Below are 57,671 nucleotides of genomic sequence, written 5' to 3'. Positions count from 1 at the left end.
TCCACATGCCCGCGCAGCCGCGCACGGTCGCCGATCACACGGATATCCACGGCCTGGCCGACATGGATGCCATCGAGCTTGGTCTCTTCGAAATAGCCATCGATGTGGAAGGAGTTGCTGTCCACCACCGACAGCACCGGTCGCCCGGCGGTGACGAATTCCTGGGTGCGCGGTGCACGGTCGTTGACGTAGCCGTCCACCGGGCTGCGTACCACCGAGCGGTCGAGGTTGAGCTGGGCGCTGTCCACCGCCACCTGGGCCTCGGCCAGGGCCGACTGGGCGCGGGCCTCGCGAGACTGGCTTTCTTCCAGTTGCTCGCGCGGCACCAGGTTGCCCAGGCCACGGTTGCGCTTGGCCTCGCGCTGGGCCTGGGCCAGGGTTTCCTGGCGGTCGGCCAGGGCCGCCTTGGCCTGGCGCAGGGCCAGCTTGAAGCGGTCCTGGTCGATGCTGAACAGCACCTGGCCGCGTTGCACCAGTTGGTTGTCACGCACCTGCACTTGCTGGATCAGCCCGGATACGTCCGGGGCGATCTGCACGATATCGGCGCGGATATGCCCGTCCCGGGTCCAGGGCGCGAACATGTAGTACATCACCATGCGCCAGACCACCACGACCGCGAAGGTCACCACCAGTAACGTCAGGACCACACGGCCAATGGTCAATAAAGGTTTTTTCATGTCATCAGGTATCGACTGAGAGAGTCCACGGCGCCCAGTAGCAGAGCGTAGAGACCCACGTTGAACAGCGCCCGGTGCCAGACCAGACGATAAAAGTGCAAGCGCGTCAGCACCCCGTGCACCAGCAGGTACAAGCCATAAGTGATGCCCATCAGCACCAGCAGCGTGGGCAGGAACACCCCGCTGATATCCAGATCACCGATCATAGGGGCGCTCCATCGATGCCATGGGGAAGGGGTTCTTCAAGCTCGCCGGTGGCGACGAATTCCACCCCCGGCAACAGCGCCAGGCGCAGGCCGCTGAGGGCGTGCAGCAGGTGCAGGCGGGTTTCGTGGTCGCCTTGCAGGCCCTGGCTGCCGAGGGCGCGGCGGGTACGGTCGAGGGTCATCAGCAGCCCGCTGGGGGCCGGCAGGCGTTCGCCGGCCTTGAGGCAGGCCTTGAAGTACTCGCCCACCTCGGCCACCACCTGGCGCAGCAGGCTCTGGGCCACGCCCTGCACCCGCGGTGCGTAGGCCAGCAGGTCCAGCATATTGAGCGCCACGCGCAACTCCCGCAGGGCTATGCCGGTGTCCTGCCCGGTCATGGCCAGGCGCGGCAGGTGCTGCATCAGGCGGTCGAGCATCTGTGCCCCCATGTGCCGGTGTTCGGCCAGGGTCGCCGGTTCGCTGAGGCTGACGATGTCGCGCCAGCTGAAGCGGGTCAGGCGCTTGGCCGCCAGTTCGGAGCCGAACGGCCGGGCGATCAGGGTCCAGACAAAGGCGAACAGCAGGCCCATGGGGCCGGCCAGGTTGGAGTTGGCAAAACTCAGGAAGTCCGCGTCGTAGGCTCCCTGGATGCTGATGAAGGACGAGGTGTTGACGATGGTCAGCAGCATGCCGAGGTAGAACCGCGGCTGCACCGTCAGGGTGCCGACGCAAATGAACGGCACGGCAAAGGCCAGCACCAGCATCGGGAAGTCGTGCAGGTTGGGCAGGATCAGGAACAGGTAGAGGCTGGCGAACAGCACCGACATCGCGGTCCAGAAAAAGAACCGGTAGATCTGCGGCGCCGGGTCGTCCATGGAAGCAAAGAAACTGCAGGCCACCGCCGCCAGGATCACGGCGCTGCCGCCGTCGGTCCAGCCCAGGAGAATCCACAGCACCGAGGCGACGATGATCGCCAGGACCGTCGAGCCCGCCGAGTACAGCATCAGCCCGCGATCGAGAAACGGCGTCAGCCGGCCCAGCCGCCAATGCCGGTAGACCGCGCGCCAGGGCGCCTGGCTTTCACTCTGGATGGCGTGCTGCAGGCTGCGGCAGTCCTGCCACAGGTCGATCCACTCGCCGAGGCGATACAGAGCGTTGGACATCAGCAGCTGGCGCCGGTCATCCAGGGCTTCGGGGCTTGGCTGCAAGGCTTCGAGTTCATCGCGCAGGGCCTGCCAGCGTTCCACCGAAGCATCCCGGGCGGTGCCTTGCAGCCATTCATCGGCCTTGGCCAGCAAGGGGGCGAACTGCGCCACCAGCTCCGGGGTACGCCGTTCCAGGGCATACAGGGCATCGTCCAGGGCATCCACCACCGGCAGCAGATTGATCATCCGCCCGCGCAGCTCCTTGGTGTTGCGCACGGTCTGCGGCCGGGCGCCCTCGTGGGGCAACTGGCCGATCATCAGTTCCAGGGTGTTGAAGGTGCCCACCATGGACGCGCGCAGGGCACTGACTTCCTCGGGCTGGACGTTGCGGGCCAGGAAGCGCTGGCTGTAGAGCGCGGCATCGGCGAACCACTTGGCGGCGGAATCGACGAACACCGGGGCCAGCCGCCGGGGCCAGAACATGCTGCCGATCACCGCGGCGCAAACGATGCCGAGGAAGATTTCCTCGGTCCGCGCCTCGGCGACGTCCCAGACCCCCAGGGGGTTGTCCACCACCGGCAGGGCGATCAGCGGCAAGGTGTAGCCGGCCAGCATCAGGGCGTAGTTGTTGGCAGTGCGCAGGTGCATGGACAGGAACAGCAGGATCCCGGTCCACAGGGCGATGATCACCACCAGCAGATAGGGGCTCTGCACGAACATCGGCACGAACAGCACCGCGGCCGCCGCCCCGAGAAAGGTGCCGATCGCCCGGTACAGGGCCTTGGAACTGGTGGGGCCGACGTAGGGGCTGGAGACGATGTACACCGTGGCCATCGCCCAATACGGACGGGGCATCTGCATCAGCATGGCGATGTACAGGGCGATCATCGACGCGGCGAAGGTACGTACGCCATAGAACCAGTCCCGCGCGGGAGGCATGCCGGTAAAGAAGCCTTTCAAGATGGCAGCACCGGTACATGACTGGCGGACTCGAACGCGCGGATCACCCGCAACGCCGCTTCCAGGTCGGCGCTGCCAATGCCTTCCAGCACTTCATGGCGCAGGCGCACCAACTCGCTTTCCACCGCCTGCACCAGCTCGCGACCGGTGTCGGTCAGGCTCAGGCATTTGGCCCGGCGGTCGTGGGGATCTTCGCTGCGGCACACGTAGCCGGCGCTGCACAGTTGATCCAGCAGGCGCACCAGGGACGGGCTTTCCATCCCTGCGGCCTGGGCCACCGTGACCTGGCGCACGCCCTCGCCCAGGCGCCCGATCATCAACAGCGGCACCGCGCAGGCTTCGGAAATGCCGAAGTTGACCAGCGTGGTCTGGCAGATCCGCCGCCAATGCCGGGACGCGACCACCATGCCACTGCTGATATTCATGTGGAGTGATTCAAGGGAGCTGGACACAAGATTGTTCGCACACTGTTAGTTTGCTAACTATCAATATGTCATTGACGGATAAATCCAGTCAAGTTTTGTAACAATTGCCTGAGAGTGAAGATGCACAGCTTGCCAGCGAACCTCAGCGTTTCCTGGCCTGCTCGTAAACGGTTCCACGCTCGCGCTTGCCGACCGCAACCACGCAAACCACGACGCGCTCTTCGATCACTTGATAAACCAATCGGTAGCCCGAAGCCTTGAGTTTAATTTTGTAGCAATCGGGAAGCCCATGCAGGGCATCAGCAGGGATTCGCGGCACCTCAAGCCGTTCGGCGAGCTTTTTCTTGAATTGCTCTCGAAGCGTATGCCCCAACTTGTTCCATTCCTTGTGTGCCGAAGGCAGGAACTCAAGGCTATAAGTCATCCAGACTGACCGGAACGGGCGTCTCATGGCTGCGCTCGCGGATGATTTCGGCCAACTCCAGATCATCCAGGCGTTCCATCAACGCTTCGAAAACCTCGGCCGGAACCATGTAGCCCATGACACGATTGTGATTCAACACCGCCACTGGCCCGCCCTGGGCACCACTCAAGACGGCAGAAGGGTTTTTCTTCAACTCAGATACGCTGACGGCTTTGTCAGCCAGAATACTCTGCATAATCATGACCTCAATTCAGGTCGTGATTCTGGTCTAAATACTCCATATCAACAACTACAGCTCATCAGCCCCCGCGCCCCTTCCTCAACAACACATCCAACTGATCCACCACCTCGGCCCAATCCGCATCATCGAGCACTTCCGTGCGCAGAAAGTCGGCCTGGCTCTCGCTCCAGAAAAACGCGTCCGCCAGGTGCAGCTCCGGTTTGAGCGGCGAATGCGTGGCGATGAAACGCTCGATGCTCACCGGGTCATCGGCCAGCCCCAACTGCTTGAACAACGCCGGCAGGCTGTGGGTCGGTGCTTCCATGGTCGGGCTCCTGATCAGTGCGAGACTTCGCAAACCTCGGCGTGGGGCACCAGCTTCAGGTACTGGGCCATGCTCATGTGCACCAGGTTGTGGTGGTTGCCGGCTTCCAGGTAGATGTCTTTCTGCCGGGTCAGCAGCGGGTCGATCACCACGTCCAGCCCATAGGACTCGCCCAGGGCCGGCACCGCGCCGCGCTCGCAGTCGTTGAACAGGTGGGCCAGGGTGCTTTCCCGGGTGACCTGCCATTCGCCGCTGCCGCGCACCTTGCCGAGGTCCAGGTGCCGACTGGCCGGCAACACCGCCATCAGGTAATGGCCGTGGTGATCGTCGAGGATCACCGACTTGGCCACTCGCTCCGCCGGTACCCCCGCCACCCGCGCCGTTTCCAGGCTGCTGGCGGAATGGGGATGGCTCACCAGATCAAACTCGCAAGCGGCTTGTTCCAGGCTGCGCTGCACGGTTCTTGCCATACGCATGATGCACCTCGGTGCCCCGCAAGCGGGGACAGGACTGTGACTCCTGATGCAAGTCTAGGTCGCGCTGCAAGACACAAGGCCTCGAACTTCCGAACGGCACCCTGCGCGTTCATTGCCCGGCACAGGAAGCGCCGGCTGCCGAGCCACAGAGGACAAACAAGCGGGCCCGAGTACCACCCGCGGCGAACTGACCGACTTTGTGCCACCCCTGGGGCAATGGCGCGAATTCCTCGGACTGATCGTCCGACCCCACCAGCCAATAGCGTCCGCTGCCCACTGACAAGGCGCTCAACTGATCCAGGTAGACCTGATCCGGGTGGTCGATCAGGGTGCCGAAGCCGTAGGCGTTCGGCCTGCTGGAGGTGCCTCCCGGCAGCGGCGGCGTATAGAGCATCGGCTGGGCGTCGGTGCGGTTGTAGTAGACGTAGCTCAAGTACCAGAGCATGTCGCTGATAACGATGCGGTCGCCCGCGACGTAGTGCCGGTTGACGTAGTCGACCATCACGCTGATCTGGTCGTTGGCGTCGACATCGATGTTGTTTTTCAGCCCCACCGCTTCCAGCCCCACGAACCCCAGTAGCAACGCCAGCGCCACCAGCCGGGCAGTCTTAAGCCAGCGATCGATGAGCACCGCCATGATCATCGGCAAGCCCAAGGCATACGCGGTCAGGTAGCGTTCGATAAACACTGGCGAAGCGAACGACACCGCAAACACCAACAACAATGGCAGCAGGGTGAAACTCGCCAGCAGCCCGCCGAACCTGGCAGGTGCACCATCACGCCAGGCCAGGACGCTACAGACCGCCAGCAACAGCAGCGGCATGCCCACGAACAGCGCACCTGGCAGGTTGTCGCCTTCGTCCTGGATCAGCAATTGCCAGACCATCGCCGGCAGCGAAGACCAGGTGACCACCGGCTCCCAGCCGACATCGCCATTGGCCTTCAACTCGTCCATGTGCCGCAGCAGGTCGAGCAACTCCGGAACCCAGGGCAGGAACAGCAGCACGATCGCCGCATTCGCCAGCCACCAGGCCGGGCGGGTGACCAGGCGCCCGCCACCCTCGGCGCGCACGCCCGAAACGGCCAGGTACAGCCAGTGCGCCAGCACGCAGAACACCGTGAAGTAATGGGTGTAGAAGGCCAGGGTCATCAGCAGCGCGTAGCTCACCAGATAGCCCCGACGCGAGGGCTGGCGCAGCCAGTACACCAAGGCCAGGGTCGCCCCCAGCAGCAACAGGCCGAGCAGCGCATACATGCGCACTTCCTGGCTGTAGCGCACGGCCGTGGGCAGCAGGGCCAGCAGCACACCGGCGAGAATCGCCGCGCGACGGGTCGCCAGCAGCGCCACCAGCCACATGCCGAGCCCTACGGTGACTATCCCTGGCAGCGCGCTGAGGGTGCGAATGGAAAAAATCCCGTCGCCGAACAGTTCAATCCAGCCACGCAAGAGCATGAAATACAGCGGCGGATGGACGTCGCGGGCCGCATGAAACCAGATTTCGCTCAGCGAATACTGGCTGAGCACCAGGCTGGAACCTTCGTCGCCCCAGATGGCCGCGGCGGTCAGGTCATAAAAGCGAACGGCCGCAGCCAACAGCAACACCGGCAGCAACCAATACTCCAGCGCCAAGCGCATCAGCCGCTGCACACCTTGCTCCCGAGGCACGACGGCCTGCTCTTGCAAACGCCCGATCAACTCCGGCGCTCTGCGAAAATCCATTCCTTGCTCCCCATAAACTCGCCTGATCTGGTCGCTCAAACCCCGATAGCATCGTCCTTTGCCTGGAAAACCGCAAAGCACAGACGCAAGGGTAAAAAGCCGCTCCTCGAATGCCATGTGCGACTCTTGCCGATAGCCCTCGGGGACCGCGGTACGGGGTCAGGCCCGGCCATCACCGGCAATGGATGAACATAGACCGGAGGACAGCAAAGGCGCGTCACAGAACGGCGGATTTTCTAACCAGCGACGTAGGTGCCAGCCGGCGCCTTCTGTATGATTTTCGCCACACTCGGAACCTGCCCTCATGGCTTTTCTGAATTAAGGACAATTCATGCGCAAGCTTCTGCTCTCGGCATTGACCCTCACCGCCCTGTGCGCCGGCCAGGCGCAGGCCAGCTCGGATGACATCTGCTCGCCGACCTGGTCGCTCTACTCAAATCGCCTGGACGGTTGCAGCAACCTGCCCTTTCTCAGCCCGGGCAACGACAGCCGGGTCAACTTGCGGCTGCTGCTGGCCGACCAGGGCAGCCTGCCCCTGGCACCCCGGGCCCTGACCCAGGATGAGCTGGGCATGGGCTACGGCCCTGTGCCCTTCATGCACTATCGCCTGCACCCGGCGCAGCCCGAACTCGATCCCGACACTGGCAACCCACCCAAGCCCGGCCCCTCGCCCGCCACCGAGCAGCTCGACAGCCTGCTGCAGGCCGTAGGCCTGCGTCGCGATAGCAAGGAAGCCGCCGGAAACGGCTTTCTCTCCGGAGAAGGCAGCCGCTGCCGCAGCAACTCGGACGCCAGTGCCCTGGCTTTTGTGGAGCAGCTCGACCAGGCGCCACTGAGCCCCGAAGAACGCCAGGCCCTGGCCGAGGCCCGGGTGCAACTGCTGGCCAGCTGCGACTGGAACGCCAGCGAAATGAGCAAGCTGCTGCCGGCCAACCTGAACTCGGCGGCGGCCAAGGCGTTCGCCAGCTACCTGCAGGCCGCCGCCGACTTCTACAGCGGCCGCTTCAACGAAGCCGGCAACGGTTTTGCCGCGCTAAAGGACAATCCCCAGCCCTGGCTGGCCGAAACCGCGGCCTACATGAGCCCGCGCACCCTGCTCAACCTGGCCCAGCAGAACGCCTTCGATGAATGGAGCATGGTCAATCTGGAGCATGTGGATAAACCCGTGCTGCAACAGGCCGGCGCCGGTTTCGAGGCCTACCTGAAGACTTATCCACAGGGCCGCTACGCCGTTTCCGCCAAGGGTCTGATCCGCCGTGTGCACTGGCTGACGGGCGACACCCAGGCCCTGGCCGAGGACTACGCCTGGCAACTGACCCAGGCTCCCGGCACCCCGCGCAACATGCCTCTGGACGACCTGGTGGAAGAAGTCGACTACAAACTGCTGAGCCTGCCCGAAGACCACTTCAAGGCTCCGCTGCTGCTGGCGGTCAAGGACCTGATGCGCATGCGCGACGCCCCATCGGCGCCCCTGACCCGGGACGCCCTGCAACAGCAGAAGGCCCAGTTCGCCAGCCAGCCGGCGCTGTTCGACTACCTCCAGGCCGCTTTCAGCCTGTATGTCGAAAAACAACCGGCGGCGGCGCTCAAACAATTGCCCAGCCAAGTGCCTGCGCAACTGGACTACCTGAGCTTCAGCCAGCAGATCCTGCGTGGCCTGGCCCTGCAGGCCCAGCAGGACTGGAAAGGCGCCGAGGCGCTGTGGCTGCAATTGCTGCCCCTGGCCCAGCAACCGCTGCAACGTGAACAGTTGGAACTGGCCCTGGCCTACAGCTACGAGCGCAGCGGGCAACTGGCCAAGGTGTTCGCCGACGGCTCGCCGATCAAGGCTGCCCAGGTGCGCGCCATTCTCCTGCGCCAGGTGGCCTCTCCCCAACTGCTGCGCCAGCAAGCGCAGAAGGCCGAGTTGCCAGCGGAACGCAACGCCGCGCGTTTTATCCTGCTGTACAAGGACCTGACCCGCGGCCAGTACGCGGCCTTCGGCAAAGACTTCGAGCAACTGCCGCCCACCCTGCCCGACGCTAGCCTTGCCGCCAGCCTGGGCTACATCTACCTCGATACCCCGCCGTTGCAGGACTTCCACTGGAATGGCCCACAGCCCGAAGAAGAAAAACCCGACTACCGCTGCCCAAGCCTGTTGGAGACGGCCGCCCTCCTGCAGCGTGACCCGAAAGCCCCGGCCGGGCTGCTCTGCCTCGGCGAGTTCATGCGTTTCAGCGGCTTCGACCGCATGCCCCTGGACACCCCGCCACCGGCCCAGAACCTGGGCGGTACCCAGGACACGTTCCCGGGCAAGCCGTTCTCGCGGCTCGACGGCTATCAGGTGGTGATCAACAACCCCAAGGCCAGCCGTGACGATCGCGCCTACGCGCTGTACCGAGCCATCAACTGCTACGCCTCCTCGGGCCATAACAACTGTGGCGGTGCCGGTGTCGAGCCCGCCGTGCGCAAGGCCTGGTTCCGCCAGTTGAAGACCAAGTTGGGGGATACCCAGTGGGCCCAGTCGCTGCGTTACTACTGGTAGGCAAGCGCCTGGGCTATGGCCTGCTGCTGTGGCTGTGCTGGGCAACGCCGGCCAGCGCGGCAGTGGACGCCGCCGACTACGACGCCTTCTGGCTGTGGAGCGGGGTCAAGACCCAGCCGGTGCTGGGCCAGGCCAGGACCCTGTACCTCCTCCAGGGCCAGATCAGCCGTTCGCGGCGCCATCCGGCCAGCGGCGTCCAGCTCATCGCCCAGGGCCTGCCGGTGTCGCGTCTGCACCAGGAGCAGGTGTGGGTGGTCTACCGCGCCCACACCCTGGCCTGGCCCGAACCGCTGTATGACCAGTTGCTGGGCCAGGTCCGGCGTTGGCAGGCCACGGGCACCCAGGTGGTGGGCATCCAGATCGATTTCGACAGCAGCACCCACGACCTGGAGCGCTATGGCCACTTCCTGCGCGACCTGCGCCAGCGCCTGCCGGCGCACTACCGCCTGAGCATCACCGGGTTGATGGACTGGGGCAGCAACGCCGACCCGCAAGCCATCGGCCAGCTCAAGGGCGTGGTGGACGAAGTGGTGGTGCAGACCTACCAGGGCCGCCGCAGCATCCCCAACTACGCCAGCTACCTGCCGCGCCTGGACCGCATGGGCCTGCCCTACAAGGTCGGCCTGATCCAGGGCGGTGAATGGCAGGAACCCCAGGCCCTGCGCGACAGCCCCTGGTTCAAGGGCTACGTGGTTTTCTTGCAGAATCCTCAGTCCGGGCCCTGAGAGCGGTGCAATAAGTGCTCACAGTAATGCCCATCAGTGCCCTTGATCCTCGAAGCCTGCTGAGGCAAAACGGTTCCCGCGGAGTTGATATGCCAAGCAGCCATTGGTGATGCCTCTCTCGTCGGACAAGGATTGACCTCGACGAATACAGACACTAGGCTCGACCTCACAACTCAACCCCGTACGCAGAGATTAAGTTCGCTGGCCGTTGGGGTGAAAAAACCGGCCCAGGCCGGTTTTTTCGTTTCCAGGGAATGGAATAGTGCGCACGGCCTTCTTTGTCGATGGCTACGACCTGTTCTACGGGTTGCTGGCCGACACCCCATTCAAGTGGCTCGACCTGCCCGGGTTGCTGACCCATATCGTGCAGATCGAGAACCCCGCCAGCCGACTGGCCTCGGTGGACTACTTCACTTCTTCAGTCAAACCCCGGCTGGCCACCCGCGGCCGGGCCTCCAAGGAAGCGCAAGACACCTACCTGCGCGCCTTGAAGGCGTCCCAGGTCAATGTGCACCTGGGGCGCCATCAGCTTGAACCGGCCAAAGCCCCACGCTTCATCAATAAAACCGTAGGGGCTTCACGCCAGGACACGGTGGACATCTGGAAACTTGAGGAAAAGGAAACCGACGTCCATCTGGCGATCAGCATGTACCGCCTCGCAGCCAGGCAAGCCCTGCATCCTCCAGATGAACGCATCGAGCAACTGGTGCTGGTCTCGGGAGACACCGATATGGCACCAGCGCTGCGGGCCATTCGCGAAGACTTCCCGGACTTGACCCTTGGCGTGATCCTGCCTCACCGCACGCAGTATCAGCGCCCGCAACCCGGCTCACTGAAAGCCCAGGCCCACTGGATGCGCCGGGTCGTCAGCGCAGAGGAACTGTGCAAGCACCAGTTCCCCGAACGAGTGGCGACCCGCAAGGCGCCCGCGATCAAGCCGGACTACTGGTGAGCCCAGCTGCTGCGGCCTTACCAGTCATAAGTCAGGCTCGAGACCATGGTCCGGCCTTCGCCGTAGTAGCAGTCCCAGATGCTGGTGCAGTTGGCGACGTAGGTCTTGTCGGTGAGGTTCTTCACGTTCAGCGCCAGCTTCACGCCCTTGAGCTGCAACGGCGACTTTTCAAGGTCGTAGGTCAGGCCGGCGTCGTACACGGTGTAGGAAGGGATCTGGAAAGCGCCGTCGTAGTCGGTGCCGTAGCTGCCCTTGACGTAGCGGGCGCCGACGCCCGCTCCCAGGCCTGCCAGGGGGGTGTCGCCCAGGATGGTGTAGTTGAGCCACAACGCAGCAGTCAGGGGTGGCATGCCCGCCGGGTGGCGACCCTCGCGGCCATCGTTGTCCTTGGTGTACTTGATGTCGTTGCGCGACGCCGAGGCAATCACGTCCAGCGACTCGCTGAGGCTGGCCTTGGCTTCAAGCTCGATACCCCGGGAGCGCACCGCGCCGCTCTGGATACTGAACCCGGGGTTGGCCAGGTCGGTGGTCAGAATGTTCTCCTGGTCCAGCTGATAGGCCGATACCTGGACGAAGCTCTCCTGGCCCGGAGGCTGGAATTTCACCCCCACTTCGTACTGCTTGCCGGTGGAAGGCTCGAACGCGCTGCGCTGGAAGCTGGTGCCGCTCAACGGCAGGAAGGATTCCGAGTAGCTGACAAAGGGCGCCAGCCCGTTGTCGAACAGGTACACCAGCCCCCCGCGCCCGGTGAAGGACTGGTTCTTGACGTTGGTATGGGCCCCACCCAGCGGCGCCTTGTTGTCGGTTTCCGCCCAATCGTTGCGACCGCCCAGCACCAGCACCCACTTCTCGTACTTGATCTGGTCCTGCACGTAGAGGCCGGTCTGGATGATGGTGTTGTCCCACTGGTAAGCGTTGCCGAAATTCAGCGACTGGCCGTAGGTGGGGGTGAACATGTCGAGAATCGGCGGGTTGTAGTCGTACTTGCCGTGGTATTTCGAATTGAAGTGGTAGTAATCCAGCCCCACCAGCACCGTGTGGTTGAACGGCCCGGTGTCGAACTCGGCCTGGGCGATGTTATCCACGCCGAAGACCTTGTTGTGCTGCTTCCAGTCGACCCCGTAGCGGGTCATGTAGCGCTGGTCGTCGAGCCCGGTCTTGGGGTTGGTGACGAACTTGTAGCCGTGCAGCGGCGCACGGTAACGGTCGTCGACATCGGCGTAGCGGGCATTCTGCTTCAGGGTCCAGACATCGTTCAGGCGATGGGAGAACTCGTAGCCCACGACGAACTGGTCACGGTCGTAGGCATTGACCCCGGGCTCGCCGAGAAACAGGTCGCGGTCGATCTTGCCGTTGGGGTTGGCGAACACCGTGCCCACGCTGGGCAGGCCCTGGGCCTCGGGCACGTCGTTGTCCTTCTGGAACTGGGCAAACACCGTCAGTTGGGTGTCGTCATCCGGCCGCCAGGTCAGGCTCGGGGCGATGAACTGACGCTGGCGCTGCACGTAATCGATGGCGTCCTGGCTGTCGCTGGCCAGGCCGGTCAGGCGATAGAGGAACTGCCCCTGCTCATCCAGCGGGCCGCCCAGGTCCAGGGCGATGCTCTTGTGGTCGTAGCTGCCGGCTTCCACTTTCAGCTGATGCACGGGGGTCTCGGTGGGCCGCTTGCTGACCATGTTGACGATCCCGCCCGGCTGGTTCTGCCCGTAGAGCACCGAGGCCGGGCCCTTGAGCACTTCGATGCGCTCCAGGGAATAGGGCTCGATCTGCAGGGCACCACCGGTACTGCCACCGCCATAGGGCAAGTGCAGGCCGTCGAGGTACAGCGGAGTCGGTGAAAAACCACGGGAGGTGGGTTCGTCGAAAATCTTCACCCGGTCGGAAAAGCCGCCGCCGGTCATGCCCGGGGTATAGAGCAGCGCCTCGGTCACGCTCTGGGCACCACGGGCGCTGATCTCCTTGGCGCCGATCACGTTGATGGTCTGCGGAATCTCCACCAGCGCCGAGTCGGTCTTGCTGCCGGTGGCGCTGCGCTTGGCCACGATCCCCGGCACCGCGCCCCAGGCATTTTCATCCACTTGGGTGGCGCCGATGCGGGTTGGCCCCAGCTCCAGCGCAGCGCCCTGGGCCACTGGCTGCAGCCCCCAGCTGGCGCCACTCTGGGTGGCTTGCAGGCCGGTCCCCGCGAGGAGCTGGTGCAGCCCTTGCGCCACTTCGTAGCGACCTTGCAGGCCCTGGCTGTGCTTGCCGGCCGTCATGCTCGCATCCACCGACAGGAGAATCCCCGCCGCACTGGCAAAGCGGTTCAGCACCTGGTCGAGGTTGCCGGGGGCGATCTGGTAGTCGCGGGCCTGGCTCTGGCTGCCCGGCTCGGCCTGGACAATGCCTGGCAGCACGGGTGCCACCGCCAGCAGCGCAACAAAGGCTCGGCGGCGCGCGGTAGCGCCCAGGGTCAAAATGGATGCAGCGGTCTGGTAAGGCATTCCTGAACTCCCCATGAGAATGCGTCTTGATCGGCTTTCATGGGGTATCCCGAACGGCGCGCCGGAACCGACAACCGCCTGACAAAATATTTTTGCATTCAGCCTCGCGGCTTGAGGGTTACCCAGTAGCGGGTCACCGCATGGGCCCGTACCGGTAGCGAGCGCTCCAGGGCGGCGAGCACCGCATCGCTGTCGGCCAGGGGAAAGACCCCGGTCAGCAGCAAGCCCGCCACCTGCTCATCGCAGCGCAGCACCCCTGGCCGATACCGTGACAGCTCAGCGACGAACTGCCCCAGGGGCTGGCGTTCGGCAATCAACCGGCCCTCGCTCCAACTGCTGGCATTGACCTGGGCCACTTGCCGGGCCGACACCCGGCCGGCGTCGAACCACAGGCGTTCGCCGGCATTCAGTTGCAGGGCCTGGGTGTGACGGGGGCTGATCCGCAGGGCCCCTTCGTAAAGATCGACCCGGGTGCCGCCGTCCAACTCGCGCACGGCGAAACGTGTGCCCAGGGCCTGGATATCGCCGGCGGGGGTTTCCACGATCAGCGGCCGCGACGGGTCATGCCCGCTGGTCAGCAGGATCTCGCCCTGGATCAGGCGGATGCGCCGTTCGCTGGCGCTGAACAGCAGGTCGACGGCGCTGGCGCTGTTGAGGTCCAGGCGGCTGCCGTCGCTCAGGGTCAGGTGGCGTACTTCCCCGGTGGCGCTGCGCTGCGCGGCGAAGGCCGCTCGCCAGGGCTGGCTGTCCTGCACCAGGTAGCCGCTGCCACCGGCCACCAGCAGCAAGCCGAGCAGCTTCAGTGCGGCGCGGCGCTGCTGGTCCGGCGCCTTGGCCAACAGTACATGGGTGCTGTGTTCCGGCACGCCTTGCAGGGTCTGCTGCAGTTGCTGCAGGCGTTGCCAGGCTCGCTGGTGCTCGGGATCGGCCTGCTGCCAGGCGTCGAAGGCGCTGCGCTGCTGCGCGCTCAATTCGCCGCCCCAATGCAGCATCAGCCACTCGCTGGCCTGCTCGACAACGCTGGGGGCAATGGGTGCTTGATGAGGTTTCATTCTGCGTAGAGCACCTGGTAACAGGCCTGGATCGCCCGGGTCATGTACTTCTGCACCGAGCTGACGGAAACCTCCAGGCGCTCGGCAATCTGCGCATAGCCCAGCCCCTCGAACTGCGACATGACAAAGGCCTGGCGCACTTTGTCCGGCATGCGGTCGAGCATGGCGTCGATCTGCATCAGGGTTTCGAGAATCAGCGCGCGGCTTTCCAGGGAGGGGGTCTGCGGCTCCGGCAAGTGGGCGATGCTTTCCAGGTAGGCGCGCTCGATGCGCGCGCGCCGCCATTGGTCGACCACCAGGTTGCGGGCGATCTGCGCCAGGTAGCTGCGGCTTTCCTGCTGCCCGGGAAAACGCCCCGAGAGCAAGAGGCGCAGGAAGGTGTCCTGCGCCACGTCCGCGGCATGCTCGCGATCGCCCAGGCGCTTGCGCAACCAGCCCTGCAACCAGCCGTGATGATCCTGATACAGACGATGGAGTTGAGCGTTGCCGTCAGTGGTGGCTTGCATGAATGAAACTGCGCACATGATTGAGAGCAATTATCATTACACTTTTTTCTCAATCCAGGCAAAACGCTTTTCAACGCGGCTGGCTGGCAGCCTGCAATGGATAGACCGACTGCCAACCACCCCCCAGCGCCTTGTACAGGCCAACCATGGCCAGGGACACTCCGGCCGAGCTTTCCACCAACTGCTCCTGGGTTGCCAGCAAGGCCCCCTGCACAGTCAGCACGTTGACGAAATCCACCACCCCTTCGATGTACTGCTGCTGTGCCGTGCGCAGGGCGATCTGGTTCTGCCGCACCGCTTCGGCCAGGCTGTCGCGGCGCAACTGGCTGGCGTTGTAGCGGGTCAGTTGGTCGTCGATTTCGTGCCAGGCCCGCAGGACCGTCTGCTGGTAGGCCAGGGCTGCTTCCTGCTGCTGGGCCTCGCGCAACTGGAGCATGCCCCGCAGGCGGCCGCCATCGAACAGCGGCAGGCTGAACTGCGGGCCGATGCCGAACTGCCGCGAACTCCAGGAACCGAAGTCCGCCAGTTGCAGGGCCTGGGAGCCGAAGTTGCCGGACAGGGTAATGCGCGGATAGAAATCGCCCTTGGCCACACCAATGCTGGCCGTGGCTGCATGCAGGCGCGCCTCGGCCTGGCGGATATCCGGACGCCGCTCGGCCAGTTGCGAAGGCAGGCCGATAGCCACCTGGGATGGCGGTTGCGGCACTGGCGCATCGCTGGCCAGTTCCTGGTGCAAGGCCTGGGGTGGCTCCCCCAGCAGCAGGCTGAGGGCATTGATCAACTGCGCCTGGCGCTGTTGCAGCTCCGGCAGTTGCGCCTCGATGGTGGCGACCTGGGCGGCGGCTTCGGCCACGTCCAGGTCGGTGGCCACGCCGTCGGCCAGGCGCAGTTGCGAGAGCTTCAGGCTGTGCCGGGCGACCTCGAGGTTCTGCTCGGTGACCGCCCGGGTGCTCTGCACGCCGCGCAGTTGGATGTAGTCCTGGGCGGTTTCCGCCAGCACCGACAGCAGCACCCCGCGCCGGTCGTTCTCCGCCACTTCCAGGGTCGCGTCGGCGGCCTCGGTTTCGCGCCGCACCCGGCCCCAGAAATCCAGCTCCCAGGAGGCGGAGAAGCCCGCTTCCCAGAGATTGAAGGCCGATTTTCCGTTGTTCCCCGAAGGGTCGTTCAGGCCCTCGGCACTGTTGCGCTTGCGCCCGTAGCCGCCATTGGCCGAGGTGCTCGGATAGCGTTCGGCAGTAATGACCTGGCGCGCCGCCCGGCTCTGCTGCAAACGGCTGGTGGCCAGTTGCAGGTCGAGGTTATCGCTCAGGACGCGATGGCTCAGGGCCGACAGTTGCGGGTCGTTGAACACCTCCCACCAGCGCTCCTGCATGGCACTGTCCACCGCCTGGCTGGCAGCGGCCTGGGCCGGGGCGGACCAGGCCTGGACCTGGGTCGCCTGGGGCCTCTGGAAATCCGGGCCGACATTGCACGCGGCCAGGGACAGCAGGCTCAGCGCCAGCAGAGTGCGGAGCCCGTGGGAGCGTCTGTGACGGCTGCGTTCGCGGCTCATCGCTGGGTCACCTCGCGGGCGCTGGTGGCAGAGCTGTGGGTGTCCACGCTGGCTTCCACCGACATGCCCACCCGCAACCGCTCGGCCAACGGCTGGTTGGGTTCCAGAAGGATCTTCACCGGAATGCGCTGCACCACCTTGGTGAAGTTGCCGGTGGCGTTATCCGGCTTCACCGCGGCGAAGGTCACACCGGTGGCCGGGGCCAGGCTTTCCACCCGACCATGCAGGGTCTCGCCGCCCAGGCTGTCGACCCGCACCTCCACCACCTGCCCGGCATGCATGGCCGTCAGCTGGGTTTCCTGGAAGTTGGCCAGTACATAGGCCTGCTGCAGCGGCACCACGGCAAGGATCTTGCTGCCCGGGGTGACATAGGCACCGACCCGCACCGCACGCTCGCCGACCATGCCGTCCACCGGCGCCACGATGCGCGTGTAGGACAACTCGTAGCTGGCCATTTCCAGGGCCGCCTGGGCACGTTTCAAGCCACCTTCCGCGGCGTCGCGCTGAGCGGTGAGGATCTCCACCTGCTTGCGCTCCGCCGCCAGGGCTGCGGTGGCGGTGGCCAGCCGGGCGCTGGCCTGGTCGATGCGGGTCCGGGCCTGCTGGGCGTTCTGCACCGTGCCGGCGCCGACCCCGGCCAGGTGGTTGTAACGGTTCAGTTCATGCTCGGCAAAGGCTCGCTCGGCCTGGGCCGCGCTCAAGGCAGCCTGGGCCTGGGCGATCACCGAACTCTGCCGGTCCAGGGTCGCCCGGGCGTTCTGCAACTGCGCCTTGGCCACCAGGGTCTCGGCATCCGCCGCCTGGGCCGCGGCGCGCAGGTCACGGTCGTCGATCAGCGCCAGCAGTTGCCCGGCCTTGACCTGCTGGTTGTCCTCCACCAGCACTTCCTTGATGAACCCCGCCACGCGCGGGGCCACCAGGGTGTAGTCGGCGGCGATGAAGGCGTCGTTGGTGGTCTGCTCGCCGGCGCGGCCGAACAGCCCCGGCAGCGCCAGGTAGGCCAACACGCCAAGGGCCGCCACTGCCGCTACCGCAATGGCGATTTTGTGTTTGTTCTGGGTCGTCATGACAAAGGTCTCGTTCAAGTCGGTGCCCGCGGTGGGTAGATCCGCGTCGGCAGCCAGAAAATCAGCAGGATCAGCACAGCGGCCAGCCCTGCCATGCAGTAGTAGAGGTCGGCGGAGGTCAGCACCACGGCCTGCTGGTGCAGGCGCCGGGCCAGGCCGGCGACGCCGTCGTCCACCAGAGGCGAGTTGCCCAGGCTGTCCACCAGCATGGTCGAATGAAAATGCAGGCGGCGGGTGGTCAGCACATCCAGCACACCGGTGGCGATCACCGCCGCCAGGCCTTTCACGGTGTTGAACCACGCCGAGGCAAAAGGCCCTTCCATCGGGGTGATACTGCCGGTGGAAAGCATCAGCAATGGCAGCACTGCCATGGGCTGGCCGAAGATCTGCAGCAGTTGCAGCACATAGAAGTCGTCACGGATCCAGGCCGAGGTCAGGTGCGTACCGCCCAGACAGGACAGCACCAGCATGCCCAGGCCGATCCCCAGCACCCAGCGGCAATCGACCCAGCGCAGGTTGCACAGTGCTGCCACCAGGGGCAGCGCAAGCAGTTGCGGCAGGGCCATCACCAGCATCACCGGCGCGGTCTGCAACGGCCGGTAGCCCTGGACCTGAGCCAGATAGGCGGACGGGATGATGATCACCGCCGTCAGTACCACCAGCACCCCGGCCAGGGTCAGCAGGGCGAAGGACAGGTTGCGGATGCCGAGCATCTGCAGCTTGAAGAAGGGAATCGGCTGCGACCATTCGTTGATCATGAACAGCACCAGCAGCACCAGCCCGCCGGCCAGCAGCACACAGATCAGCGGCGACTCGAACCAGTCCAGGCGGTTGCCCTGCAGGATACCGATCACCAGCATGCAGATCGCCGGAAAGCCCAGCAGCAGGCCGCGCCAGTTGAACTGCTTGAAACGCTCCAGGCGCAGCGGATCCTGGGGCAGGCCGTAGGCCACTGCCGCCATCGCCACCAGGCAAGGCAGCACCACCTGCCAGAACGCCCATTGCCAGCCCACGTACTCGGTCCAGAGTGCCGCCAGGGGCGTGCCCAGGCTGGGGCCGAAGGTGGCGGTCAGGGCATAGCCGGCCAGGCCGTAGAGCTTGACGTTGGCCGGCAGGAACCGCAGGGCCACGGTCATCAGCATCGGCGGCAGCGCGCCGCCGGCCAGGCCTTGCAGGGTGCGCAACAGCAACAGGCTTTCGTAGTTCGGGGCGAAGGGGCACAGCACCCCCAGCAGGGTGAACAGGCCAATGGCACACAGGGTGAAGCGCCGCAGGGAAAAGGTCACCGAACACCAGGGCGCGAAGGCCATGGCCGCCACCGAGGTGGCGGTGTAGCAGGCCACCAGCCAGGTGCCTTCGTCGTAGCCGATGAACAGCGCACCACGAATGTCCGCCAGGGCGATCTTGGTCACCATCTCGTTGAGGCCCGAGACCAGCACCGCCAGCAGCACGCCCACCAGGCCGATGATGATCCGCGGCCCGAACACCGGCGGTGCAATGGCTGCCGGCTTGCTGGCGGCTTCAACCGAAGCAGGCGCAGCGACAGCGAGGGAACTCATGGAAATACTGCTCCAGACAAGAAAACCAGAGCAGTTTATGAACAGCCGATGCTGACGAAAACTGACTTATCGACAGTTTATAAGTGCGTCAGACGCAATGATTCACCCTGTTGACCGTAGGAGCTGGCTTGCCAGCGAAGGGGCCCTCAAGACCGCTTTCGCCGGCAAGCCGGCTCCTACGAGGACGTCGGCTGGGCTTCTTGCCAGGTGGCCTGGCAGGAGGTGCGCAGGGTTTCGCGAAACCACTTGTGCGCCGGGTCCTTGTCGTAGCGCGGATGCCAGGCCTGGGTCAAAACCAGGGTCGGCAGGGAAATCGGCAGCACGAACGAACGCAAGCGCAGGCCCAGGCGCGAGACGCTGAGCAGGGTTTCCTGGGGCACCGGCAAAATCAGGTCCGAATCCGGCAGCATGAACATGGCGGCGTGGAAGCTCGGGGCAATCAGCGGCACCCGGCGCTCCAGGCCCTGCTCGGCCAGGGCCGCATCGATAGGTCCACGGGCTATGCCCCGGCGAGACATGCTGATATGGGGAAACGCGGCAAAACGCTCGGCGGTGATGTCTTCGTCCAACAGCGGGTGGCCTTCGCGCACCAGGCCGACAAAAGCGGTGGTGAACAGGTTCTGCACCTTGACTTCCGGGGTCAGGGGCCGGGTGTTGCTAATCCGCAGGTCGATCCTTCCCTCCCGCAGGGCCTCGTCATCGCCATCGCCTTCGGGCACGAAGCGCAGCTCGCACAAGGGCGCCTGACGCTCCAGGGTATCGATGAGGCGACCGCCATACACGCCGACGAAAAAATCGTTGGCGCGCACGTTGAAGCGCCGCTGCAGGGAACCCAGGTCGACCTTGTCCGCCGAGCGGAACACCAGCGCCGCCTGCTCCACTACATCGCGCACCTGGCTGCGCAGTTCCAGGGCCTTGGGGGTGGGCACCAGGCCGCGTCCGGCACGTACCAGCACCGGGTCGCCGAGGGCGTCGCGGATCCGCGTCAGGGTCCGGCTCATGGCCGCCGGGCTGAGGTTCATGCGCCGCGCCGCGCCCACCACGCTGCCCTCGTCGAGCAGGGCGTCGAGGGCCACCAGAAGGTTCATGTCCGGAAGTTGCATGCTGAGCACTCGTGACTGGTCAGGGATGATCCAGGCGCAATGCTAGCAGGCTTGGCGCCGAGGAAAATGAGGGAGATCAATCCTTACCCGTGAACCCACTAGCCGCGTAGGAGCCGGCTTGCCGGCGAATGAGCCCTCGAACCTTGCATAGCCCTTGAGGACGCTTTCGCTGGCAGGCCAGCTCCTACGGTCGGGGGGCTGGCGGACGAGGTAGCTCAGCGCTGCATGCCCCAGCGTTTTACCGTGATCCGCTCCAGGGTGTCGAAGATCAGGTTTTCCACCAGCAGGCCGATGAGGATCACCACTGCCAGCCCGGCAAACACCTTGTCGGTGTACAACTCATTGCGGTTCTGGAAGATGTACCAGCCCAGGCCACCCTTGCCGCTGGTGGCGCCGAACACCAGCTCGGCAGCGATCAGGGTGCGCCAGGCGAAAGCCCAGCCGATCTTCAACCCGGCGAGAATCGACGGCAGCGCCGCCGGGATCAGGATGAACAGCACCAGGCGCAGGCCCTTGAGGCCGTAGTTGCGCCCGGCCATGCGCAGGGTTTCGGAAACCCCGAGAAACCCGGCATAGGTGTTCAAGGCCAAAGCCCAGAGCACCGAATGCACCAGCACGAAGATCAGGCTGTTCTGCCCCAGGCCGAACCACAGCAGCGCCAGGGGCAGCAGGGCAATGGCCGGCAGCGGATTGAACATCGAGGTCAGGGTGCTCAGCAGGTCACGGCCAAGCCGGGTCGAGACCGCCAGGGTGGTCAAGGCAAACGCCAGGACGATGCCGATCAGGTAGCCCTTGAGCAGCACCACCAGGGAAATGCCCACCTTGCCCAGCAATTCGCCGCTGAGCAGGCCCTGGTAAAGAGCGCTGGCAGTTTGCAGAAAACTCGGTAGCAGCAGGTCGTTGTTCTGGTAACGGGCCACGGCTTCCCAGAGCAGCGCCAGCAGGACCAGGATCAGGCTCTTGCGCAACCAGCCTTGTTGCCAGAGGCGCTGCCCCAGGGGCAGCTCGCGCTCCAGGGGCACTTGCAGCAAGGGCTGCAGGACAACTTCGTATTCCTCGCGCGCAGGGGATGAGTGGCTCATCGGGCATTCCTCGTTCAACGGTGGCCTGACGGCTCAATAAGCGATACGGATATCGGCGAAATCCAGCTCGGTTTCAGTTTCCGGCGATTGGCCTTCATCGAACAGCAAGCGGTGGATGCGCCGCGCGGTCTGCTGAAAGGCCACGCCACCGAGGCTCTGCAGGTCGTACTGGTGGCTGTGGACTTCCGCCCGCACGCGCCCCGGATGAGGCGACAACAGGAGGATGCGATTGCCCACCACCAGCGCTTCCTCGATGGAGTGAGTGACGAACAGCAAGGTGAAGCGCACCTCCTCCCAGAGCCGCAGCAACTCCTCCTGCATCTTGCGCCGGGTCAGGGCGTCGAGGGCGGCGAAAGGCTCGTCCATCAGCAGGATCTTCGGCTGCATGGCCAGGGCACGAGCGATCGCCACCCGGGCCTTCATGCCACCGGACAGGGTATGCGGATAGGCATCGGCGAAAGCCGCCAGGCCGACTTTTTCCAGGTATTCCAGGGCACGCTCTTCGGCCTCGCGGCGGCCGAGGGTCTTCGACGCCAGCAAGGGAAACATCACGTTCTGCTTCACGGTTTTCCAGGGGGGCAACTGGTCGAACTCCTGGAACACCACGATACGATCCGGCCCGGGCTGGCTGACGCGCTGGCCTTGCAGGCGAATCTCGCCCTCACAGGGCTGGATGAACCCGGCCACGGCCTTGAGCAGGGTCGACTTGCCGCAGCCTGAAGGCCCCAGCAGGATAAAGCGGTCGGCCGGATCAACCTCGAAACTCACCTGGTGGGTGGCCCGCACCACCCGCTGCGGGGTGCGGTATTCCAGGCTGACTTGTTCCACCGCCAACAGCGCCGGGGCGATGGCAGCGCGATTGCTGGCCGTGTGGCCTGGCAAGGGGGCGTTCATGGCGATCAGCTCCCCTGCAACGGTTTGGCATCCTGGAAGAAGTAGTCCTTCCACGACTCGGGCTTGTTCTTGATCGCACCGACCCGGTAGAGGAATTCCGCCAGTGGGTAGGTGTTTTTTGGTGTCACGCTGAACTCGAACTGCGGGTTGTCGATGATCTTCAGCAAGGCGGCGCGGTCGATCTTGGCCTTGGTCACGCGCAAGTAGGTATCGGCGGCTGCGCCCTTGTCGTGCTGGGCGAACTCGGCCGCTTCGGCCAGGGCTTCGACGAAGGCCTTGTAGGTCTTGGGGTTGTCGTTGCGGAATTTCTCGGTGGCGAACAGCACCGTCGGCGAGTTGGGCCCCAGCAGGTCGTAGGTATTGAGCACCACGTGCACATTGGGGTTCTCCAGGGCCTGGTCCTGGAATGGCGGGTTGGAGAAGTGCCCGGTCAGCTCGGTGCCGCCGGCAATCAGCGCGGCGGTGGCGTCCGGGTGGGGAACGGCGATGGTGTACTTGTCCAGGCGATTGAATTCCTTGTCGCCCCATTGCTTGGCGGCGGCGTATTGCAGGAAGCGCGACTGCACCGAGACCCCCACCGCCGGTACCGCAATGCGGTCCTTTTCGGTGAAGTCGGCGATGGTCTTGACCTTGGGATTGTTGCTCACCAGGTAGTAGGGAAAGTTACCCAGAGAGGCTACGGCCTTGACGTTTTGCCGGCCGTGGGTGCGATCCCAGATGGTCAGCAGCGGCCCGACGCCGGCCCCGGCAATGTCGATGGAGCCCGACAGCAAGGCGTCGTTGACCGCCGCGCCGCCGGACAGCTGGGTCCAGTCGACCTTGATGTCGATGCCCTGCTCCTTGCCGTGCTTTTCGATCAGGTTCTGGTCGCGCACCACATTGAGCAGCAGGTAGACGATACCGAACTGTTCAGCGATGCGGATCTCGCCTTCGGCCTGGGCCGGCGCAGGCGCGACCAGGCTGCCGGCCAGCAGGCTGAAACCCAGGCCGATGGCCGTGGCCAGCCTGCCGAGGCGGGGAATGAAGGGAATGAATAAGGACATGCTGGTTCTCCTGCCGTGCCTGGCTGATCAGTAAGGGGCGTCGCCCTGGATGGTGGTGCGATACAGCTTGCGGCGCAGATGGCTCGGGCAACCGGCGGCCAGGTGGATCAGCGAGCGGTTGTCCCAGAACACCAGGTCGTGGGGCTGCCATTGATGGCGGTAGATGTTGTCCGGCAGCACGCTGTGGGCATACAGCTCGGCCAGCAACTGGGCGCTTTCGTCTTCCGGCAGGCCAACGATGCGGGTGGTGAAGCCTTCGCTGACGAACAACGCCTTGCGGCCGTTTTCCGGGTGAGTGCGCACGACCGGGTGCACCACCTCGGCGACCTGGGCCAGTTGCTCCGGGGTCAGGGTCGGGCGCCAGTTGCCCTCGAACTTGGTCTCGCTGTAGCGCGCCGTGTAGGAGTGGGCGGCGCTGCGCCCCTCGACCGCCTTGCGCAGCGCCTCGGGCAAGTTGTCCCAGGCTTGGTGCATGTTGGCGAACAGGGTGTCGCCCCCTTCGGCTGGCAGTTCCTGGGCGTGCAGCATCGAGCCCAGGCTCGGCAGCTCCTTGTAGGAGAGGTCCGAGTGCCAGAACTTGCCGGCGTCCCCCAGGCCGATGGACTGGCCGTTCTCGATGATGTTGGAAACGATGAGGATTTCCGGGTGCCCGGCCAGCAGGAACTGCTTGAGCACATGAATCTGCAACACACCGAAGCGACGGCTGAAGGCAATCTGCTGTTCGGGGCTGATGCGCTGGTCGCGGAACACCACTACGTGATGGTCCAGGTGGGCGCGGTGGATGCGGGCGAAGTCCTGGTCGTTGACTGGCCGGGACAGGTCGAGGCCGACGATCTCGGCGCCTACAGCCCCATTCAAGGGCCGGATTTCGAAAGCTTGTGCGGCAATGGAGGCGGCACTGGCTGATGCAGACATGACTGAAACTCCCGCGCAGGCGCGCCCAGGGCGCGCGCGTCGATCAGAAACTCACGGAGATCCCGTGTGGGTTCATTTCGTGCGGCGCGCCGATTGGTCGGCAGGTACGCAGGGAGTCAACTTTATAGATATAAGAAAACGAATTTAAATACCGTTAGTGAATAACGATATGTTGATTCAACCGATGGACCGCTTGGGGACGGCACGCCGACGAAGGCGCTCTCAAGGCCCCTCCGCTGGCAAGCCAGCTCCTACAAGGCTGGCAGGTGGTTTCTTACATGGATCAACGTTCGTGCAGGGCTTCGGCGCGGGCGCGGATGATCGGCTTGAGCAGGTAGCTGAGGATGCTTTTCTTGCCGGTGATGATGTCCACCGAGGCCACCATCCCGGGGATGATCAGCAGCGGCTTTTCATCGGTGCCCAAGTGGCTGCGGTCGGTGCGCAGCTTGATCATGTAGTAGGTGGTCTTCTTGTCTTCATCGGTGATGGTATCGGCGCCGATCTGTTCCAGGCGGGCCTTGAGACCACCGTAGATGGTGTAGTCATAGGCGCTGAACTTGACCACCGCTTCCTGCCCCGGGTGCAGGAAGGCGATGTCCTGGGGACGGATCTTGGCTTCCACCAGCAGGGTGTCGTCCAGGGGGACGATTTCCACCATGTCGCTGCCCGGCTGGATCACCCCGCCGATGGTGTTGACCATCAGCTGCTTGACGATACCGCGTACCGGCGAGGTCACCAGGGTGCGGCTGACCCGGTCTTCCAGGGCCTTGCCGGTGGCGCTGGCCTTGTTCAGTTCGGTGCGCGCTTCGTTGAGCTGGGTCAGGGCCTCGCTGCGGAACTTGCCGCGGGTTTCATCGATCTTGCGCTGCACTTCCTTGATCGCCGATTCGGCGCGGGGGATCGCCAGGGTGGTGGCGTCCAGCTGGCCACGGGTTTCCACTTCGGCACGCTTGAGCCGCAGCACTTCCACCGGCGACACCGCGCCCTGGGCCACCAGCGGCTCGGACATGGCGATTTCCTGGCGCTGCAGGCCCAGTTGCTGGCGGTATTGCGCCTGCTTGGAGGTGAACTCGCGCAGTTCCTGCTGCTTCTGAATCAGCTGTTCCTGGAGGCCACCGATCTCGTCATGCAGTTGCTGGCGACGGCTCTGGTACAGGGATTTCTCACTGGCCGCCTGGCCCGGCGCTTCCTTGACCGCCTCGGCGGGGAAATTCAGCTCGCGTTCATCCACCTCGGCGCTCAGGCGCTCGACCCGCAGCAGCATGGACAGGCGCACGGTCTCGGTCTCGCCGACGTTGGACTGGAAGCGCGTGTCGTCGAGGCGAATCAGCGGCGCGCCGGCCTCGACTATCTGGCCTTCCTTGACGTACAGCTCGGAGACGATGCCGCCTTCCAGGTTCTGGATCTTCTGCAGCTTGGAGGAAGGAATCGCCTTGCCCTCGCCCTTGGTTACCTCGTCGATCACCGCGAAGTTGGCCCACAGCACCAGGAACAGGAAGAACGCGATGATGCCCCAGATGGTCAGGCGGATAACCCGCGGCGCATCTTCGATCAGTGCCTTGTTGACCTCGGGCAGCGGCTGCCCCTGGAGCGAATCGGTGCCTTTGAAATAGCGACGGATCGAGTCCTTGAATCCCGACTTAAGCAACACTGATCTGCCCCTTCTTCAACGCTTCCATCACCACCGCTTTCGGGCCATCGGCCAGGATTTGTCCACGGTCCACCACCAACAGCCGGTCCACCAGCGACAGCAACGACGCCCGGTGGGTGACCAGTACCACGGTCTTGCTCTGCACCACCGCCTCCAGGCGCTGTTTCAAGCGCTCTTCGCCGGTGTTGTCCATGGCGCTGGTGGGCTCGTCGAGCAGCAGGATCTGTGGGTTGAGCAACAGCGCGCGAGCCAGGGCGACGTTCTGCCGCTGGCCACCGGAAAGGTTCTGCCCGCGCTCGCCCACCTGCAATTCATAGCCCTGCGGGTGCAGCCTGGCGAACTCATGGACCCCCGCCAGCTCCGCAGCCTGCAGTACCAGTTCGTCCTCGACGTAGCGGGCACCGGAGGTCAGGTTGTCACGCAGGGTACCGGCCAGCAGCTGGATGTCCTGGGGCACGTAGCCGATGTTGTGACGCAGTTCGCTGACGTCGATCTGGCGGATGTCCACACCGTCTACCAGCAGGGCACCGGAGTCCGGCTGGTAGAGCCCCACCAGCAGCTTGGCCAGGGAGCTCTTGCCGGAGCCGCTGCGGCCGATGATGCCGACCTTTTCCCCCGGCTTGATCATCAGGTTGATGTTCTTCAGCGCCGGGTTCTGCTGCCCCGGGTAGGTAAAACTCAGTTGCCGACACTCGATGGCACCCTGCAGCACGCTGCGGCTCAGGGGGCGCTCGTCGAAATTGCGCTCCTGGGGCAGCTCCATCATCTGGTCCACGGAGGTCATGGTGACCCGCGCCTGCTGGTAGCGGGTCAGCAGCCCGGACAGCGAAGCCAGCGGGCTCAGGGCCCGACCGCTGAGCATGTAGCAGGCGATCAGGCCGCCCATGCTGAGGTTGCCGTCGATGATCTGGTACACGCCGAAGATGATCATGATCACCCCGGCCAGTTGCTGGATCAGCAAGGTGATGTTCATCGCCAGGCTGGACAGCATCTTCACCCGCAGCTCAAGCCGGCTGAGGGTGCCGATGGTCTGCTCCCACTGGTACTGGCGCTCGCTCTCGGCGTTGTTGACCTTGACCGCGTCCAGGCCGGCCAGGGTCTCGATCAGGCTCGACTGGCGCTCGGCGCCCAGAGCCATGGTCTTCTCCATGGTCGCCACCAGCGGCTTCTGCAGGGCATAGCCGATGCACAGGGCAATCGGGAAGGCCAGCACCGGAATCCACACCAGATGCCCGCCAAGGATGGCGATCACCAGGAAGATCAGCAGGGTGAACGGCAGGTCGATCAGGCTGGTGAGGGTCAGGGATGCGAGGAAGTCCCGCAGGCTCTGAAACTCATGGATGTTCTGGGCGAAGCTGCCGACCCGTGCCGGGCGGTACTTCATGGCCATGCCGACGATGCGCTCGAACAGCGTGGCGGAAATGATCAGGTCGGTCTTCTTTCCCGCCAGGTCCAGGCACAGGCTGCGCAGGCCCTTGAGGATCAGGTCGAAGATGTAGGCGCCGATGATGCCGATGGACAGCACCCACAGGGTCGAGGTGGCCTGGTTCGGCACCACCCGGTCATAGACGTTCATCACGAACAATGGCGCGGCCATGGCGATGATGTTGATCAGCAGGCTCGCGGCAATGGCGTCGGCATACAGCCAGCGCGAGCGCTTGAGGGTGTCGCGGAACCAGGAACGGGCGCGGGGGATCAGCGACCCGTGGTTGACGTCGAACTTGTGCTGGGGCTGGGCGAAGAACACCTGGCCGCTGTAATCGTCGGCCAGCAACTGGCGGTCGACACAGACTTCGCCGCCATCGCTTTCGCTGAGCAGCAGCCGCGCCTGGTCTTCACCCTGCCAGCCCAGCAGCACCGCGCTGCGACCGTCCTTGAGCAGCAACAGGGCGGGCATGGCGATGGCTGGAATCTGTTCGAGCTTGCGCCGCAGCACCCGGCCCTGCAGCCCGGCCCGGGCCGCGGCCCGAGGCAGCAGCTCGGCGCTCAGGCGCTGGGATGGCAAGGGCAGGCCGGTGGTCAGCATCGCCGCACTGGCGGGCTTCTGGTGCAGGAAACAGAGGGTCAGCAAACCATCCAGAAGGGGATCGTCATGCATGCCGCGTGGATCATGACTGAGTTGCACACTGACTTCTGATTCCACGCTCGACACTCTTGACTGGCTGGTTGGATGAAATTAGCTCAATTCATCCCGGGCAGCTGGACCTTGGGCTTCACATCGCTTTGCACGACGGAGGCCATAGGTGCCACCACTCCCTGGCTTTTGAGCAACTCGCCCATGGTCGCCTTGATTCGATATTGAGTAAATAACTGAATGTTCTGGATCTCGGCCAGGCGCCGGGAGGCGGTGAACAACTCGTTTTCACTGTCGAGCAAGTCCAGCAGGGTACGTTCACCCAGGCTGAACTGCTTCTGGTAGGCGGTCCGCACGCTGGTGCTGTGATCCACATATTGCTGGGCGATCGGCACCTGGGCGTTGGCGTTGTTCAAGGCGTTCCAGGCCAGGCCCAGTTCCTCGTTCAGCACCCGCAGGGCGTTGTTGCGGATATCCAGCGCCTGGTTGGACTGGTAGGCCTTGGACTCCAGGTCGGCCTTGTTGCTGCCGCCGGCGAACAGGTTGAAGCGCATGCGCAGCATGGCCTGCCATTCATTGTTGTGGCCGTTCTGGCCGTCCAGGTCGTTGTCGGCAGTACGCCCCAGCTCCGCGTCGAAGCGCGGATAGAACGCCGACTTGGCGGCATCGTACTGCTTCTCGGCAGCGACGATATCGGACTCGGCGGAACGCAGGATCGGGCTGTTTTCCAGCATCTGGTGCCGGGCCTCGTCGAGGTTGGCCGGCAACAGCGCCATAAAACTGGCAGGGCGTTCCAGCTGGTCCGGCATTTCTCCGACGGCACTCAGGTAGTTGGTCTGGGCGTCGGCGAGGTTGGTCTGCTCGGTGATCAGGTTGTTGCGGGCCTGGGCCATCCGCGCTTCAGCCTGGTCAAGGTCGGCGCCGCTACCCACGCCACGCTGGGTGCGCAGCTTGATCTGGTCGTAGATACGCTCGTGATTGCGCAGGTTGTCTTCCGCCAGTTGCACGAATTGACGGCGGGTCAGCACATCCAGATAGACCTGGGCCACGGTCAGGGCCGTGCGCTCGGAGGTGCCCAGCAGGGAGTAGGCGCGGGAGTTGACGGTGGCTTGTTGACGCCCGACTTCGCTGGACGTGGCAAAACCGTCAAAAACCATCTGTTGCAGACGCAAACTTGACTCGCCGCGGTTCAAGGTTTCCCAGTGATTGCTGCCTGTACCCGCACGGGTCGTAGGGTTATCCGTCCCTTCACGACCATAGCCAGCTAGCATGTCCACTCGTGGCAGATAGCCACCTTTGGCGGCTTTCAACTGGTAGTCAGCAGCCAGACGGCTGTTCACGCCGGCTTGGATTTCCGGGTGCACATCCAGTGCTTTCTGCATGGCTTCAGGAAGGGTTTGAGCCTGCACAAAGCTGGCGGCTAAGGCAAAGGGCAGGGCCTTGAACAGATGAAAACGCATGGTAAGAATTTCCCTCGGACAGCGTGTCCAGAATCACGTCAGAACGTGGCACCACATCGATTTAGTACAACCAAAACAACCGTCCGTCGGAAAGTTCAAACTAAGAACTGGTTCACATACTTCAAGTCAGGTTACCGCGTGAATATCAATGTGACATTAATTCGGCGATTGTTTAGGATGGCGTCCATAAGGTCAATAGTTTGGCATAAAGTTAATACCCAAAAAATATAGCCAAACTTTTGACGGTAGATCTGTCAATTACCCGTTCCCAATTACACACCTAGTACGTCCTGACTGAGTTGCGGCCCGCGCCCAAGCCGGTACATGGAAGTCGACTGAGCGGTACACCGGAGAGTCCCCAATGAGCAGTGTTGTTGCCATCGTCAAAAGCATTGTCGGCCAAGTTTTCGTGGTTTCCCCGGAAGGGATCCGACGCGTACTCATTGAAGGGGACCGCCTGTTCGTGGGTGACCAGGTAGACACCGGCCCGGCCGGGGCCGTCACCCTGGAGTTGACCGACGGGCGTACTCTGGACCTGGGGCGTGACACCCAGTGGAGCGGTGCCGCACCGGACTCCAGCACGGACCTGGCACAGGCCACCGCTCAGGCCGCCCCTTCGGTGGCAGAACTGCAGCAGGCCATCGCCGCCGGCGCCGACCCGACCACCGACCTGGAAGCCACCGCCGCCGGCCCGACCGCCGCGGGGAATGGCGGCGCGGCCGGTGGTGGCCACAGTTTTGTGCAGTTGGAAGAGACTGCGGGCCGGGTCGACCCGACCATCGGTTTCCCCACCGCTGGCCTGGGGCTGGCCAATTCGACCCAGGACAACACCTTTGGCGGCCTGACCAACAATGGCGGCCTGGGCAATGGCAACGGCAATGGCAGCGGGAGTGACTCCCTGCGCCCGGCCACCCTGACCCTGGGCGCCACCCCAACCATTACCGAAGCCGGTGGCACCCTGGTGTACACCGCGACCCTGACCCAGGCGCCACTTACCGACCTGACTGTGACCCTGTCCAATGGCGCGGTCATCGTCATCAGCGCCGGCCAGACCACTGGCAGCGTGCAGGTGCCCCTGGCGCCCCAGGACAACGTCTATATCGACCCGGGCCAGATCAGCGTCAGCGTGACCGGCACCACCGGCGGTGGCGGCCTGCTGGTAACGGTCAACCCGACCCCGGCGGTCACCCAGGTCACCGACACCATCGACACCACCACCGTCAGCCTGACCGCTGATGCCAGCGTTACCGAGGGCGGGCAGATCACCTACACCGCCACCCTCACCAACCCGGCACAGACTCCGGTGACCATCACCCTGTCCAACGGCTCGGTGATCACTATCGAAGCGGGCAAGTCCAGTGGCTCGATCGACGTCCCGGCGCCAGCCAATGACGTCTACAAGAACGGCGAGACCATCGAAGTCGGTATCACCAAGGCTGAAGGCGGCAACTTCGAGAACCTGCAACCCAGCCCAGACAAAGCGGTCACCACCGTGACCGACAGCATCGACGACACCGGCCTGAGCCTGTCGGCCACCGATACCGTGGCCGAAGGCGGCTCCATCGTCTACACCGCGACCCTGACCAACCCTGCGGGCACCCCGGTCACCGTGACCCTGAGCAACGGCGCGGTAATCACCATCGCTGCCGGTGCCACTACCGGTACTGCCACCGTCGCCGCCCCTGCCGATGATGTCTATAAAGACGCCGGCAAGGTTGAAGTCACCATCACCAAGGCCGATGGCGGCAATTTCGAAAACCTGGTCACCGACCCGGCTCCGGCTGTGACCGACGTCACAGACACTATCGATACTTCGACCGTCAGCCTGACCGCAACACCAAGCGTGGCTGAGGGTGGCACCGTCGTTTACACCGCATCGGTGACCGCGCCAGTGACCGGTTCGCCAGTGGTCGTCACTCTGTCCAATGGCCAGACCATCACCATTCCAGTGGGCGAGTCGTCCGCCAGCGTCAACTTCACCGCACCAAACGATGCGTTGGCGGGCGGTAGCTCCCTGAGCACCACTATCACCAAGGCGGACGGCGGTAACTACGAGAAGCTGGAAATTAGCGACAAGCCGGCAGAGACCTCGGTTACTGATACTCCGGATACAACGACCCTGAGCGTGACCGCCACCGATACCGTGGCCGAGGGTGGCTCCATCGTCTACACCGCCACCCTGACCAATGCCGCGGGTACTCCAGTCACCGTGACCCTCTCCAACGGCGCGGTGATCACCATCGCCGCTGGCGCTACTACCGGCACCACCACCGTCGCGGCCCCGGCGGATGACGTCTACAAGGACGCCGGTAAAGTCGAAGTCACCATCACTAAAGCGGACGGTGGCAACTTCGAGAATCTGGAGACCAATCCGACTCCAGCCGTCACCGATGTCACGGACACCATCGACACCAGCACCGTTTCCCTGACTGCCACGCCGAGCGTGGCTGAGGGTGGCACCGTCGTTTACACCGCGTCGGTGACAGCGCCAGTGACAGGGTCGCCGGTAGTCGTCACTCTGTCCAATGGCCAGACCATCACCATTCCGGTGGGTGAGTCGTCCGCCAGCGTCAACTTCACCGCGCCAAACGATGCCCTCGCTGGCGGCAGTTCGCTGAGCACGACCATTACCAAAGCCGACGGTGGTAACTACGAGAAGCTGGAAATCAGCGACAAGCCGGCTGAAACCAGCGTTACCGATACCCCGGACACCACCACTCTGAGCCTCTCGGCTACTGAGTCTGTAGCTGAAGGCGGTTCGATCATCTACACCGCCACATTGACCAATGCCGCTGGTACTCCAGTCACCGTGACCCTGAGCAATGGTGCAGTGATCACCATCGCTGCCGGTGCTACCTCGGGTACAGCGACCGTCGCGGCCCCGGCTGACGACGTGTACAAGGACGCCGGCAAAGTCGAAGCCACCATTACCAAGGCCGAAGGCGGCAACTTCGAGAACCTGGAGACCAACCCGACTCCAGCTGTGACTGATGTCACCGATACCATCGACACCAGCACCGTTTCCCTGACTGCCACGCCGAGCGTGGCTGAAGGCGGCACTGTGGTTTACACCGCCTCGGTGACAGCGCCGGTAACCGGCTCGCCAGTCGTGGTGACCCTGTCCAACGGCCAGACCATCACCATCCCAGTGGGCGAGTCTTCCGGCAGCGTGAATTTCACTGCTCCCAACGATGCATTGGCGGGCGGCAGTTCGCTCAGCACCACCATTACCAAAGCCGACGGTGGTAACTACGAGAAGCTGGAAATCAGCGACAAGCCGGCTGAAACCAGCGTGACCGATACCCCGGACACCACTACCCTGAGCCTGAGCGCTACCGAGTCCGTGGCCGAAGGTGGTTCGATTGTCTACACCGCGACCCTGACCAATGCTGCGGGTACGCCTGTTACTGTCACGCTCTCTAACGGCGCGGTGATCACCATCGCCGCTGGCGCCACTTCCGGTACTGCCACCGTCGCGGCCCCGGCGGATGACGTCTACAAAGATGCAGGCAAAGTCGAAGCCACCATTACCAAGGCCGAAGGCGGCAACTTCGAAAACCTGGAGACCAATCCAGCCCCGGCGGTAACCGATGTCACTGACACCATCGACACCAGCACTGTTTCGCTGACAGCTACCCCTAATGTCGCCGAAGGCGGCACTGTGGTGTACACCGCTTCCGTGTCTGCGCCAGTAACCGGCTCGCCGGTCGTGGTCACTCTGTCCAACGGTCAGACCATCACCATCCCGGTGGGTGAGTCTTCTGCCAGCGTAAACTTCACCGCACCCAACGATGCGTTGGCTGGCGGTAGCTCCCTGAGCACCACCATCACCAAGGCGGATGGCGGTAACTACGAGAAGCTGGAAATCAGCGACAAGCCGGCTGAAACCAGCGTTACCGATACCCCGGACACCACCACTCTGAGCCTGAGTGCGACCGAGTCCGTGGCCGAAGGCGGCTCCATCGTCTACACCGCCACATTGACCAATGCAGCTGGCACTCCGGTCACTGTGACCCTGAGCAATGGCGCGGTAATCACCATCGCCGCCGGTGCCACTTCCGGTACTGCCACCGTCGCCGCTCCGGCTGACGATGTGTACAAAGACGCCGGTAAAGTCGAAGCCACCATTACCAAGGCCGAAGGCGGTAACTTCGAGAACCTGGAGACCAATCCAGCGCCAGCGGTGACTGATGTCACTGACACCATCGACACCAGCACTGTTTCGCTGACAGCTACCCCTAATGTCGCCGAAGGCGGCACTGTGGTTTACACCGCGTCGGTCACCGCCCCCGTGACTGGTTCCCCGGTCGTAGTGACTCTGTCTAATGGCCAGACCATCACCATTCCAGTGGGCGAGTCGTCCGCCAGCGTCAACTTCACCGCGCCAAACGATGCGTTGGCGGGCGGTAGCTCCCTGAGCACCACCATCACCAAGGCGGATGGCGGTAACTACGAGAAGCTGGAAATCAGCGACAAGCCGGCTGAAACCAGCGTGACCGATACCCCGGACACCACTACCCTGAGCCTGAGCGCTACCGAGTCCGTGGCCGAAGGCGGTTCCATCGTCTACACCGCGACCCTGACCAACGCCGCTGGTACTCCGGTCACCGTGACCTTGAGTAACGGTGCCGTGATCACTATTGCTGCCGGTGCCACTTCGGGCACGGCAACCGTCGCCGCGCCAGCTGATGATGTCTACAAAGACGCCGGCAAGGTTGAAGCCACGATCACCAAGGCCGAAGGCGGCAACTTCGAGAATCTGGAAACCAACCCGACTCCAGCTGTCACCGACGTCACAGACACGATCGATACGTCGACGGTCAGTCTGACCGCCACTCCGAATGTGGCTGAAGGCGGCACCGTCGTTTACACCGCATCGGTGACTGCGCCAGTGACCGGCTCCCCAGTCGTGGTGACCCTGTCCAACGGACAGACCATCACTATTCCGGTTGGCGAAAGCCAGGGCTCGGTGAACTTCACCGCGCCGAATGATGCCCTCGCTGGCGGCAGTTCCCTAAGCACCACCATCACCAAGGCGGATGGCGGTAACTACGAGAAGCTGGAGGTCAGCGACAAGCCCGCTGAAACCTCGGTAACTGACACACCAGACACTACCACCCTGAGCCTCTCGGCTACTGAGTCCGTGGCTGAAGGTGGTTCGATTGTCTACACCGCCACATTGACCAACGCTGCCGGTACTCCGGTCACCGTGACCTTGAGCAATGGTGCCGTGATCACTATTGCTGCCGGTGCCACCACGGGTACCACCACCGTGGCCGCACCTGCCGATGACGTCTACAAGGACGCCGGTAAAGTCGAAGCCACTATTACCAAGGCCGAAGGCGGCAACTTCGAGAACCTGGAGACCAATCCAGCGCCAGCGGTGACTGATGTCACTGACACCATCGACACTTCGACTGTCAGTCTGACCGCCACCCCGAATGTGGCTGAAGGCGGCACCGTCGTTTACACCGCCTCCGTGACTGCGCCAGTGACCGGTTCGCCGGTAGTCGTCACTCTGTCCAACGGCCAGACCATCACTATTCCGGTTGGCGAAAGCCAGGGCTCGGTAAACTTCACCGCACCCAACGATGCGTTGGCTGGCGGCAGCTCCCTGAGTACCACCATCACTAAGGCCGACGGCGGCAACTACGAGAAGCTGGAGGTCAGCGACAAGCCCGCTGAAACCTCGGTAACTGACACACCAGACACTACAACCCTGAGCCTCTCGGCTACTGAGTCTGTGGCTGAAGGCGGCTCCATCGTCTACACCGCCACCCTGACTAATGCCGCAGGTACTCCGGTCACCGTGACGCTGTCCAACGGCGCAGTGATCACCATCGCCGCAGGCGCCACTACCGGCACCACCACCGTCGCGGCCCCGGCGGATGATGTCTACAAAGACGCCGGCAAGGTTGAAGCCACCATTACCAAGGCCGAAGGCGGTAACTTCGAGAATCTGGAGACCAATCCAGCTCCAGCAGTCACCGACGTGACTGACACCATCGACACTTCGACTGTCAGTCTGACCGCCACCCCGAATGTGGCTGAAGGCGGCACCGTCGTTTACACCGCCTCCGTGACTGCGCCAGTGACCGGTTCGCCGGTAGTCGTCACTCTGTCCAACGGCCAGACCATCACTATTCCGGTTGGCGAAAGCCAGGGCTCGGTAAACTTCACCGCACCCAACGATGCGTTGGCTGGCGGCAGCTCCCTGAGTACCACCATCACTAAGGCCGACGGCGGCAACTACGAGAAGCTGGAGGTCAGCGACAAGCCCGCTGAAACCTCGGTAACTGACACACCAGACACTACAACCCTGAGCCTCTCGGCTACTGAGTCTGTGGCTGAAGGCGGCTCCATCGTCTACACCGCCACCCTGACTAATGCCGCAGGTACTCCGGTCACCGTGACGCTGTCCAACGGCGCAGTGATCACCATCGCTGCCGGTGCTACCTCAGGCACAGCGACCGTCGCCGCGCCAGCTGATGACGTCTACAAGGACGCCGGCAAGGTCGAGGCAACGATCACCAAAGCCGAGGGTGGCAACTTCGAGAACCTGGAGACCAACCCGACTCCAGCCGTCACCGATGTCACTGACACCATCGATACCAGCACTGTTTCGCTGACAGCTACCCCTAATGTCGCCGAAGGCGGCACTGTGGTTTACACCGCGTCGGTCACCGCCCCCGTGACTGGTTCCCCGGTCGTAGTGACTCTGTCTAATGGCCAGACCATCACCATTCCAGTGGGCGAGTCGTCCGCCAGCGTCAACTTCACCGCGCCAAACGATGCGTTGGCGGGCGGTAGCTCCCTGAGCACCACCATCACCAAGGCGGATGGCGGTAACTACGAGAAGCTGGAAATCAGCGACAAGCCGGCTGAAACCTCGGTCACCGATACTCCTGACACTACAACTCTGAGCCTCTCGGCTACTGAGTCCGTGGCCGAAGGCGGCTCCATCGTCTACACCGCCACATTGACCAATGCAGCTGGCACTCCGGTCACTGTGACCCTGAGCAATGGCGCGGTAATCACCATCGCCGCCGGTGCCACTTCCGGTACTGCCACCGTCGCCGCTCCGGCTGACGACGTGTACAAAGACGCCGGTAAAGTCGAAGCCACCATTACCAAGGCCGAAGGCGGTAACTTCGAGAATCTGGAGACCAATCCAGCCCCGGCAGTCACCGACGTCACAGACACGATCGATACGTCGACGGTCAGTCTGACCGCAACACCAAGCGTGGCTGAGGGTGGCATTGTTGTTTACACCGCGTCGGTCACTGCTCCGGTAACCGGCTCGCCAGTGGTGGTGACCCTGTCCAACGGACAGACCATCACCATTCCAGTGGGTGAATCGTCCGGCAGCGTGAACTTCACCGCACCCAACGATGCGTTGGCGGGCGGTAGCTCCCTGAGCACCACCATCACTAAGGCCGACGGCGGCAACTACGAAAAACTGGAAGTCAGCGACAAGCCCGCTGAAACCTCCGTCACCGATACCCCGGACACCACCACTCTGAGCCTGAGCGCTACCGAGTCCGTGGCCGAAGGCGGTTCGATTGTCTACACCGCCACTCTGACCAACGCAGCCGGCACCCCAGTAACCGTGACTCTGTCCAACGGCGCAGTGATCACCATTGCTGCCGGTGCTACCTCGGGCACAGCGACCGTCGCAGCCCCTGCCGATGACGTCTACAAAGACGCTGGTAAAGTCGAAGCCACCATCGCTAAAGCCGAAGGCGGTAACTTCGAGAATCTGGAGACCAATCCGACTCCAGCCGTCACCGATGTCACTGACACCATCGATACCAGCACTGTTTCGCTGACAGCTACCCCTAATGTCGCCGAAGGCGGCACTGTGGTGTACACCGCCTCCGTGACTGCACCAGTAACCGGCTCGCCGGTCGTAGTGACCCTGTCCAACGGTCAGACCATCACCATCCCGGTGGGTGAGTCGTCCGCCAGCGTGAACTTCACCGCGCCCAACGATGCTCTGGCTGGTGGCAGTTCGCTCAGCACCACCATTACCAAAGCCGACGGTGGTAACTACGAGAAGCTGGAAATCAGCGACAAGCCGGCTGAAACCAGCGTGACCGATACCCCGGACACCACTACCCTGAGCCTGAGCGCTACCGAGTCCGTGACCGAAGGCGGCTCCATCGTCTACACCGCCACATTGACCAATGCAGCCGGCACCCCGGTCACCGTGACCTTGAGCAATGGCGCGGTAATCACCATCGCCGCCGGCGCTACTTCCGGTACTGCCACCGTCGCCGCTCCGGCTGACGACGTGTACAAAGACGCCGGTAAAGTCGAAGCCACCATTACCAAGGCCGAAGGCGGTAACTTCGAGAACCTGGAAACCAATCCAGCCCCGGCGGTGACTGATGTCACTGACACGATCGATACGTCGACTGTCAGTCTGACCGCAACACCAAGCGTGGCTGAGGGTGGCATTGTTATTTACACCGCGTCGGTGACCGCGCCAGTAACCGGCTCGCCGGTCGTGGTCACTCTGTCCAACGGACAGATCATCACCATTCCGGTGGGCGAGTCGTCCGCCAGCGTCAACTTCACCGCGCCAAACGACGCTCTGGCTGGGGGCAGTTCGCTCAGCACGACCATTACCAAAGCCGACGGTGGCAACTACGAAAAACTGGAAGTCAGCGACAAGCCCGCTGAAACCTCCGTCACCGATACCCCGGACACCACCACTCTGAGCCTGAGCGCTACCGAGTCCGTGGCCGAAGGCGGTTCGATTGTCTACACCGCGACCCTGACTAATGCAGCTGGCACCCCGGTCACCGTGACCTTGAGCAATGGCGCGGTAATCACCATCGCCGCCGGTGCCACTTCGGGCACGGCAACCGTGGCCGCACCTGCCGATGACGTTTACAAGGACGCGGGCAAGGTCGAAGCCACCATCACTAAAGCCGAAGGCGGCAACTTCGAGCACCTGGAGACCAATCCGACTCCAGCTGTGACTGATGTCACCGATACCATCGACACCAGCACCGTCAGCCTGACCGCCACCCCGAATGTGGCTGAAGGCGGCACCGTCGTTTACACCGCTTCGGTGACTGCGCCAGTGACCGGCTCGCCTGTGGTGGTGACTCTGTCTAACGGACAGACCATCACCATCCCAGTGGGTGAGTCCTCTGGCAGCGTGAATTTCACCGCACCAAACGATGCCCTCGCTGGCGGCAGCTCCCTGAGCACGACCATCACCAAAGCCGACGGTGGCAACTACGAGAAGCTGGAAATCAGCGACAAGCCGGCTGAAACCAACGTTACCGATACCCCGGACACTACAACCCTGAGCCTCTCGGCTACTGAGTCCGTGGCCGAGGGCGGTTCCATCGTCTACACCGCAACCCTGACCAACGCTGCCGGTACTCCGGTCACCGTGACCTTGAGTAACGGTGCCGTAATCACGATTGCTGCCGGTGCCACTTCGGGCACGGCAACTGTCGCCGCGCCAGCTGATGACGTCTACAAAGACGCCGGCAAGGTCGAAGCGACTATTACCAAGGCCGAAGGCGGCAACTTCGAGCACCTGGAAACCAATCCAGCTCCAGCAGTCACCGACGTTACTGACACCATCGACACCAGCACCGTTTCCCTGACTGCCACGCCGAGCGTGGCTGAGGGTGGCATTGTTGTTTACACCGCTTCGGTGACAGCACCAGTGACTGGCTCACCAGTGGTCGTCACTCTGTCTAACGGACAGACCATCACCATTCCGGTGGGTGAGTCTTCCGGCAGCGTGAATTTCACCGCACCAAACGATGCCCTCGCTGGCGGTAGTTCCCTGAGCACCACCATCACCAAGGCCGACGGTGGTAACTACGAGAAGCTGGAGGTCAGCGACAAGCCGGCTGAAACCTCGGTAACTGACACACCAGACACGACCACCCTGAGCCTCTCGGCTACTGAGTCTGTGGCTGAAGGTGGTTCGATTGTCTACACCGCGACCCTGACCAATGCTGCGGGTACACCTGTTACTGTCACGCTCTCTAACGGCGCGGTGATCACCATCGCCGCTGGCGCTACTTCCGGTACTGCCACCGTCGCCGCTCCGGCTGACGACGTCTACAAAGACGCCGGCAAAGTCGAGGCAACGATTACCAAGGCTGAAGGTGGCAATTTCGAGCACCTGGAGACCAACCCGACTCCAGCTGTGACTGATGTCACTGACACCATCGACACCAGCACCGTTTCCCTGACTGCCACGCCGAGCGTGGCTGAGGGTGGCATTGTTGTTTACACCGCTTCGGTCACTGCTCCGGTAACCGGCTCGCCTGTGGTGGTGACTCTGTCTAACGGACAGACCATTACCATCCCAGTGGGCGAATCCTCCGGTAGCGTGAATTTCACCGCTCCAAACGATGCGTTGGCGGGCGGCAGCTCCCTGAGCACCACCATTACCAAGGCGGACGGCGGTAACTACGAGAAGCTGGAAGTTAGCGACAAGCCAGCCGAGACTTCGGTTACCGATACCCCGGACACCACCACTCTGAGCCTGAGCGCGACCGAGTCCGTGGCTGAAGGCGGCTCCATCGTTTACACCGCAACCCTGACCAATGCCGCTGGCACGCCAGTGACCGTGACCCTGAGCAACGGTGCAGTGATCACTATCGCTGCTGGTGCTACCTCGGGCACAGCGACCGTCGCCGCTCCGGCCGATGACGTCTACAAAGATGCGGGCAAGGTCGAAGCCACCATTACCAAGGCGGAGGGTGGCAATTTCGAGCACCTGGAGACCAATCCAGCGCCAGCCGTCACCGATGTGACCGACACCATCGACAACTCCACCGTATCGCTGAAGGCCACGCCTTCGGCGGCCGAAGGTGGCAACGTCACCTACACCGCTACCGTCACTGCTCCAGTGACCGGCTCGCCTGTAGTCGTGACCCTGGCCAATGGCGAGAAGATCACCATCCCGGTCGGCGAAACCACCGGCTCGGTAAGCATCAGCGCGCCGAACGATGTACTGGTCGGCCATACCCCGCTGACCAACTCCATCACCAATGTCAGCGGTGGTAACTACGAGAACCTGGTCGCCGACAAGACTCCGGTCAGCACCACCGTGACCGACACCGTCGACACCACCAGCGTCAGCCTGACTGCCACTGGCACCGTCGCTGAGGGCGGCCAGATCACCTACACCGCCACCCTGACCAACGCCGCCGGTACTCCGGTGACCGTGACCCTGAGCAACGGTGCGGTAATCACCATCGCCGCGGGCGCCACTACCGGCACCACCACCGTCGCGGCTCCAGCCGATGACGTGTACAAGGACGCCGGCAAGGTCGAGGCCACCATCACCAAGGCCGAGGGCGGCAATTTCGAGAAGCTGGTGCCGAACACCACGCCGGCCGTGACTGACGTTACCGATACCATCGACAACTCCACCGTGTCGCTCAAGGCCACGCCTTCGGCGGCCGAAGGTGGCAACGTCACTTACACCGCCACCGTCACTGCTCCAGTGACCGGCTCGCCTGTAGTCGTGACCCTGGCCAATGGCGAGAAGATCACCATCCCGGTCGGTGAAACCACCGGCTCGGTAAGCATCAGTGCGCCTAACGATGTGCTGGTCGGCCATACCCCGCTGACCAACTCCATCACCAATGTCAGCGGTGGTAACTACGAGAACCTGGTCGCCGACAAGACTCCGGTCAGCACCACTGTGACCGATACCGTCGACACCACCAGCGTCAGCCTGACTGCCACTGGCACCGTCGCTGAAGGCGGCCAGATCACCTACACCGCCACCCTGACCAACGCCGCCGGCACTCCGGTGACCGTGACCCTGAGCAACGGCGCGGTAATCACCATCGCCGCTGGCGCCACTACCGGCACCACCACCGTCGCGGCTCCAGCCGATGACGTGTACAAGGACGCCGGCAAGGTCGAAGCCACCATCACCAAGGCCGAGGGCGGCAACTTCGAGAAGCTGGTGCCGAACACCACGCCGGCCGTGACTGACGTTACCGATACCATCGACAACTCCACCGTATCGCTGAAGGCCACGCCTTCGGCGGCCGAAGGTGGCAATGTCACCTACACCGCTACCGTCACCGCTCCAGTGACCGGCTCACCTGTAGTCGTGACCCTGGCCAATGGCGAGAAGATCACCATCCCGGTCGGCGAAACCACCGGCTCGGTAAGCATCAGCGCGCCGAACGATGTGCTGGTCGGCCATACCCCGCTGACCAACTCCATCACCAATGTCAGCGGTGGTAACTACGAGAACCTGGTCGCCGACAAGACTCCGGTCAGCACCACCGTGACCGACACCGTCGACACCACCAGCGTCAGCCTGACTGCCACTGGCACCGTCGCTGAAGGCGGCCAGATCACCTACACCGCCACCCTGACCAACGCCGCCGGCACTCCGGTGACCGTGACTCTGAGCAACGGTTCGGTGATCCATATCGAGGCCGGAAAAACCACCGGGACGGTCACCGTTGCGGCGCCGGCAGACGACGTCTACATCGACGCAGGCAAGGTCAACGCCACCATCACCAACGCCACTGGCGGCAACTTCGAGAAGCTGGTCACGGACACCACGCCAGCGGTGACCAACGTCACCGATACACTGGACACCACTTCGGTGGGTATCAGCGGCAGCGCCTCGGTCACCGAAGGCCAGACCGCCAGCTACACCGTGAGCCTGACTCACCCGGCGCAGACCGAAGTCACCCTGAAGATCAGCTACAGCGGCACCGCCACCGACGGTTCGGACTTCAGCGGCGTGTACACCGTGAAGATCCCGGCCGGCGCCAGCAGCGCCACCTTCAACGTCGCCACCATTGACGACAAGATCACCGAAGGCACCGAGAACTTCACGGTCAAGATCGACTCGGCCACTGGCGGCAACTTCGAGAATCTGGTGGTGGGCAGCAACAACAGCGTCACTACCTCGATCATCGATAACGACGCTCCGCCGGTCATCGACCTGGATGCCAACAACTCCAGCGGTGCTACCGGGGCCGACTACAAGGTCACCTTCACCGAAGGCACCACAGGCCCTGGCGTGTCGATCGCCGACACCGACCTGAGCATCACCGACCCGGACAGCACCCTGCTCACCGGCGCCACCATCGTGCTGACCAACCGCCAGCCGGGGGACTCGCTGAACCTGGGCAACAGCGTCAACGGCATCACCATCAATGCCAACAGCAAGGACGGTTCGATCACCCTGACCCTGTCGGGCAGCGCGACGCTGGCCGACTACATGCAGCAGATCAAGAACATCACCTTCACCAACAACAGTGAAGACCCGAGCACCACGCCACGGACCATCACCGTGACCGTGACCGACGGCGGCAACTACTCCAACGTCGCCACTACCACGGTCAACGTGGTGGCGGTGAACGACGCCCCAACTGCCACTGGCGGCGCCGTGACCGGCAACGAAGACACCCCGCTGGCACTGACCTGGTCGAACTTCGGCGTCAGCGACGTCGACAGCCCGGCGTCCAGCCTCGGCGTGAAGATCACCCAGCTGCCCAGCGACGGCAAACTGCAATACCTGGACGGTTCGACCTGGAAGGATGTGGCCAGCAACCAGACCTTCAGCAAGGCCGATATCGATGCCGGAAAACTGCGCTTCACACCGGACGCCAACGAATCCGGAACCAATGGCTACGGCGGCAACGGCGTGGGCAACCAGCAGGCCGATTACGCCCAGATCAAGTTCCAGCCAACCGACGGCCAGGCCCTGGGCAACACCGGCACGGTGACCGTCGACATCACCCCGGTAGCCGATGCGCCGACCCTGAGCGTGGCCGGCAACAGCGTGAATTCGGTGGGCCTGCTCAAGGAAGTCTGGACCAACCTCAGCGGCCTGGGCACCGACGGCAGCGGCGCTTCCGCCAGCACTCTGAAATCGGTGATCGACGCTGCCGGCACACCCAACAGCAGCAGCCTGGCGACCAACGTCCAGTCCGACGGCAATATCACGCCGGGCACCGCGTCGAAGACCTCAGGCCTGATCTACCTGGAAGCAGGCAAGGCCTATACCTTCTCCGGCACCGGCGACGACAGCCTGCTGGTGACCATCGGCGGCAAGAACGTGGCCAGCACCACCTGGGGCGCGGGCGGTAACCTCAACGGTACTTTCACCCCGACCACCAGCGGCTACTACACCATCGATATCTACCACCACAACCAGAGCGGCGCAGGCAACTACGACGTCAACCTCTCGGTCAACGGCGGGGCTGCGGTGGACCTGAGCAACGCCGGCGTGCCGCTGTACACCGGGGTCACCGACCTGACCAACGCCGGAGTCTCGGTGTCCGACCTGCACGGCACCAACGGTGAAGGCTACTACGACGGCTACAAGCTCAACGAGGGCGGCGAAGGCGGCAGCGTGCATCTGTCGAAGATCACCACCGGCCTGACCGATACCGACGGCTCGGAAACCCTCAGCGTGAAGATCAGCGGCATTCCGGCAGGCTCGGTGCTCAGCGATGGCGCCGGGCACACCTTCACCGCCACCGCGACTTCCGGTGAAGCCAACGTCACCGGCTGGAACCTGGGCAACCTGACGGTCACGCCACCGCCGTACTACAACGGCACCTTCAACCTGAACGTGACCTCGACCTCCACCGAGTCCCTGGGCGGCTCTGCCAGCACTTCGGCGCAGATCCCGGTCAAGGTCTACCCGGCGGTCTACAACTCGGTGGTCGCCACCTCCGGCGACGACACCGTTACCGGCACCGACGGCAACGACATCGTGGTTGCCGACATCGGCGGCCTGACCGTGGTCCCGGGCACCAACTACAACATCGCCTTCATGGTGGACAGCTCGGGCAGCATGAGCAGCGCCTCGATCACCGCGGCCAAGAACTCCCTGACCTCGGTGTTCAATACCCTGAAGAACAGCATCGGCAGCAGCAGCTCGGGGACGGTGAACATCTTCCTCGCCGACTTCGATACCCAGGTCAACAAGTCGGTGTCGGTGAACCTCAACGACCCGACCGCCCTGGCCCAGCTCAAGGCGGTGCTGGACTCGATGACGTCCGGCGGCGGTACCAACTACGAAGATGTGTTCAAGGCCACGGCCAACTTCTTCCAGAGCAGCCAGGCCACCGGCAACAGCAACGCCACCAACCTGACCTACTTCATCACCGACGGTAAGCCGACCTACTACCAGAGCGGCGAGCAGACCAACCCGACGCTGTACGGCAACGTGCGCCTCGACGATGTGGTGACCACCAGCAACTACAAGCTGGGGGATACCTTCAGCAGCTACATCGACAACACCCACTACCTCTCCGTGAACTCTAGCGGTTCGGTGGTCCTGCAGACCTACACCAATGGCTGGGGCTGGAGCAGCAAGACCCTGGGCACCCTGCACGCCCAGGGCGACGGTACCTACGAGCTGTCGAACCTGGCCGGCTCCGGCAGCAGCACCGACTACTACACCACCACCAACTCCAACAGCGGCTTTGCCCTGCTCAGCGGCCTGTCGAACGTCGAAGCCATCGGCATCAACAGTGGTGTCAGCCTCAACGACCTCAAGCCTTACGACAGCGACGGCAAGCCGCAGACCAACATCGACCCGAACGACCTGGCCAACTCGATCATCGGCCACACCGAAGCGACCATGCCGGGGGCCGACAAGGTCAGCGGCGGCGACGGCAACGACATCCTGTTCGGCGACCTGGTGAGCTTCAACGGCGTCGCAGGCGAGGGCTACCAGGCCATGCAGGCCTATGTGGCCAAGCAGACCGGGGTCGACGTGAGCAAGGTCACCACCAGCAACGTGCACCAGTACATCACCGAGCACTACACCGAGTTCGATGTGTCTGGCAGCCACGACGGCAACGACACTCTGCTGGGCGGTGCCGGCAATGACATTCTCTTCGGCCAGGGCGGCAACGACCTGCTGGACGGCGGCAAGGGCAATGACATCCTGCTGGGGGGAACCGGCAACGACACCCTGATCGGTGGCCAGGGCAACGATATCCTGATCGGCGGTTCGGGTGCCGACACCTTCGTCTGGAAGGCCGGCGACACCGGCAACGACGTGATCAAGGACTTCAAGGCCAGCGAAGGCGACCGCATCGACCTGCGTGACTTGCTGCAGGGCGAGAGCGCCAGCACCATCGACAACTTCCTCAAGATCACCACCGTGGACGGGGTCTCGACCCTGCAGGTCAGCTCCGAGGGCAAGCTCAACGCCGCCGGGGGCCTGGCCAACGCCGACGTGACGATCAAGCTGGAAGGCAACAACTGGTCCAACGCCAACATCAATTCGTTGATCGCCGGCAGCGACCCGACCATCAAGATCGATCACAACAACAGCTGACCGGTCCCTAGCGGCCACCCCCCAGGGTGGTCGCCGGGCCCCGGCAGGCAGCCCGCGGCGTGACGAGCGCCGCGGCGCACCGCATACTCGCGCTCTGAATGCTGCGTTGGCCTATGCTGCTGCCTGCCTGACGCCGGAAACACATGCCTGAGGGATTCGCCATGTTCTACGTGCAACGCGATGCACAGGGCCAGCTGATTCGCGTGGAAGCCGCCGCTTACGCCGAGGCCACCGAGACGCTGCCCGCCGACCACCACGAGATCCAGACCTGGTACGCCAACGAGGCGGTGGAAGTCAGTCTCAAGCAACTCAAGCAAAGCGACCTGGAAATGATCCGGGTGCTGGACGACCTGATCCAGCTCCTGACCCTCAAGGGCGTGATCCGCATCACCGACCTGCCGGCCGCGGCCCAGGCCAAGCTGATGGATCGCACCCAGGCCCGCGAGGCGCTGGGCGGTTTGAGCCGGTTGATCAATGACGATGAAACCGGATTGATCTGAACCCTTTTCGCCAGCCGACTCCTACTGTAGGAGCCGGCTTGCCGGCGAAAGCGGTTTAAAGGCCTGTAAGCAGGACCGCCGGCGAAAGCGGTTTCAACCCCAGGGCGCCGGCTCGCCGAACAGCTGGCCCTGCACCCCGTACAAGCCCATCTCGCGAATCACCTGCAGCTCGCCCTCGGTCTCGACCCGTTCGGCAATCAGCGGCAGGTCGATGCTGTGGGCCGCGCGCTGGATGGCTTCGATAAACAGGCGCTTGTCGCTTTCCTGATCGATGTCGCGGATGTAGCTGCCATCGATCTTCAGGTACGCCAGCCCCAGGCGCGCCAGGTTGCCGATCATGCTGAAGCGCCCACCGAAGCGTTGCAGGCTGAGGGAGAAACCCAGCTCGCGCAGGCGCCGGGTCAGCTGTTCCAGCATGGCCTGCTCGGGTAATTGCTCTTCACCGATCTCCAGGGTCAGGCGCGGGCCCAGGTCGGAATGCTGGCGCAGGATCTCGAACACCCGATTCAGGGCGTGCGGGTCCGCCAGGGTCGCCGCCGACAGGTTCAGCGCCAGGCAGTCTTCGTGGCTCGCCATCTGTCTCAGCACCTGTTCGAGCATCAGCAGATCCAGGCGCGAGGTCCAGCCGAAACGCTCCAGCCACGGCAGGAAACGCCCGGCCGGAATGGTCTGGCCCTGTTCATCCAGCAGCCGCGACAGCACTTTGTAGTGCAGCACCAGGTGGGTGTCCCGAGCGGCCACCACCGGCTGGAAGTACAGCTGGAAGTGCTGCTCCGACAGCGCCCGGTCCAACAGCCGGTGCCAGGCATGGTGGTCATCCCCGACCTGGGCACTGGCGCCTTGATCGAGGCAGGCCCAGCTGGTGTCACCCTGGGCTTCGGCCTGGGCCAGGGCCTGGTCGCCGAGGCTCAGCACCGCTTGCGGCGAATCACCGTGAGCAAACGCCGCCAGGCCGATGGAGGCCACTGAGGCAACATCGGTGGCGCCGGTGGCGTGCAGGTTGCCCAGGGCACTGTCCAGGCTCTGGGCCAGCTGGATGGCTTCCTCACGCACCAGCCCCGGCGCCAGCACCGCGAACTCGCCACCACGGACCCGGGTGACCAGGTTGTGGGTTTCCGGGTACTTGTCGCACTCGCGCAGCAGTTGTTCACCCACCGCCTTGAGCAACTGGTCGGTGCGCTGGCCGCCCAGGCGCTGGTTCAGCCCGGCCAGGTCCTTGACCCGCAACAGCAACAGGTAGCCGGAACTGGCCTGCTCGGGGTTGCTTACGCGGGCGTGCAGCTGCATTTCGAAATAACGCCGGTTGGCCAGCCCGGTCAGGCTGTCCTGATAGGACTCGGTGCGCAGTTTCTCGCTGCGCTCGGCCTGCTCCTGGAACAGCGCCTTGAGCTTCTCGACCATCTGGTTCATGGCCTGCACCACCCGCCGCAGCTCCGGAGTCCGGGGCAATTGCGGCAGGCTGAGGAATTCACGACGGGCAATGGCGTGGGACTGCTGGACCATGTAGTCCAACGGCTTGAGCTGGCGCCGCAGCAGCAGGGCGCCGAGCACCGCGCTCACCGCACCGCAGATCAACAGCCAGCCCAGGCTGCCCAGAGCGCTTTGCCAGAGCTTGGCCACGGCGAACATCGGGTGGCTGAGCACCTCGACCCGTGCCGCCTGTTCCCAGCCGCGGCTGACGATGGCATCGCCACCCGCCGGTTCCAGGCCGATCAGGCTGACAAACCACTGCGGCACGTTGCCGACTTCCGGGATGCCGCTGCGCTCGACAAGGGTCTTGTCGGTGGCCAGGTCCACCACCCGGATACTGGCGTAGTAGCCACTGTCGAAGATCGAGCTGACCATCAGCTCGACCATCGCCGGGTCGTCGATGTTCGGCGTCAGCGACAGTGCCAGGGCAGTGGCGGCATCCTGGGCATGGGAGCGCAGCTGATTGACATACTGGGTGCGCGAGCTTTCCAGGCTGACCATGAAGCTGCCGCTGAAGGCGACCACCAGGAACACACAGATTGCGATCAACAGTTGTTTGAACAAAGACATCTGAGCTCGTGCTCCTAGTTAGTCGTCTCGACCGGAAAACCTTCGGCCTGCATTTTTTTCAACACGTCCTGCCAACGGGACAGGCGCTTGGTGTCGCCCACCCGCTTGTTGCCTTTGGCCCCCGGTAGCCACAGACCCTCGGCATTGAAGGAGTACACCGGCAACAGGTCGGTACGCTCGCTGGCCGGGCGGATCGAGTCTTCCAGGCTGTCGAGCACCAGAGGCATGGCCTCCGGGCTGGAATAGTAGGTCAAGACCATGTGCGCACGGTTCTGGCGCAGGGCCTTGACGTAGGTGATGCGCAGTTTGTCACTGGAAACCCCGAGGTGGCGCAGGCTGAAATACTTGGCGATCGCGTAGTCCTCGCAATCGCCGGCGCCCTTCCACAATGCCTCGATCGGCGTTTCCCAATAATCCACCTGGTGCCACAGGTCGATGTCTTCCACGTAGCGCATGTTCTTGTTGAAGAACAGGTTGACCACCTTCAACTGTTCGCGCTCGGGCACCTGCTTTTGCGTGGCCAGCAGGTGCTGCCAGGCATCGATGCGCGGCTGCCCTTCGCCCAGCGGACCGTAGAGCGCCGTGGCACGGCGGCTGATCAGGGAGAAATCCCAGTCGGCGTGCAGGCTGCCCAGCAGTGCGCCGGCCAGCAGCAATGCCGCGCAGAACCAGCGCAGGGTCCGAGAAAGAGCTAAACGTGCCGCCAATGCAATGCGTCCATGGGAGCTGTCGTAAATCGGCTGATGGTGAAGGCTGGCCCGGCAAAAAACAATGGCACCTTACAATCACCAGCCGCCGGAAAAGAGCCGGCGCGAAACATTCAGAGCATAGCCGCAAGCCGCGTTCCGGCGACCGACAGCAACCGCCCGCCCGGCCCGGCACACGCGTACCTTCACGGACGACAGGCACTATGTTAGAAACCATCCGCAGACTGCGACGCCCTCTTCAGGCTGCCTCTGGCCGGCGCAGTGCCGGCCCACTTGCTTAAGGAAAAGCTGTGTACACCGACACCCGACAATGGACGCTGGTGATCAAACCCGGGCAAGCCACCCGGATCCGCCTGATCTGCTTTCCCCAGGCCGGGGCGGCAGCCGAGCAAATGCGGGTCTGGTCCAGTGGCCTGGCCGATCATATCGAGCTGGTGGTGCTCAACCTGCCGGGGCACGGTCCGCGCCGTGACGAAGCGCCCTGCGACAACTGGCCCAGCCTGCTGGAAAACACCTTCACCGCCCTCGACCCCTGGCTCGGCGAGCCCCATGCACTGTTCGGCCACGGCCTGGGCGCGCTGCTGGCCTACGAGACCAGCAAGCATGCCCAGGAACGCTTTCCCCAGCAGACCCGCCACCTGTTCGTCTCCGGCTGTCGCAGCCCGGACAGCCTGCCGCGCCGCCCCTTGCTCCACTCCCTGCCCATCGCCGCGTTTCGCGAGGCGATCCTGACCCTCGGCGCCAGCCCCCTGGAGATGCCCCGCGGGCAGAACGACCTGCAATCCTATGAACGCCTGCTGCGCAACGGCCTGAAGCTTTTCGAAACCTGGTACGACACCTCCAGCGGTTGCCTGGATGTGCCGTTGACGGCCTTCTACGGCAGCGAGGACCCGCTGGCCACGGCCAACCTCATGCTCAACTGGCGCGAGTTCACCGGCCGCGAGTTCGAGCTGATCGAAGTGGCCGGCAATCACTTCTTCATCAAGTCCCAGCGCCAGCGCCTGTTGCAGGTGATCAATACCCACCTGGGGCTGCTGGGCGACCACCCGGCCTGATCGCTACCCATGAAAAAGCCCGCCCTGCCGTGAGGCGGGAGCGGGCTTGAAAGTGACGCGAAACCTCAGATCTTGAAGCTGTCCACCAGTTGCTTCAGGCGGCTGGCCTGCTGCGACAGGGCATCGCAATCCTTCAGGGTTTCGTTGAGGTTGGCCACGCCCTGCTGGTTCAGCAGGTTGATCTGGTTGATGTCGACATTGAGGGTCTCCACCACGGCCGTCTGCTCTTCGGTCGCCGCCGCCACCGACTGGTTCATGCCATCGATCTCGCCGATCCGCTGAGTCACGCTGACCAGCCGCGCACCGGCCTGGTTGGCCACTTCGACGCTCTCTTCGCTGGACGCCTGGCTGGCGTTCATGGTCGACACCGCTTCACGGGAGCCGACCTGCAAGGAGGTGATCATCTTGTGGATCTCTTCCGCCGACTCCTGGGTACGATGAGCCAGGTTGCGCACCTCGTCGGCCACCACGGCGAAGCCACGGCCGGCTTCGCCGGCACGGGCCGCTTCGATGGCCGCGTTGAGGGCCAGCAAGTTGGTCTGCTGGGAGATGCCCTTGATCACATCGAGAATGTGCCCGATGTTGTCGGTGCTGGCGTTCAGGGTCTCGATCTGGGTGCAGGACAGGCTGATCTTCTGCGACAGCTCGGTCATGGCCTGGATGGTCTGTTCCACCACTTGGCGACCGTCGTCGGCCTGCTCGCTGGCGCCACTGGCGTGCTGCGAGGCATCGGCGGCGTTACGGGCGATTTCCTGGGTTGCGGCCCCCAGTTCGTTGATCGCGGCGGCCACGCTGTTGGTGCGGGCGCTCTGCTCGTCGGAACCGATGATCGAAGCGTTGGACGAAGCCATCACGCGCTGGGACAGGTCGTGTACCTGGCGGGTGGCCGAGGACACTTCGGAAATCGAGGCATGGATCCGCTCGACGAACTGGTTGAACGAGCTGCCCAGTTCGCCGAATTCGTCCTTGCTCTCCACCACCAGGCGCCGGGTCAGGTCGCCCTCGCCCTGGGCGATGTCCTGCATCGCACGGCCCATGGTGATCAGTGGGCGCATCAACACCTGGATCAGCAGGGTCAGCAGTACGGCGATCACCGCCACGGCGATAAACATCGCGATCAAGGCAGAAGTACGGAATTGGCTCAGCGGTGCGTAGGCCTTGTCCTTGTCGATGGACAGACCGATGTACCACTCGGCATTCGGCAAGCCGGTCACCGGGGTGAAGGAGAGGATGCGCTCCTGTTTGTTCAGGACCACTTCCTGGTTGCCGTTTTCGATCCGTACGTTGGCGCCGGGGTAGATGTCCTTGAGGTTCTTCATCACCTGGTCCTTGTCCGGGCTGACGATCACCTGACCGTCGGCACTGACCAGGAAGGCGTGGCCCAGGCCACCGAAATCCACCGAGTTGATGATCTTCACCAGGGTTTCCAGGCTCAGGTCGCCACCAACCACGCCCAGCAGTTCACCCTGCTTTTTCACCGGCATGGCGATGGTCACCACCAGGCCACCGACAGCCGCCATGTAGGGCGGGGTCAGCATGGTCTTGTCGGCGGCGACGGCCTGCTTGTACCAGGGGCGCTGACGCGGGTCGTAGCCGTCGGGCATCTTCGCGTCAGGGCGCTGGGTGAAGGTGCCGTTGGCCTGGCCGACGTAGGTGAACTGGAAGTTCGAGGTAAAGGCCGGTTGGTCCACCAGCCCTGGGAAATCTGCGTTCTGACCTTGGTGAGCAACGTTCTGCGCGAGGTTCTCGAGCACCAGGATCCGCCCGCTCATCCAGTTCTGCACACTGCTGGAGGTGAGCTCACCGGCCTGCTGGATAGAGGATTCGAGGTTCTGTCGGATGGTGTTTCGCTGCAGGTAGTCGTTGTACAAGGTGAACAACGCAAAAGCCAGAACCACTACGCCGGAGGCGGCCAAAAGGATTTTATGGCTGAACTTGAGATTCATTTCATGGGACTTCTTATGCCGAAAGTGGGGATGCGTCCGTAATGCAACATTCCATGTAACAGCGCAGGCGATGTTCTCTGACCGCTCTACTTTGGTGCACGCATGTCTTATCAGTCTTTCGGCAAGAATCTGCGAACCCTTAGAGATTTTTCTGAATTACTCGCCTGAATTTGCCTAATCCCGCCGAACGGTGTTCCAGAGCATCCGCAGCACATTTTCAGATGATCGACAGTGCGCTGCTTATTGCCAAATCGATAAAGCCTCAATGACAATGCGACTAATTATCATTAGTGACACTCAGGCAGTCCGCGTCCATGTCATCACCCGAGTTCGCCGTACAGACGCTCTACAGCCATCACCATGGCTGGCTCAACAGTTGGCTGCGCCAGCGCCTGGGCAATGCCGCGGATGCTGCCGACCTGGCTCAGGACACCTTCGTACGCCTGCTGCAGAAAACTGAACGTCTGGAACTCAAGGCCCCCCGGGCTTTTTTACGCACCATCGCTCGGGGGCTGGTAATCGATCACTGGCGCCGCGAGGAAATCGAACGTGCCTATCTGGAAACCATCGCCCACTTGCCCGAAGCCGAAACACCCGGCGCTGAAGCTCGGGCGTTGATTCTGGAGCTGCTGGAAAGCATTGCGCGGATGCTTGAAGGGCTGAAGCCGAAAGTACGTCAGGCTTTTCTCCTGGCTCAGTGCGAGGAACTTACCCACAAGCAGATTGCTCAGCAGATGGGCCTATCCCTGCGTACCGTCGAGCGTTATGTCGCCCAGGCGCTCTACCATTGCTACCTGCTGCGCTACGAGAGCTGAAGCCTGTGGATAACTTTCCCGCCAGCCTGCCGCTCAAACCCAATCCCGATCACCTGGTGGTCAAGCAAGCAATCAACTGGTTGCTGCGCCTGCGCAACAACGGTGCCAACCCCAAGCTACAGCAACAGTGCGATCTGTGGCGGGCGGCGCACCAGGAGCACGAACTGGCCTGGCAGCGGGTGCAATCGTTGCAGCAGGAACTCACGGCCAACCTGCGTTCGGTGCCGGGGGCTCAGGTGGCCTTGCATACCCTGGAACACAGCAGTCAGCGCCTGGGCCGGCGCCAGGCCCTGAAACTGCTCAGTGGCGCCCTGCTCCTGGGCTCCAGTGCCTGGGTCGGCAAGGATCTGCTGGGCTGGCAACAATGGAACGCAGACTTTGCCACCGCCGTCGGCGAGCAGCGGGGCTTCCAGTTGCCCGATGGCACCCGCCTGGAACTCAATACCGACAGCGCGGCGGACCTCAACTTCAATGCCGAGCAGCGCCTGATCAAACTGCGCCGGGGCGAGATCATGGTGTCCTGTGGAGCCGATCACGGCCCTGCCCGCCCGCTGCTGGTGGAGAGCCGCCACGCCCTGCTGGAAGGCTTCGACGCCCGCTTCGTGGTGCGCGTGGAGGATCGCTGCACGCGCCTGAGCGTGACCCACGGCAGCGTGGCCATTCATGCGCCGCACACCGCCGACGGCCGTAGCGCCCGGGTGGAAGCAGGTCAGAGCTATCAGATCAGCCATGGCCTGGCCGAACCTGCGGCCCCCCTGGCGATGGACCTCGGCGCCTGGGCCGATGGCCTGATCGTTACGCGCAACATGCGCCTGGACGACTTCCTCCAGGAGGTCGGCCGCTATCGCCATGGCTATCTGGGCTGCTCGGCAGCGGTTGGCAATCTGCGCCTTTCAGGTGTGTTCCGCCTGGAAGACACCGACAAGTTGCTGGCCATCCTGCCCCAGACCCTGCCAGTGCAGTTGCGCTACCGCACCCGTTGGTGGGTGACCTTGGGGCCAGTGGCTTGAAATTCACTGGGGTGATTTTTTTTGGCGGGTTTTGCCAGGACGTCCGGCTTAGTCAGTAAGCACTTCAATCTGCTTCCTGCGACTTCAACGGAACCTACCATGACTCTGCGCGACACCCGCCCAAGCTCTCCCTGCGCCCGCCCCTTGCGCCAAGCCATCCGCGCCGCCCTGCTGTGCTCCAGCATCGGCCTCGGCACAGTGGCGCCCCAGGTGCTGGCCGCCGCTAGCGCTGTTGATGCCCCGCGTCACAGCTACAGCGTGGCCCCGGGCAACCTCGGCGATGCCCTCAACCAGTTCGCCCGGCAGGCCGGGATCACCCTGTCCACCACCCCGGCCCTGACCCAGGGCAGGCAGTCCCCCGGGCTCCAGGGCGACTACTCCATTCCCCAAGGCCTGAACCAGCTGCTGCGGGGTTCGGGACTGGAGGCGGTCAGCCAGGACGGCGGCAACTACGTACTGCGGCCCCTGCCCCAGGGCAGCGCCCTGACCCTGCCCGCCACTGAGGTCAAGGGCTTCGCCCTGGGCAACGCATTGGGCAGCATGGAGGGCTACAACGCGACGCACAGTCAGATCGCCACCAAGACCAGTACAGCGTTGCTGGAGACCTCGCAAAGCGTCTCGGTGGTCACCCGTGAACAGATCGACGACCAGGGCGCGCAAACCGTCGCCCAGACCATGCGCTACACCCCCGGCGTGCTGACCAATCCCTATGGCGCCACCCATCGCTACGACTATGTAGCGATGCGCGGCTTCAACGATGGTTCGGTGGACAACATCTACCTCGATGGCCTCAAGTCCATGGGTGACAGCGGCACCTACAGCAGCATGCAGGTCGACCCCTACTTCCTCGAACGGGTGGATATTCTCAAGGGCCCCTCATCGGTGCTTTATGGCCGCAGTTCCCCTGGCGGCCTGGTGGCCCTGACCAGCAAAAAGCCTCTCTACGAGCCCTATCACCAGATTCAGGCAACCGTGGGCACCCAGGGCAAACAGGGCCTGGGGTTCGACTTCAGCGGCCCGCTCGATGACGACAAGCGCGTTGCCTATCGGTTGATCGGCCTGACGGACAAGTCCGACACTCAGTTCGACCACGCGAAGGAAAAACGCTTCGCCCTGTCGCCGACCCTGAGTATCGACTTCAGTGAAGACACCTCCCTGACGCTCCAGGCCTATTTGCAGAATGACCCCGATGGCGGCTACCACGGCGGCATGCCGGCCAATGGCACCCTGAACCAGCGCAATGGCCAGCGCATTTCCGAGCATTTCTTCGAGGGCGAGCCGGGCGTGGATGGCTACAAGCGCGATCAACAGTCCTTCGGCTATCAGTTCGAGCATCGTTTCAACGACACCTTCACCGCCCGCCAGAACTTCCGCTACCTGGACTCCAAGGTGAAGCTCGACCAGGTCTATGCCTATGGCTGGACCAATGCCACCAGCAATGACCTGAACCGCTATTACTCGGGTGGAGATGAGAAGCTCCACTCCTTCATCGTCGATAACATGCTGCAGGCCGAATTCCTCACCGGCGACGTCAAGCACACCTTACTGCTGGGAGCCGACTATCAACGGCGCAAGACCGTGGTCGACTGGGACCAGGGAACCCTGCAGCCGATCAATGCATTCAACCCGGTCTATGGCAACTCGACGATCAACTACTACAGCCACACCAGCTATTTGCGGCGCCTGGAACAGACCGGCGTGTACTTGCAGGACCTGATCGAGCTGGACAAATGGCGCTTCTCCCTGGGGCTGCGCCAGGACTGGGTGGAGACCTCGGATGAAAACCGCCTGGCTGAAGCCCAGCGCCCACTGGGCACCGAAATCAGCGACAAACGCACCAAGCTCACTGGGCGTGCAGGCGCGCTCTATCTGTTCGATAACGGTCTGGCGCCTTACGTCAGCTATTCCGAGTCATTCAACCCCAACTCCTACGCAGACAGCGCAGGCAATCCGCTGCCACCCACCGACGGCACCCAATGGGAAGTCGGGCTGAAATATCAGCCACCAGGTACGGACAACTTGTTCACTGCCTCGTTGTTCCGCATCGACCAGGAGAACCTGGCGTCGAAGCTGCCCCAGGAAAACTTCTATCGTGCGGTGGGTGCTGTTCGCTCCCAGGGGCTGGAGCTGGAAGCCCACATGCAGCTGACCGACAACCTGAAACTGCTGGGCAGCTATACCTTCACCGACATCCAGTATTCGAAGTCGATGACCAGCACCCTGAGCAGCGCCACCAACCTCATCGAGAACAAGGGCAACTCGCCTACTCAGGCACCGCGGCAGATGGCGTCGCTGTGGGCCGACTACAAGTTCGACAGCGCGGCGCTGGATGGCCTGCGCCTGGGCGGCGGTGTGCGCTATGTGGGCTACAGCTGGGCCGATGCCGAGAACACCATGAAGGTACCGGCCTACACGCTCTTCGATGCCTCCATCGGCTATGACCTGGGCAAGCTGGGCCTCAAGGGAGTGGATGTACGGCTCAATGCCAACAACCTGACCAACGAATCCTACGTCGCCTCCTGTGCAAGCTTGAGCTACTGCTACCTGGGCGAAGAGCGCAATGTCGCCGCCACGGTGAGCTACCAGTTCTGATCTAGGTTGACGCCAACAAAGCCAGCGCCTGTCAGCAGCCGCTGGCTTTGTCGTCTCTACGGGAAAATGTCATGCGCGCCATTCTGGTTCTATTGCACCGCTACATGGGCCTGGCCACCGCAGTGTTCCTGCTGCTGGCCGGGCTGACCGGGAGTGTCCTGGCCTTTCATCACGAGCTGGATGAGTGGCTCAACCCCGAGTTCTATCACACGTCCGGCAAGGGGCCGGTGCTGGCCCCCGGCTCACTGGTGGATAGCGTTCAGGCCGAGCACCCGAGGCTGCAGGTCTGGTACATGGAATATCCACAAGAAGCCGGGCATGCGGCGCTGCTGGCAGCGGTGCCACGCACCGACCCGGCCACCGGCCAACCGTATACCGAGCACAATCAGGTATTTTACCTTGACCCGGTTACGGCCCATCAGCAGGGGCAGCGCTTTTGGGGCGCCTGCTGCTTCCAGCGGCAGAACCTGGTGCCTTTTCTGCTGGAGTTCCACTACAACCTGAGCCTGCCCGGCAATTGGGGGCTATGGTTGATGGGGCTGGTGGCCATTGCCTGGGTCATCGACTGTTTTGTTGCCTTGCTGCTGACCCTGCCTCGTGGACGGCCGTTCTGGCGCAAGTGGGCCACGGCCTGGAAGATCAAGGGCGGCCATGCCTATCGGCTCAACTTCGACCTGCATCGCGCCGCAGGCTTGTGGTTATGGCTGCTCCTGCTGCCGATCGCCATCAGTAGCGTGGCCATGAACCTGCCGAGCCAGGTGTTCAAACCCGTGGTGTCATTGCTCTCGTCCATCGAACCCAGCGTCTATGAAGCTCGGGGACGAGCACCGGCGGCAGAGCTGGGGATAACCCGGCTGACTTATCAACAGGCCTATGAACGGGCTCTGGAAGAGGGGCAGCGGCTGGGCTTGAAGGAGACGATTGGTGAGTTGTATTACAGCTTTGAATACAACTTCTATGGAGCAGGTTTTGGTCGGCATGACAGCCAGGCCCATGGTAAGTCCTGGCTGTTCTTCCACGGTACGGATGGGCGCTTGCTGGGGCAGGAGATAGCGGGGCAAGGCACCCTCGGAGAGCGCTTCTACCGACTGCAACTGCCCATACATGGAGGCAGGATCATCGGTACCACGGGGCAGGTGATCATTGCTCTATTGGGCGTTCTGATTGCCGTGCTGGCACTGACCGGCATCTATATCTGGTGGCGTAAGTTAATGGCCCGTAGAAGCAGCAAGATGCGTAAGAACAGGGCGTAAGAGGCAAGCAAGTGTGATCTTGATGGCTGCTTACTCGATGCTGATAAAGCCCTGAATCCACCCTGCAATCTGCTTCTGCCACACAGCCCAGGCTTTATAGCGCACAAAAACAAAACCCCTGTCTGCGTGAGCAGACAGGGGTTTTGGAATTTGATCTTGACGATGACCTACTCTCACATGGGGAAACCCCACACTACCATCGGCGATGCATCGTTTCACTTCTGAGTTCG

At 63.3% G+C, this 57,671-nt stretch carries 36 protein-coding genes, 1 rRNA gene and 1 pseudogene (1 of these 38 running past the window's edge); 10 read left to right on the top strand and 28 right to left on the bottom strand.

The features are described 5' to 3' along the window. From AC1RMG_RS29840 to AC1RMG_RS29800, 9 genes are all read right to left on the bottom strand, one after another. On the bottom strand, positions 1-677 hold the 5' portion of the coding sequence (locus AC1RMG_RS29840) for an efflux RND transporter periplasmic adaptor subunit (RefSeq protein ID WP_011058539.1). 214 nt of this gene lie to the left of the window's left edge; only the first 677 of its 891 coding nucleotides appear in the window; the start codon lies at positions 675-677; its stop codon lies beyond the left edge, outside the window. Beyond that, entirely contained in the window at positions 674-883 is a 210-nt protein-coding gene (locus AC1RMG_RS29835; protein WP_011058538.1) for a DUF1656 domain-containing protein, read from the bottom strand. Before AC1RMG_RS29835 ends, AC1RMG_RS29840 begins: the two co-directional genes overlap by 4 nt. After that, complete coding sequence (locus tag AC1RMG_RS29830; RefSeq protein WP_041751900.1) at positions 880-2,967, bottom strand: FUSC family protein; 2,088 nt, start codon at positions 2,965-2,967, stop codon at positions 880-882. Before AC1RMG_RS29830 ends, AC1RMG_RS29835 begins: the two co-directional genes overlap by 4 nt. Beyond that, positions 2,964-3,392 (bottom strand): MarR family winged helix-turn-helix transcriptional regulator, encoded by a 429-nt coding sequence (locus AC1RMG_RS29825; protein WP_011058536.1) that lies wholly within the window; start codon positions 3,390-3,392, stop codon positions 2,964-2,966. The genes AC1RMG_RS29830 and AC1RMG_RS29825 overlap by 4 nt, the downstream gene beginning before the upstream one ends. A gap of 142 nt (positions 3,393-3,534) precedes the next feature. Next, positions 3,535-3,816, bottom strand: coding sequence for a type II toxin-antitoxin system RelE family toxin (locus AC1RMG_RS29820; RefSeq protein WP_011058535.1), 282 nt, complete (start codon positions 3,814-3,816; stop codon positions 3,535-3,537). Next, on the bottom strand, positions 3,806-4,051 hold the full coding sequence (locus tag AC1RMG_RS29815) for a type II toxin-antitoxin system Phd/YefM family antitoxin (RefSeq protein WP_011058534.1): 246 nt from the start codon (positions 4,049-4,051) through the stop codon (positions 3,806-3,808). Before AC1RMG_RS29815 ends, AC1RMG_RS29820 begins: the two co-directional genes overlap by 11 nt. 64 nt (positions 4,052-4,115) lie before the next feature. Continuing rightward, on the bottom strand, positions 4,116-4,361 hold the full coding sequence (locus tag AC1RMG_RS29810; protein WP_011058533.1) for a DUF2789 domain-containing protein: 246 nt from the start codon (positions 4,359-4,361) through the stop codon (positions 4,116-4,118). A gap of 14 nt (positions 4,362-4,375) precedes the next feature. Continuing rightward, positions 4,376-4,837 carry an aminoacyl-tRNA deacylase gene (locus tag AC1RMG_RS29805; protein ID WP_011058532.1) on the bottom strand — a complete coding sequence of 154 codons (462 nt, stop codon included), beginning with the start codon at positions 4,835-4,837 and terminating at the stop codon, positions 4,376-4,378. 109 nt (positions 4,838-4,946) lie between these two features. Then, entirely contained in the window at positions 4,947-6,557 is a 1,611-nt protein-coding gene (locus tag AC1RMG_RS29800; RefSeq protein ID WP_493170879.1) for a glycosyltransferase family 39 protein, read from the bottom strand. Positions 6,558-6,888: 331 nt separating this feature from the next. On the opposite strand from AC1RMG_RS29800, the gene AC1RMG_RS29795 reads away from it, so the two are divergent. From AC1RMG_RS29795 to AC1RMG_RS29785, 3 genes are all read left to right on the top strand, one after another. Further along, positions 6,889-9,081, top strand: coding sequence for a PA5441 family protein (locus AC1RMG_RS29795; RefSeq protein WP_493170877.1), 2,193 nt, complete (start codon positions 6,889-6,891; stop codon positions 9,079-9,081). Next, positions 9,051-9,806, top strand: coding sequence for a DUF3142 domain-containing protein (locus tag AC1RMG_RS29790; RefSeq protein WP_368994955.1), 756 nt, complete (start codon positions 9,051-9,053; stop codon positions 9,804-9,806). The genes AC1RMG_RS29795 and AC1RMG_RS29790 overlap by 31 nt, the downstream gene beginning before the upstream one ends. Positions 9,807-10,068: 262 nt before the next feature. Continuing rightward, entirely contained in the window at positions 10,069-10,758 is a 690-nt protein-coding gene (locus tag AC1RMG_RS29785; protein ID WP_493170875.1) for an NYN domain-containing protein, read from the top strand. Between the two features lie 17 nt (positions 10,759-10,775). Here AC1RMG_RS29785 and AC1RMG_RS29780 read toward each other — a convergent pair whose 3' ends face one another. The 14 genes from AC1RMG_RS29780 to AC1RMG_RS29715 form a co-directional block, all read right to left on the bottom strand. After that, on the bottom strand, positions 10,776-13,241 hold the full coding sequence (locus AC1RMG_RS29780; RefSeq protein WP_011058528.1) for a TonB-dependent siderophore receptor: 2,466 nt from the start codon (positions 13,239-13,241) through the stop codon (positions 10,776-10,778). 98 nt (positions 13,242-13,339) lie between these two features. Beyond that, positions 13,340-14,293, bottom strand: a complete 954-nt coding sequence (locus tag AC1RMG_RS29775; RefSeq protein WP_492575442.1) for a FecR domain-containing protein — start codon at positions 14,291-14,293, stop codon at positions 13,340-13,342. Next, a complete protein-coding gene (locus AC1RMG_RS29770; RefSeq protein ID WP_011058526.1) occupies positions 14,290-14,799 on the bottom strand; it encodes a sigma-70 family RNA polymerase sigma factor in 510 nt (169 codons plus the stop codon). The genes AC1RMG_RS29775 and AC1RMG_RS29770 overlap by 4 nt, the downstream gene beginning before the upstream one ends. A 70-nt stretch (positions 14,800-14,869) precedes the next feature. After that, the gene (locus AC1RMG_RS29765) at positions 14,870-16,351 is read right to left on the bottom strand and encodes an efflux transporter outer membrane subunit (protein ID WP_041115059.1); all 1,482 of its coding nucleotides are present in this window, start codon (positions 16,349-16,351) and stop codon (positions 14,870-14,872) included. After that, positions 16,348-17,418: an HlyD family secretion protein gene (locus tag AC1RMG_RS29760; protein ID WP_011058524.1), complete on the bottom strand. Its 1,071-nt coding sequence runs from the start codon at positions 17,416-17,418 to the stop codon at positions 16,348-16,350. The genes AC1RMG_RS29765 and AC1RMG_RS29760 overlap by 4 nt, the downstream gene beginning before the upstream one ends. A gap of 14 nt (positions 17,419-17,432) precedes the next feature. Beyond that, positions 17,433-18,977, bottom strand: coding sequence for an MFS transporter (locus AC1RMG_RS29755; protein WP_370058381.1), 1,545 nt, complete (start codon positions 18,975-18,977; stop codon positions 17,433-17,435). Positions 18,978-19,153: 176 nt separating this feature from the next. Beyond that, entirely contained in the window at positions 19,154-20,080 is a 927-nt protein-coding gene (locus tag AC1RMG_RS29750) for a LysR family transcriptional regulator (protein WP_011058522.1), read from the bottom strand. Between the two features lie 215 nt (positions 20,081-20,295). After that, entirely contained in the window at positions 20,296-21,162 is an 867-nt protein-coding gene (locus tag AC1RMG_RS29745) for an ABC transporter permease (RefSeq protein ID WP_011058521.1), read from the bottom strand. 33 nt (positions 21,163-21,195) lie between these two features. After that, complete coding sequence (locus tag AC1RMG_RS29740; protein WP_161467398.1) at positions 21,196-22,056, bottom strand: ABC transporter ATP-binding protein; 861 nt, start codon at positions 22,054-22,056, stop codon at positions 21,196-21,198. Positions 22,057-22,061: 5 nt separating this feature from the next. Continuing rightward, entirely contained in the window at positions 22,062-23,099 is a 1,038-nt protein-coding gene (locus AC1RMG_RS29735; RefSeq protein ID WP_493170873.1) for an ABC transporter substrate-binding protein, read from the bottom strand. 27 nt (positions 23,100-23,126) lie between these two features. Further along, entirely contained in the window at positions 23,127-24,014 is an 888-nt protein-coding gene (locus tag AC1RMG_RS29730; protein WP_011058518.1) for a TauD/TfdA dioxygenase family protein, read from the bottom strand. Between the two features lie 283 nt (positions 24,015-24,297). Next, positions 24,298-25,665: an HlyD family type I secretion periplasmic adaptor subunit gene (locus AC1RMG_RS29725; RefSeq protein ID WP_011058517.1), complete on the bottom strand. Its 1,368-nt coding sequence runs from the start codon at positions 25,663-25,665 to the stop codon at positions 24,298-24,300. Continuing rightward, positions 25,655-27,808 carry a type I secretion system permease/ATPase gene (locus AC1RMG_RS29720; RefSeq protein WP_011058516.1) on the bottom strand — a complete coding sequence of 718 codons (2,154 nt, stop codon included), beginning with the start codon at positions 27,806-27,808 and terminating at the stop codon, positions 25,655-25,657. Before AC1RMG_RS29720 ends, AC1RMG_RS29725 begins: the two co-directional genes overlap by 11 nt. 38 nt (positions 27,809-27,846) lie before the next feature. Continuing rightward, entirely contained in the window at positions 27,847-29,199 is a 1,353-nt protein-coding gene (locus tag AC1RMG_RS29715) for a TolC family outer membrane protein (RefSeq protein WP_011058515.1), read from the bottom strand. Between the two features lie 361 nt (positions 29,200-29,560). On the opposite strand from AC1RMG_RS29715, the gene AC1RMG_RS29710 reads away from it, so the two are divergent. Next, entirely contained in the window at positions 29,561-45,523 is a 15,963-nt protein-coding gene (locus AC1RMG_RS29710) for a LapA family giant adhesin (RefSeq protein ID WP_493170870.1), read from the top strand. A gap of 161 nt (positions 45,524-45,684) precedes the next feature. Next, positions 45,685-46,023 carry a hypothetical protein gene (locus AC1RMG_RS29705; RefSeq protein ID WP_011058513.1) on the top strand — a complete coding sequence of 113 codons (339 nt, stop codon included), beginning with the start codon at positions 45,685-45,687 and terminating at the stop codon, positions 46,021-46,023. Between the two features lie 93 nt (positions 46,024-46,116). Here AC1RMG_RS29705 and lapD read toward each other — a convergent pair whose 3' ends face one another. Continuing rightward, positions 46,117-48,063 (bottom strand): cyclic di-GMP receptor LapD, encoded by a 1,947-nt coding sequence (lapD, locus tag AC1RMG_RS29700; protein WP_053155799.1) that lies wholly within the window; start codon positions 48,061-48,063, stop codon positions 46,117-46,119. A 14-nt stretch (positions 48,064-48,077) separates the two neighbouring features. Next, complete coding sequence (lapG, locus tag AC1RMG_RS29695) at positions 48,078-48,770, bottom strand: cysteine protease LapG (protein ID WP_011058511.1); 693 nt, start codon at positions 48,768-48,770, stop codon at positions 48,078-48,080. A gap of 290 nt (positions 48,771-49,060) precedes the next feature. Here lapG and AC1RMG_RS29690 point away from each other — a divergent pair, with 290 nt between their 5' ends. Next, on the top strand, positions 49,061-49,825 hold the full coding sequence (locus tag AC1RMG_RS29690; protein WP_011058510.1) for a thioesterase II family protein: 765 nt from the start codon (positions 49,061-49,063) through the stop codon (positions 49,823-49,825). Positions 49,826-49,890: 65 nt separating this feature from the next. On the opposite strand, the gene AC1RMG_RS29685 is transcribed toward AC1RMG_RS29690, so the two are convergent. Then, complete coding sequence (locus tag AC1RMG_RS29685) at positions 49,891-50,676, bottom strand: methyl-accepting chemotaxis protein (protein WP_370059459.1); 786 nt, start codon at positions 50,674-50,676, stop codon at positions 49,891-49,893. Positions 50,677-50,745: 69 nt separating this feature from the next. Beyond that, positions 50,746-51,771, bottom strand: a pseudogene (locus AC1RMG_RS29680) (HAMP domain-containing protein); the annotation flags it as partial. A gap of 314 nt (positions 51,772-52,085) precedes the next feature. Here AC1RMG_RS29680 and AC1RMG_RS29675 point away from each other — a divergent pair. The 4 genes from AC1RMG_RS29675 to AC1RMG_RS29660 all read left to right on the top strand — a co-directional run bounded on the left by AC1RMG_RS29675 (position 52,086) and on the right by AC1RMG_RS29660 (position 57,441). Next, complete coding sequence (locus AC1RMG_RS29675; protein ID WP_019093129.1) at positions 52,086-52,586, top strand: sigma-70 family RNA polymerase sigma factor; 501 nt, start codon at positions 52,086-52,088, stop codon at positions 52,584-52,586. A gap of 5 nt (positions 52,587-52,591) precedes the next feature. After that, positions 52,592-53,596 carry a FecR domain-containing protein gene (locus AC1RMG_RS29670; protein WP_493170868.1) on the top strand — a complete coding sequence of 335 codons (1,005 nt, stop codon included), beginning with the start codon at positions 52,592-52,594 and terminating at the stop codon, positions 53,594-53,596. 99 nt (positions 53,597-53,695) lie between these two features. Next, complete coding sequence (locus tag AC1RMG_RS29665; protein ID WP_103291594.1) at positions 53,696-56,188, top strand: TonB-dependent siderophore receptor; 2,493 nt, start codon at positions 53,696-53,698, stop codon at positions 56,186-56,188. A 71-nt stretch (positions 56,189-56,259) separates the two neighbouring features. Beyond that, a complete protein-coding gene (locus AC1RMG_RS29660) occupies positions 56,260-57,441 on the top strand; it encodes a PepSY-associated TM helix domain-containing protein (protein WP_493170866.1) in 1,182 nt (393 codons plus the stop codon). A gap of 154 nt (positions 57,442-57,595) precedes the next feature. Here the strand turns inward: AC1RMG_RS29660 and rrf are convergent. Next, positions 57,596-57,671: ribosomal RNA gene (gene rrf, locus AC1RMG_RS29655) — 5S ribosomal RNA — on the bottom strand; the annotation flags it as partial.

It is taken from the genome of Pseudomonas sp. GW822-FHT04H02 (assembly GCF_058800645.1).
This window is presented reverse-complemented; position numbering and strand designations above follow the sequence as displayed.

What these genes read in the sequence shown, in the direction of transcription:
- AC1RMG_RS29770 (WP_011058526.1), bottom strand. Translation starts at nt 14,799, where the DNA reads ATGCAAGCCACCACTGACGGCAACGCTCAACTCCATCGTCTGTATCAG.
- AC1RMG_RS29780 (WP_011058528.1), bottom strand. Translation starts at nt 13,241, where the DNA reads ATGCCTTACCAGACCGCTGCATCCATTTTGACCCTGGGCGCTACCGCG.
- AC1RMG_RS29665 (WP_103291594.1), top strand. Translation starts at nt 53,696, where the DNA reads ATGACTCTGCGCGACACCCGCCCAAGCTCTCCCTGCGCCCGCCCCTTG.
- AC1RMG_RS29735 (WP_493170873.1), bottom strand. Translation starts at nt 23,099, where the DNA reads ATGTCCTTATTCATTCCCTTCATTCCCCGCCTCGGCAGGCTGGCCACG.
- AC1RMG_RS29810 (WP_011058533.1), bottom strand. Translation starts at nt 4,361, where the DNA reads ATGGAAGCACCGACCCACAGCCTGCCGGCGTTGTTCAAGCAGTTGGGG.
- AC1RMG_RS29740 (WP_161467398.1), bottom strand. Translation starts at nt 22,056, where the DNA reads ATGAACGCCCCCTTGCCAGGCCACACGGCCAGCAATCGCGCTGCCATC.
- AC1RMG_RS29685 (WP_370059459.1), bottom strand. Translation starts at nt 50,676, where the DNA reads ATGGCTTCGTCCAACGCTTCGATCATCGGTTCCGACGAGCAGAGCGCC.
- AC1RMG_RS29715 (WP_011058515.1), bottom strand. Translation starts at nt 29,199, where the DNA reads ATGCGTTTTCATCTGTTCAAGGCCCTGCCCTTTGCCTTAGCCGCCAGC.
- AC1RMG_RS29775 (WP_492575442.1), bottom strand. Translation starts at nt 14,293, where the DNA reads ATGAAACCTCATCAAGCACCCATTGCCCCCAGCGTTGTCGAGCAGGCC.
- AC1RMG_RS29760 (WP_011058524.1), bottom strand. Translation starts at nt 17,418, where the DNA reads ATGACGACCCAGAACAAACACAAAATCGCCATTGCGGTAGCGGCAGTG.
- AC1RMG_RS29815 (WP_011058534.1), bottom strand. Translation starts at nt 4,051, where the DNA reads ATGCAGAGTATTCTGGCTGACAAAGCCGTCAGCGTATCTGAGTTGAAG.
- AC1RMG_RS29730 (WP_011058518.1), bottom strand. Translation starts at nt 24,014, where the DNA reads ATGTCTGCATCAGCCAGTGCCGCCTCCATTGCCGCACAAGCTTTCGAA.
- AC1RMG_RS29825 (WP_011058536.1), bottom strand. Translation starts at nt 3,392, where the DNA reads ATGAATATCAGCAGTGGCATGGTGGTCGCGTCCCGGCATTGGCGGCGG.
- AC1RMG_RS29705 (WP_011058513.1), top strand. Translation starts at nt 45,685, where the DNA reads ATGTTCTACGTGCAACGCGATGCACAGGGCCAGCTGATTCGCGTGGAA.
- AC1RMG_RS29765 (WP_041115059.1), bottom strand. Translation starts at nt 16,351, where the DNA reads ATGAGCCGCGAACGCAGCCGTCACAGACGCTCCCACGGGCTCCGCACT.
- AC1RMG_RS29710 (WP_493170870.1), top strand. Translation starts at nt 29,561, where the DNA reads ATGAGCAGTGTTGTTGCCATCGTCAAAAGCATTGTCGGCCAAGTTTTC.
- AC1RMG_RS29805 (WP_011058532.1), bottom strand. Translation starts at nt 4,837, where the DNA reads ATGCGTATGGCAAGAACCGTGCAGCGCAGCCTGGAACAAGCCGCTTGC.
- AC1RMG_RS29795 (WP_493170877.1), top strand. Translation starts at nt 6,889, where the DNA reads ATGCGCAAGCTTCTGCTCTCGGCATTGACCCTCACCGCCCTGTGCGCC.
- AC1RMG_RS29835 (WP_011058538.1), bottom strand. Translation starts at nt 883, where the DNA reads ATGATCGGTGATCTGGATATCAGCGGGGTGTTCCTGCCCACGCTGCTG.
- AC1RMG_RS29820 (WP_011058535.1), bottom strand. Translation starts at nt 3,816, where the DNA reads ATGACTTATAGCCTTGAGTTCCTGCCTTCGGCACACAAGGAATGGAAC.
- AC1RMG_RS29800 (WP_493170879.1), bottom strand. Translation starts at nt 6,557, where the DNA reads ATGGATTTTCGCAGAGCGCCGGAGTTGATCGGGCGTTTGCAAGAGCAG.
- AC1RMG_RS29745 (WP_011058521.1), bottom strand. Translation starts at nt 21,162, where the DNA reads ATGAGCCACTCATCCCCTGCGCGCGAGGAATACGAAGTTGTCCTGCAG.
- AC1RMG_RS29675 (WP_019093129.1), top strand. Translation starts at nt 52,086, where the DNA reads ATGTCATCACCCGAGTTCGCCGTACAGACGCTCTACAGCCATCACCAT.
- AC1RMG_RS29755 (WP_370058381.1), bottom strand. Translation starts at nt 18,977, where the DNA reads ATGAGTTCCCTCGCTGTCGCTGCGCCTGCTTCGGTTGAAGCCGCCAGC.
- AC1RMG_RS29750 (WP_011058522.1), bottom strand. Translation starts at nt 20,080, where the DNA reads ATGCAACTTCCGGACATGAACCTTCTGGTGGCCCTCGACGCCCTGCTC.
- lapD (WP_053155799.1), bottom strand. Translation starts at nt 48,063, where the DNA reads ATGTCTTTGTTCAAACAACTGTTGATCGCAATCTGTGTGTTCCTGGTG.
- AC1RMG_RS29660 (WP_493170866.1), top strand. Translation starts at nt 56,260, where the DNA reads ATGCGCGCCATTCTGGTTCTATTGCACCGCTACATGGGCCTGGCCACC.